Genomic DNA, 55,246 nt, shown 5'->3' on the forward strand with positions numbered 1-55,246 from the left:
CCGGCTGTCCCGTGTGGCCCTGGCCATGGGAGACACCTCGAACGCTCGGGAAGAGGTGCTCGCGGGCAATGCCATCGAGCGGGTGCGCAAGCTGAACGCCGCCATCGGCATTCCCTCGCGCCTGCGCGACGCGGGTGTGAAGGAGCAGGACCTGGTCCGCATCTCCGAGAAGGCCTTCGTGGATGCCTCGCACCGCGGCAACCCGCGCCCGTGCACCCAGGAAGACCTGCTCGCCATGCTCCGCGAGTCCTTCTAGCGGAAAAACCACGGCGGGTGCTGACGCGAACGCCAGCACCCGCCGCGGTGTGCTTCGGAGTTACTGCACCGTCATCGTGCCGAGCTGCGTGGTGCTGAAGCCCAGGCCCGTGCCCGAGCCCGCGCCGTCCAGGTCGCAGTACGTCCAGTTCAGCCCGCTGTCCAAGCTGAACCGGTACGCGTACGAGTAGGTGCTGGCGGTCGCCGGAGCGGTGAACGACGCCTGGTACTCGTCGTTATTGCCCACCTGCACGTTGTAGGCGGCATTGAAGTACCGCCACGTCGTGACGCTGGTCGGGTTGGACGCCGAGGGCCCGTAGCCCACCTGGGCCATCACTCCGGCGGGGGCGCCGCCCGCCTCGGTCAGCCCGGCCTCGTACAGCTGACCGTAGATGAGCGGCGTGGCGGTGCCGGCGTTCACCGTCATGGTGGCCGGGAACTGCAGGTTGCAGTAGTCCGCCTGCAGCGGGTTGGCCGACCCATTGAGCACGCCAGTGTACGTGAACGCGTTGGTGGCGGTCGTGGTGCCGCTTCCCGCGCGCAGGGTGTTGGTGACGCTGACGTCCACCCGGCCCACCGTGGCATTCGCCGGAGCGGTGCAGGTGAGCTGCGTGGGGCTGTTGGCGGTGCAGGTAGCGGTGGCCGTGCCGAACTTCACGGTCGCGCCCGAACCGAGCTCCGTGCCGGTGATCACCACGTTGGTGGTGGTCACTGTCGAGGAGGCCAGGGTGGTGTTGGGCGAGATGGCCGTGATGGTGGTGGGGAGCCCCACGCTGTTGACCACGCCCGGCGACGGGGTGAGGCAGGTGCGGAAGTCATTGCGGTTGTTGTCCGAGTCCGTGCTCAGCGCGTCGCGGCACAGCGAGTAGCTGACGTTGTCGGTCGGGGTGATGGCGGTCGCGGTCTCGTACATCTGCAGGGCGAGGTTGTTGATCTTGAAGGTCGTCAGGTTCACGTCGAGGGCGGCTCCCGCGGGGTCGGTGCCCACCGCGTCCCAGACGGTGCCGTCGGCGCCCACCAGGATGATGGAGTCACCGCCGCCGTTCTCCAGGTCCATGTCGCGCACGGTGAGGTCCCCCGCGCCCAGGCCCACCACCTTGGAGGCGGTGAAGGTGCCCGAGGTGGTGCCGTTGACACCGTCCGCGATGATGAGGACGCCGTCCGCGGGGATGCGCCAGCCGGTGGGCAGGGTGAGCTCGCCAGCGGGGTCGGTCCCATTGATGTCGCCGGTAGCGCCCGCGTTGCGAGCGCCAGCCGTCGTGCCCTTGCCCTCTACGTCCTCGAGCTTCAAGCCGCCCACGAGTGTACCGCCCGGACCGGTGATTTCGACGAACGCCAGGCCGTCGTCGGTGCCGGCGGGATCGATGAAGGCCTCGTTGATGACGGCCACCTTGCAGTTGCCATTGGGCGAGCCCGCCGTGTTCGAGACCTTCGCCTTCGCGGCCGGAGCGGCCGGGTAGAAGGTGGTGCACCAGTTGCTGCCCGAGTCATTGCCCGTGGCCGAGGCGCTCGACGGATCCACCTGGGTGGTGACGCCGAGGAAGCCCGGGAAGGCGTTGGCCGTCATCTGCGCATTGGCATCGGTGATGAAGCCGCGGAAGTCCACGTAGTCCTGCAGCGTGGCGCCGTTGCGCGAGTGGATGGAGAGCACGTCGCCCGTGTCATTCAGGGAGAACGAGGTGCCAACGTCGCCGTACACGAACGCGGCGCCGGCCGGGATGCTCCCACCACTGCTCGGGTTGGGCACGCCGTAGGCATAGCCGCCCGCGGGGATGGAGACGGCCGTACCGGCGGAGCCGTTCACGTCGGTCGTCGCGCGGATGTCGGCGAGCTGGCCGGCGAGGTTCTGGAACACGAACCCGCGGACGTCCACCGCCAGGGCGCTGGTGTTGTGGAACTCGATGAGCTCGGAGCCGAGCGCGCTGAACTCGGTGATGACGATGTTGCCCACCTCATCCCCCGAGGCGGCGGCGGTGCAGCCACCCGCACGGCAGACCTGGAGGGGCTGGCAGAGGGAGTCATTGCCCGTGTTGGTGCAGCCGGTGCCGGCGGCGCCGCCCGCGCCCACGCAGGTGTCCGTGGTGCAGCTCGCGCCATCCGAGCAGCGCGCGTTGTCCGCGCTCTCGCTGCAGCCCGTGGTGGTGCTGCACACGGCCACGGTGCACGAGAAGCCGTCCTTCTCACAGCGGGAGTTGACCGGGGTGTGGCTCACGCCGGTCTTCGGGTCGCAGGCGTCATCGGTGCAGGCGATGCTGTCGTCCACGGCGACCGGGTCGTGGTGGATACCCGTGCCGGGGTCGCAGGAGTCGGCGGTGCAGACGTTGCTGTCGTCCACGGACACGGCGGCGTGCTTGATGCTGCCGGTGGCGGGGTCGCAGGAGTCGGCGGTGCAGGCGTTGCTGTCATCCACGGACACGGCGTCGTGCTTGATGCCGGTGGCCGGGTCGCAGGAGTCGGCGGTGCAGGCGTTGCTGTCGTCGGTGCTGACCGCGGTATGGCTCACCCCAGTGGCGGGGTCGCAGGAGTCGGCGGTGCAGGCGTTGCTGTCGTCCACGGACACGGCGTCGTGCTTGATGCCGGTGGCCGGGTCGCAGGAGTCGGCGGTGCAGGCGTTGCTGTCATCGGTGCTGACGGCGGTATGGCTCACGCCGGTGGTGGGATCGCAGGCGTCGGCGGTGCAGGCGTTGCTGTCGTCCACGGACACGGCGTCGTGGTGAACGCCGGTGGTGGGGTCGCAGGAGTCGGCGGTGCAGGCGTTGCTGTCATCGGTGCTGACGGCGGTGTGGCTCACGCCGGTGGTGGGGTCGCAGGAGTCGGCGGTGCAGACGTTGCTGTCGTCCACGGATACGGCGGCGTGCTTGATGCTGCCGGTGGCGGGGTCGCAGGAGTCGGTGGTGCAGGCGCTGCCGTCGTCCACGGACACGGCATCGTGATGGACACGCGTGCCGGGGTCGCAGGAGTCGGTGGTGCAGGCGTTGCTGTCATCCACGGAGATCGTCACGTGCGCCACGCCGGAGGCGGGGTCGCACGAGTCCATGGTGCAGGCGTTGCTGTCATCCGCGGACACGGCGGTATGGCTCACGCCGGTGGTGGGGTCGCAGGAGTCCATGGTGCACACGTTGCCGTCGTCGGTGCTGACAGCGGTATGGCTCACGCCGGAGGCGGGGTCGCAGGCGTCGGCGGTGCAGGCGTTGCCGTCGTCCACGGCCACGGCCTCGTGGGTGATGGTGCCGGTGGCGGGCGCGCAGGCGTCGGTGGTGCAGGCGTTGCCGTCATCCACGTTCACCGGGGTGTGGACCGCCTTGCCGGTGGCCGCATCGCACGAGTCCGTGGTGCACGCGTCCCTGTCCTCCACGTTCACGGGCGTGTGCTGGACGCCCGCGGCCGGATCGCACGAGTCCACCGTGCAGCTGTTGTGGTCGTCCACCGCGACGGCCTCGTGCACGCAGGCGTTGGCGCGACACACGTCGGTGGTACAGGCGCTGTTGTCGTTACATTGGGCGTCGGTCTGGCACTCCTGGGTCGTGCCACCGTCACCACCACCATCGCCGCCGCCACCGCATCCCACGAGCGCCAACAGCGTCGCGAGCGCGCACAAAGCCTTCCAGCGAATTGGTTCCATGGTTCCTTTACCGGCCCGCTCGCGGAGTTCGTCTCCAGGCGAGCCCCCTCGGCGGGGTCGAGCGCGGTTCGGGCAGGAATCGTACATCAGGTAACAAAAGGAGCCCGATTGCGACCCTCCACGGGGGCTCGCCAGCTCCAGGGGGCTGAAACCCTGGGAGCTGAAAGCACCTGACGCGTGGGGGCCTCCCGCTCGTTTTTGCTCAAAGCTGTGCGCGCCGCGTCGTCGGGTCGGCGAGGTCTACGCGGGCGCGTCCCACGCGGCGTCAGGACTTCGCGCCGAGCTTCTCGAGCACCTTCATCAACGGAGAGCCCAGGCGGTGCTGGAAGGACTTCCAGCCCTACTCGGAGGCGACGCTGGCGGCAAGCCGCTCGAAGAGCAGCATGCCGTTGTCCGAGTTGGCCATCATCACCACGCCGCTGCCCGAGTTGGAAAAGGCGAGCCAGTCACTTCGGAGCGCACGCCCGTCAGGCGGTCCTCCCAGGGGGCCTGGACCGCCGGGCGAACATCAAGCCCCGGCAACACACTACCCCTCGAGACCTACTGGCCCGCCTGAAGGAAGGGAATGCTTCATGAGCAACGAAAAGGTTTACAAAGGTAGCTGCTTCTGCGGAGCGGTTCAGTTCACGGTCAGCGGTGAGCCTGCCGCGATGGGTTATTGCCATTGCGAGTCATGCCGAAGCTGGTCGGCGGGGCCCGTCAACGCCTTCACGTTATGGAAGCCCGAGGCGGTGCGGCTCACGCGGGGCGCGGACAACATCGGCACCTACAACAAGACGCCGCGCAGCCATCGCAAATGGTGCAAGACGTGTGGAGGCCACATCTTCACGGAGCACCCCAGCATGGGCCTCACCGACGTGTATGCGGCGGTCATTCCGGACTTCCCATACCAGCCCGGCGTCCATGTCCACTATCAAGAGACGAAGTTACGAATGAAGGACGGGTTGCCGAAGTTGAAGGACGTCCCGAAGGAGATGGGAGGCTCGGGCGTCAGCGTCGCGGAATGACAACCCGTGCAACGCCCGCCCGCGACTCAACGGCGGTTGAAGCCGAAGTCGGACCCCTTGAGCTTGGCGGCGCGCCCATCCGGGTGATGGAACACGATGCCCTCGATGTCCCGGTCCCGCAGGTAGAGCACGGTTCGTCGAGCGAACACGGGCCCGGATACCCTCACCCCGGCCCTCTCCCGAGGGAGAGGGGGGTGTGAGCCATTGGCAGGGCAGGAGAGGGACGGCGTTACTTCGCGGTGTCCGCGGCCGTCTTCGCGCCGCTGGCACCAGCGGCCGGAGGCGGAGTCGTCGGCGGCGGCGCCAGGTTCTGCCCGCCTTCCTCCACATCGGCCTCTTCGGTCTGGGTTTCGGCCTGGACGCCCTCGGCCGCCAGCTCCGTCGTGCCCACCACCGCGCCCGTCACCGGCTCGCCGCCCGCCTTCGGCGTGAACTCGAGCATCTCCACCGTCACCGAGCCCGGCAGCCGGAAGTCCATCGCCGACACGCGCGGCTTGTCTCGCAGGTCATACAGCTGCTGCGCCACCGAGCCCGCTTGAATGCGCTGGTCCGAGAAGAACACGTACGCGTTGATCCTTCCCTCCTCCACCGGCACCCGGAAGCTCGAGTTGTAGATGCGCTTGCCCGCGTCGCATTTGATGGAGCGGTTCTCCCGCGTCATCGTCAGCTGCCGGATGATGCCCTTCTCCGACACCGTGAAGAGCATGCAGTAGGGGTGCTGCCCCTCCTTCGGGATGATCTCCATCGTGGAGCCGCTCACGGACCTGAGCTCCGCTCGCGCCGGACTCGCCGGCTTCTGCTCCTGCTGGCAACCCACTGCTCCGAGCGCCACTACCGCGACGGCACTTGCCCACCGAGTCATGTTTCCCTCCTGGAGACGTCAACCACGGTCGTCGTCCAAGCGTAGCCCGGAAGCCGGGACTTCCGCCCCGGGGGGCCCCCCGCCGTCCGTGCTTGAACAGTCCGTGAAATCCTTTTCGCTGCTACGCACCGCGGCATGACTCAGCGCCGCTGGTAGACGACCACCTGCGGCGTCTCGTCCAGGTACAGCCCGGTGACGGGCGTGCGCGTCCCGTAGGACTGCCAGAGCTCGAACTCGTACTCGCGGAACTCCTGGTGGTACTGGTACGCCGCCACGTCCGAGTCGAACGGCCCTCCCGGCTGCAGGTCGCTCCGCAGCATCCCGTTGCGCTGGTAGTCGTGGAACGAGAAGCCATTCACCTCGTGCAGGAAGACGCGGGCGTTGCGCGGCGCGTGCTCGTTGATCCACGGCAGCACCGCCGTCACGTTGCTCGACCAGAACTGGCGCTGCATGCCCAGCGACGCCGCGCCCGGCACGCCTCCGGCCAGCTCCGAGTAGAAGCTCGTCCCGTAGGGGAACACGCGCACCAGCGCGAGGAGCGCCGGCAGCATCAGCAGCGCGAACACGGGCGCCGCCACCGCCGCGAGCGACAGCCTCGGCCAGCGCGCGCGCAGCCGCTCCACGAGCGCCTCGCAGCCCCGCGTCACCGCCACGCCCGCGAGGATTCCCAGGAAGGGCATGGCCGGCAGCCAGTGCTTCACCCCGCCGAAGTGCGGCACGTTGGGGTGGCTGATGATGAGGATGGCGGCCACCGCCTGCTCGCCCACCAGCACCTCGGCCAGCGAGGGGAGGCGCACCCAGGCGCGCGTGCGCTCGAAGAGGCTCAGCACCGAGCGGCCGGCGAGCGCCAGCCAGCCCGTCACCATGGGGACGAAGAGGCTGGTGGGCACGGTGAGCGCCGTCTTCACCAGGACGTAGTCGATGGGGAAGGGCGGCTCGCGCATGAGCGTGCCGAGATAGAACCAGGCGTAGTGGTTGTGGGTGGCGTGGAAGTTCAGGTACCAGGCCGTGCGCTCCACCGGCTCGTGCCAGAGATAGGGCCAGTGCAGGTAGAAGGCCACCGGGCCGCACACCGCCATCATCGCCATGGGCAGCAGCGCGAGTGCCGACGGCGAGTGCACCCGGTTCATCACGTGCAGCATCCCCAGCGAGCCCACCGCCAGCACCCCGAAGAGCAGCGTGTGCGGGCTGAGGAGGAAGAACTTCCGCTGGAAGCCCTCGGCCCCGAGGCTCACCACCAGCAGCGCGTACAGCACCGCCACCGCGGCGAACAATCCCAGCACGCGCCACAGCCAGACGCGTGCCTCGGGGTGGCCCTCGCTGGAGCTCCACGCGCGCCACAGCGCGAAGGGCGCGAGGAAGAAGGGGAGGAAGAGCGCGTTGTGCTTGGTGCACAGCGCCAGCCCGAAGAAGACGCCACACAGCACGCCCCAGTCGCGGTCCTCGAGCGCGCGCCAGAAGGCGTACACCACCAGCAGCCACATGGCCGCGATGGGCATGTCGAAGCACGCCAGCTCCGCGTTGAAGTACTGGCGCGGCACCAGCAGGAACGAGAGCGCGGCGAAGAGGCCCGCGGTGCGCCCATACACCGCGCTGCCCAGCAGGAAGGTGAGCGCCGGCACCAGCGCCGCCATGGCGAAGGCCGGCAACCGGAAGGCCGCCGCCGAGCGCATCCACCCCAGCGTCTCGTGGAAGAGCAGGTGCGAGAGCCCGAACAGCTCCTTCATCAACGCCGGGTGCTCGTGGTTGAAGTCCCAGGCGCGGACGATGGCGGCGTCCGACAGCGCTCGCGCCGGCTCGTGGAAGAGCTGCTGGAACCAGCGCGCGTAGCTCTCGGCGGCGTAGAAGTAGACGCTCTCGTCGCGCGTGAAGCCCACCGCGGCCTCGGTGGCCCACAGCACCCCGAAGGCCAGCACCCACAGCGCCAGCGCCAGCCAGCGCTCCTCCCGCGTCGCGGGCCGGCCCGCCGTCATGTGCCCTCCCTGGAGACCACCGCTCCGTCCCCGAGCGCGAAGACGTCCAGGCATACCTGCCGCGTCTCCGGGTTGTCCGCCTGCACCCAGACCTTCACGGTGCGCGGCGCTCCCGCGGGCAGCGCGCGCGAGCCCTTCTGCACGCCCTCCAGGCCCGGCGGCTGGGCGATCTCCACCAGCGGCTCGTGCGTGGCCGCGTCCTCCACGCCGAAGCGCACGGTGCTCAGCCCCGGCTCCTTGCGCACGGCGTACTCGAAGATGATGCCGCCCTCGAGCCGCAGCTCCGTGCCCCCGGGGATTCCGTCGAACTCGGCCACCAGCCGCTCCACGCCTCCGGGCGGGTGCATCCACAGGCAGTGGCGCGGCTGGTAATGGATTTCATGCCACTCGGGGGCCACGTACAGGTGCGGCGGCCCGGGGCAGCGGTGCTCGCGCCCGTTGAAGGGACAGTCGCGCCGCGTGCCGTCCGGGGACTCCAGGTAGACGCGCGCCTTCGCGTACGCCTCCGAGGCCACGAAGAGCCGGGGCCGGTAGCGGCCGTTCTCGTACAGCGTCAGCTCCAGGTTGCCCTCGCGGTGCGGGGCTCCCACGGCGGTGCGTCCCGGGAGGAAGGCGGCCTGGAAGCCGGACACGTCCGAGCGTGGCAGCTCCGGCTGGCCCAGCACCCAGACGCGAGGGTGCGCGCTCAGGTCATCCGCGTCCGAGCCGAGGTAGCCGTACACGGGCAGCTCGGGCGGCAGGTAGAGCCGGGCCTTCTCGGTCCACCAGGGGAAGAGGAGCACGGCGTCGCCAGGACGGGCCTCGGCGCGCAGCCAGTCCGCCGCCTTGCGGTAGTCCGTTTCGGAGGGGAAACGGCCGGGCAACCGCAGCTGGAAGACGAGGCAGGCGAGGGCGACGAGCAGCAATCCCCCCAGTTCCACCAGGGGGAGGGCACGGACAATGGACCTGGGACTTCGCAAGCTCAGGACTTCGCAAGGCGGAGCTTCTGCTCGCTCTTCTCGCGGCAGAAGGTGCAGAAGGTGGCCTCACCCTGCCCGAACGACGGCGTCCAGGGCGGGTACATGGCGCAGCGCGGATCCAGGCAGTGGTGCAGGCCCCACAGGTGGCCGAGCTGCTGCAGCGCGTTGCGGGCCACGGGCTTGAAGGCCGCCTCCAGGTCCTTGTACCCGTGCGTGCTGATGATGGCCCGGTTCTGGTTGTACAGGGCGTACCCGGTGGTGGGGGCCTTGCCGCCCGCCAGCTCGCGCTCCTTGAGCTTGCGCGAGGTGATGAAGAGGACCTTGTCGTCCTCGTAGGCCCTCACGCCCTTCATCTCCGCGATGAGCTTCTCGGCATCCAGCGGCTCGGACATGCCCGCGGGCACGTCCTTCTGGCCCGAGTGCTCACTGCCCACGCCGAACGCCGTATAGAGGGTCTGGCAGAGCTTCGCGATCTGCTTTTCGTCGAAGGAGTCCAGCGTCACGACGCGAATCACGGGGCGTCACCTCGGAAGACGGGTCTCACTCATCGGCCTCGAGGTCATCATCGAGGTCGGCATCGGAATCGGTATCGGCCTCCTCGGTCTCGGGAGACTTCGCCTTGGGCGGGCGGCCGCGCTTCTTGGGAGCGGCGGCCTCGGCGCCCTCGGGCTTGGGCTTGGGCGGGCGGCCGCGCTTCTTGGGAGCGGGAGCCTCGGCGCCCTCGGGCTTGGGCTTGGGCGGACGGCCCCGCTTCTTGGGCTCGGCGGGAGCGGCCTCGGCGCCCTCGGGCTTGGGCTTGGGCGGACGGCCCCGCTTCTTGGGCGCGGCGTCGGCACCGCCCTCGGCGGGGAGCGCGGTGGCCTTCTTGCCGCGGGGCTTCTCCTCGCCCTCCTCGCCCTCCTCCTCACCGGCCTCCTCGGAGGACTCCTCCTCCTGAGGCGCCTCCTCCTCGTCCGGAGGCAGGTCGAGCTCGCTGTCGAGCCCGATGAGGTCGGCGTCCAGGCCGAGCTCCTCGTCGCCCTCCTCGCGGGTCTTGAACTCGGCGGCGGTGCGCTTGGGGCGCTCGCGGCCGGGCGGGAAGAGCACCAGGTCGATGCCGTCCTCGGCGTTGCAGTCGGAGACCCCGAGCGCGGCGGCGATTTCGGAGACCAGCAGGTGGCGAGCGTTGTCGTACAGCTCGCGCTCCTTGGTGGGCAGCGGGCGCAGCTCGCTGAGCACCTGGAGTCCCTTGACGACCTCGGCCAGACCTATCAGGCCGCCTTGCGCCATGCGGTCCTGGTTGGTCCGGGCGCGCAGCTTCCAATCCAGGTCTGCCTTGTCGCTGTCGGAGCGCAGGAATTCGAAGACCTGGGTGACGTCCTCGGGGCCCGCCACCTTGCGGACGCCGATGGACACCACCTTGGTCTGGGGCACCATCACCACCGCCCCATCCTCTTCCCGGCGCATGGTGACGAAGGTGAGCTTCTGTCCAGCCACCTCCTTCACCTCGATGGCCGAGACGCGACAGACGCCCTGGTTGGGGTAGACCACCCGGTCGCCAACCGCGAGCTGAAGTGACGCGGAGCCTTCTGGCATGTCCCCCTCAATAAATGCGAGACGATTGCGAGACGAGAGCAGAGAGGGTCGTAGCATCAACCCTCAACGGATGCCACGACTTACCGGAGGTGGATGTCCGTTCTCCAGAGGTCCGGGCATGCGGGCAGGCGTGCCCTCGGGTACAGGCAGGGCAGGGGGGTTATCCGCTACAGGACGCAACGGGTCCGTCGCACCGGAAGGTCCTCGGGGCGAGGGGCACGGGTATCATGCATTCCCCACCCATCGCCCGGGGTCTTCACTGGTGAACGTCTCCGCCCGCATCGCCGCGCTCGTCGCCGTCCTCGCCTCCGCCAGCGCGCTCGCCGCGCCCACGGTGCTGCTCTCGCCGGCGCTCGGCCGCCCCGATGGCGTCACCCTTCAGGGGCGCGTCCTCGCCGAGACGCCCCATGGCAGCACCCCCCTCTCGCTCAACCTGCGCCGGCTGGCCGCCCGCAACTGGAAGGGGGCCCGGGTGGAGGTCTCCTTCCTGGGCGCGAAGGCGCACGTCACCAGCGGGGATGACGGCAACTTCCAGGTCACCCTCCCGCCGCACGAGGGCCGCACGTTCCCCGTGGGCGCCCACGAGGCGCGGGCCCAGGTGACGGGCGCGAGCGCCACCGCCCGGGTGGAGATCGTCGCGGATGCCGCGCCCTTCCTCGTCGTCTCCGACTTCGACGACACCGTGGCCATCTCCGAGGTGACGCAGCCCGACAAGCTGGTGACCAACGCGCTGCTGCGCGACGCGGACACGCAGCGGGCCGTCCCCGGCATGGCGGGCTTCTATGGGTGTCTGGGCTCGGACGCGGGCGCGGTGCCCGCCTTCGCGCTGGTGAGCGGCTCGCCCGTCCAGTTCGGTCCGCGGGTGAGCACCTTCCTCTCGCGCAACGGCTTCCCCGCGGGCTTTGGCCTCTACCTGAGAGACCTCGGGCCGGGCACGCTCTCCGGCTACAAGCAGCCCATCATCCGGGCCCTGCTGCAGCGCTTCCCACACCCGGTGGTGCTCGTGGGCGACTCGGGCGAGAAGGACCCCGAGGTGTACGCGCAGCTCCGCGACGAGTTCCCCGGCCGCGTGCGCGCCATCTACATCCGCGATGCGGGCCACTCCACCGACGCCGCCCGCTTCAAGGACATGGTCCTCTTCAAGGACGTGCGGACCGCCGCCGAACATGCCGCGCAAGCGGGACTCGCCCGGCGCACGTGCCTGGCCAAGGCGCTTCCCCCGCCGGCCCCGCAGGCGGAGACGGGCGCGCCATGAGTCCGAAGCGCAACCCGCTCCTGCTGGCGGCCGTGTTGCTGGCGGCGGGGTGTCGGAAGGAGGACACGCCGGCCGAGCCGCTCTCCTCGCTCTCGCCGCCGCCGCTGCCGAAGGTGGTCGCGAAGGCGGAGGGGGTGGCGCCGGTGCCGGCCGAGGTGTTCGGCGCGTCCGTGCCCGAGAAGGCGCTGCGGGTGGAGTTGGCGGGCGAGTCCGTGAGGCTCGGCGGGGAGCGGTATGTGCCTTCCCGGCCCGAGGAGCAGGCCCGGCTGCGCGAGCGCGTGAAGGGACAGGCGGTGCTGCTGGTGCCGGACGCGGACACCTTCCTCGCGCAGACCTCCGAGCTGTTCGCCGTGCTGCGTGAGTCCGCGAGCCAGGTGTGGCTGCTGCACCCGGACGCGCCGGTGGCCTACGCGTTGGTGCTGCGCGACGAGCAGGGCTTCCAGGCGTGGCTCGCCGAGGCCGTCCCCGGCAAGGTGCGCATCATCCAGCGCCAGGACGGCTTCGAGCTCACCACCAACATGGGCAAGCTCCCGGGGCCGGATGCCAACGGCCCCTCGATTCCGGTGCGCGGTGGGAGACAGGACCTCTCCACGCTGCGCACGGGACTCGGCAGGGTGAAGGGGCGCTTCACCACCGCCGGGGACGTCTGCCTCGTGCCGTCCTTCGGCATGGAGCTGGCCCAGGCCGCGCGGGCGCTCAGCGGGGTGTACGTGGCGCCCGGCGAGCCCCTCTTCGAGACGCTCTGCTTCGTCTACCCGACACCCCGTGCGCCCGCCGGGGCCGGGGCCGCGGCGGGACGGTAGGCGCGGTGCGTCAATCCGCGGCGACGCAGACGGCGGCGGGGTTGCCCTTGAAGTTGCCCACGCACTTGTAGCCCGTGCGGCAGTCCGCATCCGAGCCGCACTTGAGGAAGCAGGCGGACACGTCCTTGGCGGCTCCCTCGCTCACACAGGTGCTGCCCGAGGGACAGGTGTCATCCTTGCCGGGCACGCACGACTGCGAGCAGTAGCCGCCCGGGGTGTACCCCTGATTGATGCAGAAGCCCTGGTCTCCGCATTGGTCGTCCACGGTGCAGGCATCTCCCACCGTCGGGCCACAGCCTACGAGCCCCAGCCCCAGTACCACTGCTCCCAGCACGTTCCAGCGCAGCTTCATGGCGTCACGTCCTCCGCGAGTCTGACTCGGTTGAGAAGGGGCGGACCGGCCGCTACTACCGCCCTGATGCGCCGCGCCATACCTTGGCCGGCGCGGTGGCACAACTGCCTCCCGAGCAAGGGGGCGGACTCTTGGAGGATTTCGAATGGCCGCAGTGCTCGAGCAGACCCATCCGGGTGTGGTTCCGGTCGGTGGCGCCTTCCTCTTCAACGATGTGGGCTCGGTGCGCATCACCACCCCCGAGCTCTTCACCGAGGAGCAGCGCCTCTACCTGAAGACGGCGCTCCAGTTCTCCCAGGAGCAGGTGCTTCCCGTGGCCGAGAAGATCGAGGCCAAGGACAACGCGCTGCTGCGCGACCTGCTGCGCCGCGCCGGGGAGCTCGGCCTGCTGATGATCGACATCCCCGAGGCCTATGGCGGCCTGGGGCTCGACAAGACGACCTCGCTGCTCATCGCCGAGTCCATGAGCCTCAATGGCTCGTGGTCCGTGAGCTTTGGCGCGCACACGGGCATCGGCTCGCTCCCCATCGTCTGGTTCGGCAACGACGCGCAGAAGCGCAAGTACCTGCCGAAGCTGGCCACCGGCGAGCTCGTCGCGGCCTACGCGCTCACCGAGCAGGGCAGTGGCTCGGACGCGCTCGGGGCGAAGACGAAGGCCGTGCTGTCGCCGGACGGCAAGGAGTGGATCCTCAACGGCTCGAAGCTCTACATCACCAACGCGGCCTTCGCGGACGTGTTCGTGGTGTTCGCCAAGGTGGACGGCGACAAGTTCACCGGCTTCATCGTCGAGCGCGACACGCCCGGTTTCTCCGTGGGGCCCGAGGAGCACAAGATGGGCATCCGCGGCTCGTCCACGTGCCCGCTCTACTTCGAGGACGCGCGCATCCCCCGCGAGAACCTGCTCGGCGAGGTGGGCAAGGGGCACAAGATCGCCTTCAACATCCTCAACTACGGCCGGCTCAAGCTGGGCGCGGGCGTGCTGGGCTCCATGAAGCTTCAGTTGCGCAACGCGCTGCTCTTCGCGCAGGAGCGCAAGCAGTTCCAGACGCCCATCGCGAGCTTTCCGCTGACCCGCGAGAAGCTGGCGCGCATGACGACGCTCATCCACGCGGTGGAGAGCATGACGTACCGCACGGCGGGCCTGGTGGACGCGGCCCTGGCGGGGGCGGACAAGACGGCGGCGGACTACGAGGCGCGCCTCATCGCGGCCATCGAGGAGTACGCCATCGAGTCCTCCATCATGAAGGTGTTCGGCTCGGAGGCGCTCGGGTACGTGGCGGACGACGCGGTGCAGATCCACGGCGGCGCGGGCTACATCGAGGAGTACCCGGTGGAGCGGGCGTACCGCGACGCGCGCATCAACCGCATCTTCGAGGGCACCAACGAAATCAACCGCATGCTCATCGCGGGCATGCTGCTCAAGCGCACGATGAAGGGCACGCTGCCGCTCTTCGAGGTGGCGCAGGCGGTGGACGAGGACCTCGTGGGAGGCCGCCTGCCGAAGGCGCGGGTGGAGGACGCGCTGGCCGCGGAGGAGCAGGCGGCGGAGAACCTCAAGCGCCTGGCCATCTACACGCTGAAGGTGGCGGCGGAGACGTTCGGCCCGGCCATCGAGGAGCGCCAGGAGGTGCTGGCCACGGTGGCGGACATCGTGATGGACGCGTACGCGCTGGACTCGATGGTGACGCGCACGCGCCAGGCAGCGGCCGAGGGCAAGCTCGACGCGGCGCGGGTGGCGATGACGCGGCAGTACGCCACCGAGGCCAATGCCCGTTCCTACGACCGGGCCCGGCAGGCGCTGTGCGCCACCGCGAAGGGTGACGCCCTGAAGGAGCACCTGACGAAGGTGGCGCGGCTGGAGCTCTTCACGCCGTACGATCCCGTGGAGCTGCGCGAGACGATCGTCAAGGCGGTGGAGCACGCCACGGGCTACCCGCTCTCCGCGGTGTAGCCCTCAGGGCATCCGCATCACGGCATCCATGCCGAAGCAGATGCGGGCGCGCCAGGGAGGGGGCGGCATGGACTCGAGGGAGAGCAGCTTCTCCAGCCGCTCCACCGAGTCCGGCCGCAGCGTGCCGAAGTTGACGCCGAAGGAGGGCAGCACCTCGGGCCCACCGGCGGACGTCCACGCCACCTCGCCGTGCAGCATGAGCGTGCCGAGCGTCAGCTCCATCTCCAGCAGGAAGGGCATGCCCACCGTCACCGTGGTGGGCAGCGCGGGGGCTTCCACCTCCAGGCCCACGCCGCCGCGCGAGAGGTCCTTCACGAAGAAGGGCGGCGCGAAGGGCGTCTCCTCCTCCATGGCCGGCAGGTGCAGCGGCACGCGCGGGTAGCGGCGCAGCTTCTCGAACTCCTGCATGTCGAAGATGCGCTGCAGCACCGCGTCCAGTCCGCCCCGGTCCATGCCCGGGTCGTACTTCACGGTGATCATGTAGCGCTCGCCCGGCTGCGGCGTCACGCGCACCACCTGGCCCACCACCTCCACGGGCGTGGCCACTCCGGGGTTGTGCATCTCGAAGACGAAGCGCGTGCCCACCGGCAGGCTCTTGCGCACCTGCAGCGTCACGCCTCCCCGGCCCACGCTGCGCGTGTACTCGCTCAGCAGCGCCTCGGGTTTCTTGTAGGCCACCTTGAGGCGTACCTCTCCGGGGGCCTGTTTCGTCGCGGTCTGGCTCATGGCAGCGGTTTCTTCCCTGGAAGGGTGTGGCGCGCGGATTCTAGGTCAAAAACAAGGCCGGGCCTCCAGAGTGGAAGTCCGGCCTCGTGAAAGGCGGCGGCGAGCAGGCAACTAGGCCTTGGGCAGCTCGCCCGCGGCGATGGCGATCGTCTCGTTGTTGTAGACGTAGCTGCCATCCGAGGTGGTGATGGTGCCGTCGAGCACCAGCTTCACGTTGCCGGAGTGCGCCGAGGTGGCGGCGAAGTCCATCGTCATCTTCACGTTGGCGTCGAGGGAGTCGGAGATGTCCCCGTCGATGGTCAGCTTGCCCTTCATCCCGATGATGAACGAGCCGCTGTTGGTGGTCGGGTCGAAGGCGAACCCGATCGAGGTGGCCATGGTGCCGGTGTACTCGTTCTGGCCGTCCTCGTTACAGGCGTCGTAGGTGACGGTGTAGTTGATGAACCCGTCCGTCGAGGTCTGGGTGGCGTCGAACGCCAGGCTCACCTTGCCGCTGTCGGCACAGTTGGCGGTGAGCGTCAGGGTGGCGGCGCCGCTGGCCAGCGCCTGCTTCACCAGGGACTGCCCCGTCTTGCTGCCACGGCCCGTGGGCTGCGAGGCCTGGAACGCCGCCTGGGCCGCGCCCTCCTTGCCACCGCCCAGCTTCGCGCCCCCGCAGGCCACCAGGCCCAGGGTCATCGCGGAGAGAATCGTCAGTCGAGTGAAGCGAGTCATGCGTACACCTCTGTATCAGTGAGGGCCTCGCCCACCGGCCGGGACGCGAGGCGTGAACGCTCCCCCCTCGGGGCGCCCTGGCGCGGCAGTAATGCAGAGGCGTTTCGCCGGGGTCAATCGCGCGTCCGGCGTTCCACTTCTTCCCACCCCTCGATTGTCACGGCGCGACACGGGCTTGTACGAGCCTGTTGCATTTCTTGACCGGGTAGGGGGCCGCGCGTATTTTCCGCCGCCCGAAGTGGATCGGAGTGGGAAGGGGTGGCGTAATGTGGATCGACCGGGCTGACAGGGTGGTTCTCTCCGCGTGTTCCGAGGCGTCTATGAGCACCAGATCGACGCGAAGGGGCGCACCAGCCTCCCGGCGAAGCTGCGGGACACGCTCGTGGGCTCCTACGACGAGCGGCTCATCCTCACGACGGCGTTGGATCCCTGTCTCCACGCCTACCCGGTCCGCGAGTGGGAGCAGCTCGAGGCGGCGCTCGCCAAGCGCAACCCGATGGAGCCGGGGGTGAAGACGCTCATGCGGCTCTACGTGGCCAGCGCGCAGGAGTGCCCGCTGGACAAGCTCGGACGGGTGCTGATTCCGCCGTCGCTGCGCGCCCACGCGGGGTTGGACAAGGACGTGGTGTGGGCGGGGATGGTGAAGGTGATGGAGCTGTGGAGCCGCGAGGGCTGGGCGAAGGCCCAGGAGGAGGCCCGCAAGGAAGCCTCCAGCGCGGACGTCATGCGCGTGCTCGCCGAGCTGCGCTCGGTGTAGCGGGCTGTAGCGGGCTGTAGCCGAAATCTGGACGGGACGAAGGAATCCCTTAGAAGGTGGCGACATGAACCAGGTAGCCGAAGCACAGGGCATTCGCGCGGTATCCAGTGGGCGCGTGGAGACCCTCATGCTCGAGGGGGAGCTACTGGAGAAGGAGCTCGCCCAGGTCTGCGAGGAGCTCGCGCGCCGCATGCAGCGGGGGCTGCGCAACGTGGTGCTCGACTTCAGCGACGTGAGCCACCTGGACTACCGCGGCGTGAAGCCCCTGGTGGCCCGCGCCGAGGCCTTCCGCAAGGCCGGTGGGGACCTCAAGCTCTCGGGCCTGTCGCCCTACCTGGCCGCCATCCTCCGGGCCGCGGGCGCTCATGACGTCTTCGAGCTCTACCCGCATATGAACGACGCCCGGGCCGCCTTCGCGCTCGCGCGTGCCCCCTTCGTTTGACCCGGGCGCCCCTTGGCTGACTTCAGCCACCAGACCGTCCTCCTGCACGAGTCAGTGGACGTCCTTCGACCGGGAGCGGGGAAGGTGATCATCGACGGCACCCTGGGGGGTGGTGGCCACACGGAGGCGCTCCTCGCGAAGGGAGCGGCCGTCCTGGGGGTGGACCGCGACCCCGTGGCGCTCGAGGCCGCCCGCGCCCGGCTCGCCGCGTACCCCGCCTTCAGCGCCCGGCAGGGCAACTTCGGGGAGCTGCTCGAGGTGGCCGCGGACCTGCTGCCGGTGGACGGCGTGCTGGTGGACCTGGGCGTGTCCTCGCCCCAGCTCGACGTGGCCGAGCGCGGCTTCTCCTTCATGAAGGACGGCCCGCTGGACATGCGCATGGGCGACACGGGCCGCACCGCCGCCGAGCTCATCGCCGAGGAGGACGAGGCCGAGCTCCTCCGCATCCTCAAGGAGTACGGCGAGGAGCCCTTCGCCAGGCCCATCGCCCGCGAGCTCAAGCGCTCGCTGCCCGCGCGCACGCTGGAGGCCGCCGAGGCCGTCAAGCGCGCCGTGCCCCGCAAGGCCTGGCCCAACAAGATTCACGTGGCCACCCGCACCTTCCAGGCCCTGCGCATGGCGGTGAACCAGGAGCTCGAGTCGCTGGACTCGCTGCTCGCCGCGCTGCCCCGGCTGCTGAAGGTGGGGGGCCGCGCCGCCGTCATCGCGTTCCACTCGCTCGAGGACCGGAAGGTGAAGGAGACCTTCCGGGACATGGTGGGCAGCTGCAAGTGCCCGCCCGGGTTTCCGGTGTGCGTCTGTGGCGGCCAGGGGGATTTCTCCCTGGTGTCGCGCAAGGCCATCGCCCCCTCGGACGAAGAGATCGCCGCCAACCCCCGTGCCCGCAGCGCGCACCTGCGCGTGGTGGAGAAGATCCGATGAGCCGCTTCAATCCAACCCCCCGAGCCAGTGGCGTGTCGGTGGGCAGCGTGCTGACGCACCTGCTCCCCGCGGTGCTCCTCTTCGCCCTCTTCGCCGGCGTGGGCATCCTCCACGTGACGAGCCGCGTGCTGGTGGTGGACATGGGCTACCGCCTCTCCAAGGCCGAGACCGAGGAGCGCGCCCTCACCCGGGAGAACGACCGGCTGAAGCTGGAGCTGGCCACGCTGAAGAACCCGGCGCGGCTGGAGAAGCTGGCGAAGGAGAAGCTCGGCATGTCCATGGCCTCCGGCCCGCTCGTCATCGCCCTGCCGCAAGGCAAGGAGCGCAACGCCCGGGTGGAGGCTCGCGACTCGCGCGCCGTCCGTGTGGCGGAGCGCGGCGGTTCTCGCTGAAGGGGGCAGAGGCCGTGAGGGACTTCAAGTCGGCGCGGGCTCCGGAGCCCAACGGAAAGTGGCTGGCGCTTCGCGTGAAGCTGCTGGCGTGCTTCTTCGTCACCCTGCTGCTGGCCGCCTTCGGGCGGGCCGTGTTCCTCCAGGTCGTCGAGCGCGACAAGCTGCGCGGGCTCGCCCAGGACCAGTACGTCCGGCAGATTGAAATCCCCGCCCGCCGCGGCGACATCTTCGACCGGCGCGGCACGCCCTTCGCCCAGAGCGTGGAGGTGGACTCCATCTGGGTGGACCCCTCCCTGCTGCCGGACGTGAAGGCGGCCTCGCGCGCGCTCGCCAAGGCGCTGAAGCTGGACGTGGAGGACGTGCAGGCCCGGCTCACCCGCGCCAGGCGCTTCGCCTGGGTGAAGCGCCAGGTGACGCCCCGCGAGGTGGAGGCGGTGAAGGCGCTCGGGCTGCCGGGCTTCGGCTTCACCAAGGAGCCCAAGCGCTTCTACCCGCAGAAGGAGCTGGGCGCGCACGTGGTGGGCATGGTGGGCCTGGATGGGCACGGCCTGGAGGGCCTGGAGCTGGCCTTCGAGGACGAGCTGTCCGGGCAGAACTCGCGCATGTCCGGCTTCCGCGACGCCAAGGGCCGCAAGCTGCTCGTCACCGGGGTCCCGGACACCCTCGAGCGCCAGGGCGCCTCCGTCACCCTCACCATCGACCGGCACCTCCAGTACGTCTCCGAGAAGGCGCTCAGCCGCGCGGTGGAGGAGTCCAAGGCCGTGGCGGGCATGGCCATCGTGTTGGATCCAAAGACGGGTGAAATCCTCGCCATCGCCAACCACCCGCGCTTCAACCCCAACACGCCGGGGAACGAGGCGCGCTCCAGCATCCGCAACCGCGCCGCGCTCGACTCCTTCGAGCCCGGCTCGACGATGAAGTCCTTCGTCGTCGCCGCCGCCCTGGAGCACAAGGCCATCAAACCCGACGACACCTTCTTCTGCGAGAACGGCTCCTGGGTTGTCGGCAAGCACACCATCCACGACACCCACCCGTACGGGTGGCTCACCCCGCAGAAGGTGCTCCAGCTGTCCTCCAACATCTGCGCGGCGAAGATTGCCCAGCAGCTGGGGCGCGAGCGGCTGGTGAAGGCCTACCACGACTTCGGTTTCGGCGAGCGCACCGGCCTGGCCCTGCCCGGCGAGGCCCGCGGCTCCATTCCCTTCCCCAAGGCGGAAGTGTCGCTGGCCACACAGTCCTTCGGCCAGGGCATGACGGCCACCGCGGTGCAGATGGCCGCCGCCTGGGGGGCGCTCGCCAATGACGGGGTGCTGATGCGCCCCTACCTCGTCTCCAAGGTGGTGGACCCGGACGGGGTGGTGTTGTTGGAGAACAAGCCGATTGAGGTGCGCCAGGTCGTCTCCGCCCCCACCGCCCGCAAGGTCGTCTCCATGCTCGAGAGCGTGGTGGCCAAGGAGGGGACCGCCCCCAAGGCGGCCATGGAGGACTACAGGGTGGCGGGCAAGACGGGCACCGCCCAGAAGGCGGATCCGGTGGCTCGGGGATATTCCGACAAGCGACTTGCCTCCTTCGTGGGCATGTTGCCAGCCGAAAATCCCCGCGCCGTCATTCTCGTCATTGTGGACGAGCCCAAGACGGACGTGTACGGGGGATTGGTGGCCGCTCCCGCCTTCAAGGAAATCGCTACCGCCGCCATGGCCCACCTGGCCGTGCCGCCCTCTCGCGAGGTTCCGCTGCCGTCCGCCGCCCTCCCGGTGGCGGCCGCCCAGCCCCTCGCGAAGGCCGAGCCCGTTCGGCCCGTGGTGGAGGAAGCTGTCACCGAGAACGCGGAGCCTGGCTCCGTCCGCGTTCCGGATGTCGTCGGTCAGGCGGGGCGCGAGGCGGTGTCGAAGCTGCTCTCCTCGGCCCTGGAGCCACAGTTGTTGGGTAGTGGACGCGTCGTGTCGCAGAGTCCCGCCGCCGGTTCGCTGGTGGAGAAGGGTGCGCGGGTGACGCTCGAGCTGGCAACGCGGCAATGAGGCCGCACCGGAGCTCGGTCTCGCGCTTGCAGCAGCATGTGAAGGGGAAACAATGAAGCTGACGGATGTCCTCGCAGGGTGTGGTGCCGAGCAGACCTCGGGCGGCCGTACCCCGGTCGACGTGACGGGAGTGACGCAGGACTCGCGCAAGGTGAAGCCGGGGGACCTGTTCGTCGCCGTGCCGGGCACCAAGGAGGACGGCGCCCAGTTCGTGGGGGAGGCGGTCTCCCGCGGTGCCGTGGCCGTGGTGTCGGAGAAGGCGCTCGCCTCGCAGGTGCCCTTTTTCAAGGTGTCCAATGCCCGGAAGGCCCTGGCCATCATCGCGGCCAACTTCCACGGCCGCCCCGCCGACAAGCTCACCCTCCTGGGGGTGACGGGGACCAATGGAAAGACGACCACCACCTATCTGCTGGAGGCGATGGCCACCGCGGCCTACTCCTCCACCGGTGTCATCGGCACGCTGGGCTACAAGGTGGGGGGCCAGTTCCACCCCACGGCCCACACCACGCCGGACCCGCTGGAGTTGCACCGCATCCTCAAGGAGATGGTGGACGCGGGCGTGGAGACGGTGGTGATGGAGGTGTCCAGCCACGCGCTGCTGCAGGAGCGCGTGCACGGCATCACCTTCAAGGCCGCTGCCTTCACCAATCTCACGAGGGATCACCTCGACTACCACAAGGACATGGAGGAGTACTTCCAGGCCAAGCGCAAGCTCTTCGTGGAGAACCTCGCGCAGGGGGGCGTGGCCGTGGTCAACGGCGACGACACCTACGCCACGCGCATCTACAACGAGCTGCGCGGCCAGAAGCGCATGGCGTGGAAGTTCAGCCGCACGGGCAACGGGGAGATCTCCTCCTCCTCCGACGTGTCCTTCAGCCTGCAGGGGATCAAAGGCGTGCTGAAGACGCCCGCCGGTGACATCCCGGTGAAGAGCCGCCTGCTGGGGCCGCACAACCTGGAGAACATCCTCGCGGCGGCGGGCCTCGCCCTGGGCGCGGGCTTCGCTCGCCGCAAGGACGTGCAGCTCGGCATCGAGCGCATGGGTGGGGTGCCCGGCCGCATGGAGCGGGTGGAGAACCACGGGCCGCCGCAGGCGCCCGCGGTGTTCGTGGACTACGCGCACACGGACGACGCGCTCAAGCGCGCGCTCGAGGCGGCGCGGGCCATGGCCAAGGGCCGCGTCATCGCGGTGTTCGGCTGCGGCGGGGACCGGGACCAGGGCAAGCGTCCGCTCATGGGCACCGCGGCGGCCGAGGCGGCCGACCTCGTGGTGGTGACGAGCGACAACCCGCGCAACGAGGACCCCGAGGCCATCATCTCGCAGGTGACGCCGGGCCTGGAGAAGAGCGGGATGCGCCGCATCTCCGCGGGCAAGGCGAAGAGCGGGGAGAAGGGCTACCTCGTGGACGCGGACCGCAAGGCCGCCATCGAGGCGGCCATCTCGCTCGCGAAGGAGGACGACGTGGTCCTCATCGCCGGCAAGGGGCACGAGACGTACCAGATCATCGGGACCGAGAAGCGCGCCTTCGATGACCGCGAGGTCGCGGCCCGGGCGCTGGCCATCCGCACCTGAGACGGAGAAGCGCTGAGCCTCTATGGCCGCACGATTCACGGATGAGCAGGTGGTGCAGGCGACCGGGGCGACCCGGCGGGGCGGTAGGCCCGCGGCGGAATACCCGGCCGTCTGCACCGATACGCGGGCCCTGGTGCCCGGATGCCTCTTCGTGGCGCTGCAGGGCGAGCGCTTCGACGCACACGACTTCCTCGCCCAGGCCGCCAGCGGTGGCGCGGCCGGGGCGGTGGTGAAGAAGGGCCGGGCGCTCCCCCAGCTCCCCGAGGGCCTCGCCCTCTACGAGGTGGAGGACACCCTGGCGGCACTGGGGGCCCTGGGGCACGCGCACCGCGAGCGCTTCCGGATTCCAGTGGGCGCCGTGGGTGGCTCCAACGGGAAGACGACCACCAAGGAGATGGTGGGCGCCATCCTCGCCACGCGCGGCTCCGCGCTGAAGACGGAGGGCAACCTCAACAACGAGGTGGGCGTCCCCCTCACGCTCTTCCGCCTGGAGTCCTCGCACGTGGCGGCGGTCATCGAGACGGGGATGAACATGCCCGGCGAAATCACCCGGCTCACCCGGGTGGTACGTCCGGACGCGGGCATCATCACCGTGGTGCAGCCCGAGCACCTGGAAGGCCTGGGCAGCATCGAGGGTGTGGCCGAGGCCGAGGGCGAGCTGTTCCGCGAGCTGCCGCCCGAGGCCGTGGCGGTGGTGAACGTGGATGACGCGCTCATCCCCGCTCAGGCGGCGCGCAGCCGGGCGAAGAAGCTCACCTTCGGGCGGGCGGAGAGCGCGGACGTGCGGCTGGCGTCGGTGACTCCGCGGGGCCGCGAGGGCCTGCTCATCACCGTGCGGCACGCGGGCAGGGACTGGCCGGTGAAGCTGTCCTTCATCGGCGAGCACAACGCACTCAACGCCACGGGCGCCTTCGCGCTGGCGGTGGCGCTCGGGTATTCGCCCGAGGAGTGCGTGAAGGGACTGGAGGCGGCGAGGCCGTACGCGCGCCGGCTCAACGTGGTGGATGGCCTGCACGGCACCACCGTGATTGACGATTGCTACAACGCCAACCCCGCTTCCATGGGCGCCGCGCTGGACACGCTGCTCTCGCTGGTGCAGCCCGGGGGCCGGGCGATGGCGGTGCTCGGAGACATGCTGGAGCTGGGGCCGGGCGAGCTGGAGGAGCATGCGCAGCTGGGCAGGCTCGCCGCGAGCAAGGCGCAGCGGGTGGCGTTCTTCGGGCCGCGCTCGCGCAAGGGGTACGAGGCGGCGGGGCTGGGAGACAAGGCAGCGCACTTCACCGAGATCGAGCCCCTGCTGGCCTGGCTGATGCCGCAGCTGAAGGCGGGGGACGTGGTGCTGGTCAAGGCAAGCCGTGGCATGCGGCTCGAGCGGGTCGTGGCGGGCCTCACCGGTACCGCCGCGCCTGGAGGGAGCCACTAGGTGCTGCTCCTCATCTACGAGTGGATTCAGGGCACGGAAGCGGCGCGATTCTTCAACTTCCTGCGCTACCCCACGTTCCGCATCGTCGCGGCGGCGGTGGCCTCGCTGCTGCTGGGCATGTTCATCGGCCCGAGGCTGATCGCCCGGCTGCGCCTCAAGCAGCACGGGCAGAGCAACGTGCGCGAGGACACGCCGGACACGCACCAGAAGAAGAAGGGCACGCCCACCATGGGTGGCGCGCTCATCCTCATGTGCATCGCGTTCGGCACCTTCGTCTTCGCGGACCTGAAGAGCCGAGCGGTGTGGGCGGCGCTGCTGCTCACCCTGGGCTACGGCTTCATCGGCTTCCTGGATGACTGGCTGAAGCTGTCCAAGCGCAACTCGAAGGGCCTGGCCGGCCGGTACAAGATGGTGCTGCAGACCGTCTTCTACCTGGTGGCCGTCTTCGGGCTGATGTGCTCGTGGACGGGGGCGGACGGGAGCTTCAGCGGGCCGCACCTGCTCATCGACACGCGGCTGACGCTGCCCTTCGTGCCCACGCGCCACTTCAGCCCGGACTTCGGCTGGTTCTACGTGTTTTTCGCGTGGATCGTCGTGGTCGGCACCTCCAACGCCGTCAACCTCACCGACGGCCTGGATGGCCTCGCCATCATGCCGACCATCATCGCGGCCACCACCTTCGCCATCCTCTGCTACGTGGCGGGCTCGCTCACGCGCATCGCCGACGTGGAGACGATCGACGGCGTGGCGCGCGTGGTGGGCGTACCCATGTGGAAGTACCTGGGCGTGCCCGAGGTCCCCGGCGGCGCGGAGCTGGCCGTCTTCTGCGCGAGCATCGTGGGCGCGGGCATCTCCTTCCTCTGGTTCAACGCCTACCCGGCCTCGGTCTTCATGGGCGACATCGGCTCGCTCGCGCTGGGTGGCGCGCTCGGCGGGCTGGCGGTGCTGTCCAAGAACGAGGTGGTCTCCGCCATCATCCACGGCGTCTTCTTCGCTGAAATCCTCAGCGTGATGATCCAGGTGACGTCCTTCAAGCTCACCGGCAAGCGCGTCTTCAAGATGGCGCCCGTGCACCACCACTTCGAGCTCAAGGGCATGGCCGAGCCGAAAATCATCGTCCGCTTCTGGATCGTCGCCATCCTCTGTTCGGGTGTGGCGCTGCTGTCGCTCAAGCTGCGGTAGGACGTGGAGGGGTGGCGCGCATGACGCCCGATCTGAAGGACCGGAAGGTAGTGGTGTACGGGCTCGCGAAGAGCGGGCTGGCCGCCATCAAGCTGCTGGTGGCCCGGGGCGCGCGGGTGACGGCGTTGGATGCCCGCACCGAGGAAGCCCTCGGCGAGACGGCGCGCGAGCTGAAGGCCCAGGGCGTGACGCTCGTCACCGGGCCCACGCCGCCGGGGCTGCTGGAGTCGCAGCAGCTCGTGGTGGTGAGTCCGGGCGTGCCGCTGGCGCTGCCGGAGATTCAAAAGGCTCGGGCCGCGGGCGTGCCCGTGTGGGGTGAGATCGAGCTGGCGTGGCGCTACCTCTCGCACGTGCCGCTCCTCGGCATCACCGGCACCAACGGCAAGAGCACCACCACGGCGCTCACCGGCGAGCTCTTCTCGCGCGGCGGCGGGCGCACCTTCGTGGGTGGCAACCTCGGGCGACCGCTGGCCGAGGCGGCCCTCACGCCGGACGCGTGGGACGCGCTGGTGGTGGAGCTCTCCAGCTTCCAGCTCGAGGGCATCGACACGCTGAAGCCCCGGGGCTCCACCCTCCTCAACCTCACGCCGGACCACATCGACCGGTACGAGAGCCACGCGGCCTACGGCGCGGCCAAGGCCCGCATCTTCCGCAACCAGGCCCAGGGTGACTTCACCGTGGTGAACGCGGACGACGCGGACGTGATGCGGCTGGCCGAGGCCGCGAAGGTACCCGTCTACGGCTTCACCCTCACCGGGCGTCCGGTGGCCGCGGCCCCGAAGCTGGCGGGCCTGGCGGTGGCGCAGCCGGGCGGCTTCCGCTTCGAGGGGGCAGGGGAGAAGGGCGAGTCCTTCACCCTCACCAACCGCGCGCTGCGTGGAGGCCACAACGCGCAGAACGCCATGGCGGCGGCGCTGCTGGCGAGGCTCGCGGGCGTGTCGCACGAGGCGGTGCAGGCGGGGCTCGACAGCTACCCCGGGCTGCCCCACCGTCTGGAGAGCGTGCGCGTGCTGGACGGCGTCGAGTGGGTGAACGACTCGAAGGCCACCAACGTGGACTCGGTGCTGGTGGCCCTGCGCGCCTTCCCCAAGGACGTGCTCCTCATCGCCGGGGGCAAGGGCAAGGGCGCTCCCTACCAGCCCATGGTCGACGAGGGCCGCGGCAAGGTGAAGGGCGTGCTCACCATCGGCCAGGACGCCGACACCATCGCCCGCGCGTACGAGGGAAGCGCCACCGTGTACGCGTGCGGAACGCTCGCGGAAGCTGTACGCCGCGCCAGGGCCCTGGCAAGCTCTGGCGACACTGTACTTTTGTCGCCTGCATGCGCCTCCTACGATCAATTCCAGAACTTCGAGCACCGGGGCGACACGTTCAAACGCCTCGTGAGGGAGCTGTGAGCCCATGAAGGCCACCGCCGCTCCGTCCTCCGCCCCGGTGCGGTTCGACGCGCTGCTCTTGTGCGCCGTGCTGTCGCTCGTGTCGCTCGGCCTGGTGATGGTGTACTCGGCGAGCGCCGTCATGGCGCAGGACAAGCTGGGGGACAGCCTCTACTTCCTCAACCGGCAGCTCGTGGCGGCCGGCCTGGGCGTGGTGGCGATGGCGGTGGGGATGAAGGTGGGCTGGCGCCGGCTGGCGCGGCTCGCGTATCCGCTGCTGCTGGTGACGCTGGTGCTGCTGGTGGCGGTGCTCATTCCGGGCATCGGCACCACGGCGGGCGGCGCGCGGCGGTGGATCCGCTTCCCCGGCATCAGCCTCCAGCCAGCCGAGGTCGCGAAAATCGCCTGGGTCGTCTACCTGTCCTACTCGCTGGCGAAGAAGCGCGAGAAGGTGGCGACGTTCTCCGTGGGCTTCCTCCCGCACCTGCTGCTGTGCGGCCTGCTGGTGGGCCTGTGCATGCTGCAGCCGGACTTCGGCAGCTCGGTGCTGCTGGTGTTCCTGCTCTTCGCGCTGCTGTTCGCCGCGGGCACCAGGGTGAGCTACCTGGTGGGCTCGGTGCTGCTCGCGCTGCCGCTGGCGTACGCCGCCGTGGCCACCAGCCCCTACCGCATGAAGCGCGTGCTGGCCTTCCTGGATCCGTGGGCGCACCGCCATGACATCGGCTACCAGGTGGCCGAGTCCCTCATGTCCATCGGCTCGGGCGGCTTCTGGGGCCTGGGCCTGGGCGACGGACGGCAGAAGCTCTTCTTCCTGCCCGAGGCCCATACGGACTTCATCTTCGCCATCATCGGCGAGGAGCTGGGCCTCATGGGCGTGGTGCTGCTGGTGTCGCTCTACGCCATCATCATCTGGCGGGGCATCCGCGCGAGCCTCGCGTCGCCGGAGCCGTTCGGCACGTACCTGGGCCTGGGCCTCACCTCCATCATCGCGTTCCAGGCCACGGTGAACATGTGCGTGGCCATGGGGTTGTTGCCCACTAAAGGACTCACGCTGCCCTTCGTCTCCTACGGAGGCACCTCGCTGGTGGTGCTGATGGGGGCGGCCGGTGTATTGCTCTCGCTGAGTGCCGGTGCGGAGACCGCTGGCAATCGGGCCCTGCGCCCGGGCGGTGACATGAGGGAGGTGGCGGCGTGAAGGTGCTCATCGCGGGAGGCGGTACCGGCGGTCATCTCTACCCGGGCATCGCCCTGGCCGAGGAGGTCGTCACCCGGCACCACGCCAACCAGGTGGTCTTCGTGGGCACGGAGCGCGGGCTCGAGGCGCGCGTGGTTCCCCGCGAGGGCTACCCGCTGGAGAAGATTCGCGCTCAGGGCCTCAAGGGCAAGGGCCTGTGGGGTCTCATCAAGGGCCTGCTCGCGCTGCCCCTGGCCTTCATCGAGTCCATCCGCATCCTCCAGCGCCACAAGCCGGACGTGGTGGTGGGCGTGGGCGGCTATGCCAGCGGGCCGGTGGTGCTCGCGGCGGCGATGCTCGGCATCCCCACCGCGGTGCAGGAGCAGAACGCGCTGCCGGGCCTCACCAACAAGGTGCTCGGCAGGTTCGTGCGCGTCGTCTTCACCGCCTTCGAGGAGGCGAGCCCCTTCTTCCCCGCGCGCAAGGTGCAGCTCGTGGGCAACCCCATCCGCCGCAAGCTGATGGAGAACTTCCTGCGCTCGCGCGTGGCGCACGAGAAGTTCTCCCTGCTCGTCTTCGGCGGCAGCCTCGGCGCCCGCGGCATCAACCAGCGGATGATCGACGCGCTGGATTACCTGCAGGACCTCAAGGACCAGCTCCACATCATCCACCAGACGGGGAAGAACGACCTCGAGACGGTGCGCAAGGGCTACGCCGACAAGGGCTTCGACGGCCAGGCCCAGGTGGTGGAGTACATCGAGGACATGTCCGACGCGTATGCCAGGGCGGAGCTCGTCGTGTGCCGCGCGGGCGCCACCACGCTCTCCGAGCTGACGGTGGCCAAGAAGGCCAGCATCCTCATCCCGTTCCCCTTCGCCACGGACAATCACCAGGAGGTGAATGCCCAGTCGCTGGTGAAGGCCGGCGCGGCGCTCATGTTCCGCGAGTCGGAGCTGACGGGCGAGAAGCTGGCCGCCGAAATCCGCCGCCTCAAGGAGGACCCCGAGAAGCGCCGCCAGATGGAGAAGCGGGCCGGCCTGCTCGGGCGCCCCGAGGCCTCCAAGGAGCTGGCGGACGTGCTCGTGGACCTGATGGTGAAGACGTACGGCCCCTCCGGCCGCGCCGAGGCCCGCGGCGAGGACCCCAACCCGAAGAAGCCCTCGAAGAAGCCCGCCGCCGAGCCGAAGCCCGCGGGCACCGACGAGAAGCCGGCCGGCGGCAACGAGAAGCAGGTCTGAGGAGACGACACCCGTGACGACCCCCCGCGCCCCCAGGCCCGCGAGCCTCTTCAAGACGCGTCATGCCGCGCACGTCCACTTCGTGGGCATCGGCGGCATCGGCATGAGCGGCATCGCCGAGGTGCTCCTCAACCAGGGCTATAAGGTGTCCGGCTCGGACCTCAAGGCGAGCGAGATTACCCGCCGCCTCCAGGGCCTGGGCGCCACCATCTACGAGGGCCACCGCTCGGAGAACCTCGTGCAGGCGGACGTGGTCGTCATCTCCTCGGCGGTGCGCAAGGACAACCCCGAGGTCGTCACCGCGCGCCAGAAGAAGATTCCCGTCATCCCCCGCGCGGAGATGCTCGCCGAGCTGATGCGGCTCAAGTACGCCGTCGCCGTCGCGGGCAGCCACGGCAAGACGACCACCACCTCCATGGTGGCCACCGTGCTCTCCGCCGCGGGCCTGGATCCCACCGCCGTGGTGGGTGGCAAGGTGAACGTGCTCGACTCCAACGCGAAGCTGGGCAAGAGCGAGCTGATGGTGGTGGAGGCCGACGAGAGCGACGGCAGCTTCCTGCACCTGCACCCGTCCATCACCGTGGTCACCAACATCGACCCGGAGCACATGGACCACTACGGCACGCTGGACAACCTGAAGGACGCCTTCACGGCCTTCTGCAACCGCGTGCCCTTCTACGGCCTCAACGTCCTGTGCCTGGACAATCCCAACGTGCAGTCGCTGCTGCCGCGCCTGGAGAAGCGCTTCGTCACCTACGGCAGCTCACATCAGGCGGACTACCGGCTGGAGGGCATCCGCCTCGAGGGCTTCACCACCCGCTTCGAGGCCTTCCGCCGCGACGAGCCGCTCGGTGAGTTCCGCGTGCGCATGGTGGGCGCGCACAACGCCCTCAACGCCCTGGCCGTCATCGCCGTGGCCGAGGAGATGGACATTCCCCTCGACGTGGTGCGCAGCGCCCTGTCCGAGTTCGGCGGCGTGCAGCGGCGCTTCACCGTGCGCGGCGAGGTGGCCGGCGTCACCGTGGTGGACGACTACGGGCACCACCCCACCGAGGTGCAGGCCACGCTCGCGGGCGCCCGGCGCGCCTTCGGCAAGCGGCTCGTGGTGGCCTTCCAGCCCCACCGCTACACGCGCACCCACGACTTGCTGAAGGAGTTCGCCACCTCCTTCAACGACGCGGACGTCGTCTTCGTCACCAGCGTCTACGCCGCGGGCGAGGAGCCCATCCCCGGCGCCACCGGCGACGCGCTCGCCGAGGCCGTCCGCGTCCACGGCCACCGCGACGTCACCTTCGTGGAGAAGCGCGCCGACATCGCCAGGACGCTCCTGCCCCGGCTGCACGAGGGCGACATCGTCCTCACCCTCGGCGCCGGTGACATCACCCAGGTGGGCCCCGAGCTCGTCGAGCTGCTCAAGCAGCGCGGTCCGGTGAAGGGCAACTAGCGCATGGCGGCGCCCCTCTCATCCTCCCTGCCCGAGCGGCTGGGCCGGCTGGCTGGCCTCGACGTGACGGCGGGAGCGCCGCTCGCGCCCCTCACCAGTGTGCGCGTGGGGGGCCCGGCCGAGGCGCTCGTCCGCCCGCGCTCCCCGGACGCCCTGGTGGCCCTGCTGCGCCTGGTGCGCGAGGAGGGCGTGCCCCTCACCGTGCTCGGCGGCGGCGCCAATACGCTCGTGGGAGACGGCGGCATTCCGGGCGTCACCCTGAAGCTCCCCAGCGACTTGTTCCCCGAGGTGGCCGACGTGGGCGCGGAGGAGGGGAGGCTCACCCTCGGCTCGGGCGCGGCCATCGTCCGGCTCATCAACCAGATGCGTGCCCATGGGCTGGTGGGGGCCGAGTTCCTCGCCGGCATTCCCGGCACCCTGGGCGGCGCCGTCACCATGAACGCGGGCACCAAGAACGGCGAGTGCTTCCGCGTGGTGGAGGCCGTGGAGCTGGCCACCGCGGACGGGCTCGGGTGGCTCTCCAAGGCGGAGATTCCCCACCGCTACCGCCACTCGGAGCTGCCCCCGGGCGGCGTGGTGACGCGGGTGCGCTTCCTGCTGCGCAAGGGCGACCTCGAGGCCTCCAAGAAGGCCATGGACGAAGACCTGGCCTACCGCAAGCGCAGCCAGCCGTTGAGCCAGCCCAACTTCGGCAGCGTCTTCACCAATCCGCCGGGCGACTTCGCCGGGCGCCTCATCGAGACGGTGGGCCTCAAGGGCCACGTCATCGGCCGCGCGCAGGTGTCCACCCTGCACGCCAACTGGATCGTCAACCTGGGCGGTGCCTCCGCCCACGACGTCCTCTCCCTCCTCACCCTCATGCAGACGCGCGTGAGGGAGGAGCGGGGCGTCGAGCTCCAACCCGAAGTCAAGCGTGTAGGGGTCTTCCTGCCATGAGCGGCTTCTCCCAGGACGAGCTGAAGCGGAAGAAGGTCGGTGTGTTGCTCGGGGGCCTGTCCTCCGAACGCGAGGTGTCCCTGCGCACCGGCGCCGCCGTGGCCAAGGCCCTCCGGGGACAGGGCTACGACGTGGTCGAAATCGACGTGGGCAAGGACTTGCCCGCGCGCCTCGCCGCCGAGAAGGTCGACGTGGCCTTCATCGCCCTCCACGGCCGCTACGGCGAGGACGGCTGTGTCCAGGGTCTGCTCGAGTGCCTGTTCATCCCCTATACGGGCAGCGGCGTCATGGCCTCCTCCCTGGGCATGGACAAGGTCTTCGCCAAGCAGGTCTTCATCGCCCACGGCATCCCCACGCCCCCCTACCGCGCCTTCACCAGCGCCGAGCAGGCCCGGGCCGCCGCCGACGCGCTCCCCTTCGGCTTCCCCTGCGTCGTCAAGCCCTCCCGCGAGGGCAGCAGCGTGGGCGTCCACATCTGCAAGAGCCGGGACGAGTACCTCGCCGCCGTCGACGACGCCTCCAAGCTCGCCGGCTCCATCCTCGTCGAGCAGTACATCAAGGGCCGCGAGGTGCAGGGCGGCGTCCTGGACGACGAGGCCCTGGGCGTCATCGAGGTGGTGGCCGCCCGCGAGTTCTACGACTACCAGGCCAAGTACCAGTCCGGGGGAACCACCCAATACCTCTTCCCCGCACCCCTCCCGCCGGATCAGTATGAGCGCGTGAACCAGGTCTGCCTCGCCGCCCATCGTGCGCTCGGTTGTAGTGGAGGCTCCCGCTCGGACGTCATCCTGACTCCGTCTGGAGAGGTCTTCCTGCTGGAGATCAACACGCTGCCCGGGATGACCGAGTCCAGCCTCCTGCCGAAGATCGCCGCCGGCCGGGGCATCGACTTCCCCGGCCTGTGTGAGCGCCTCCTGCGAGGCGCCACCCTCAAGGCCTGATAGTTGCCCCAGCAAGAAGTGGACTCGCCGGTCCCTTCGGGGACCCGGGCGCTACAGCGACGTGTCTGTAGCGAAAAACTGGCGTGGAGATCCAAGCGAGCGCAGCATGCGCCGACGCACACCATGGCATTCGGTAAGTCCAAGAACCGTCGTCGTCAGGATGCCGCCCAGCAGAAGGAGGCGGTCGTGGGAGCCGTGCGCACGCACGGGCCCGGCCTGCTCAAGGCCATCCTACTGACGGGTCTGACAGTCGCCCTGGTGTGGGGCGGGATTGAAGTGCGCGCCTGGGCGCTCTCCTCGCCCACCTTCCTCCTCAAGGAGACCACCTTCAGCGGCCTGCAGCGGGCCACCCCGGGCGAGCTCCTCAAGCTCTCGGGCCTCACGGTGGGGCAGAACCTGTGGGCCCTGGACGTCGCGGCGCTCGAGCGCACCATGTCCACCCACCCCTGGGTGCGCTCGGTCGAGGTGCGCCGCCACTTCCCCGCCAGCGTGTCCGTGGAAGTGGTGGAGCACGTGCCGGCCGCCCTGGCGGTGCTCGGAGACCTGTACCTCCTGGACGAGGACGGCGAGCCCTTCAAGCGCCTGCAGCCCGGGGACGCGTTGGACCTGCCGCTCGTCACCGGGGTGGTGCGCGAGGACTACATCGCGGACGAGGGGAAGACGCGCGAGCGCTACCGCCAGGCCCTCGCCGTGGCCCAGGCCTACGCGGCCACGGGGCCCGGCAAGCGCGAGCGGCTGAGCGAGGTGCGCATGTCCCCCGAGGGCCTGGTGCTGGTGACGGCGGACGGGACGGAGGTGCGGCTGGGGGAGGGGGAGACGGACGCCAAGTTGCAGCGGCTCTCGCGCGTGCGCGAGGAGCTGCGGTCCCGCGGCCTGGCCGCGGAGGTCATCCACCTGGACAACCGGGCTCGGCCCGGCTGGGTGGCGGTGAAGCTTTCGAGCCCTGTCTCCGAGAGGAACGGGGCCTCGCAGTAGGAAAGCGCCCCTTTCACGAGAGTGGGGGGCCTGGGAGGGTTGTCATGGCGAAGCAGAAGTCCGGAGAGATCATCGTCGGCCTCGACATCGGCACGACGAAGATCTGCGCCATCGTCGGCGAGCTGACCGACAACGGGATCGACATCATCGGAATCGGCACGCACCCGTCGAAGGGCCTCCGCAAGGGCGTGGTGGTCAACATCGAGGCGACCGTGTCCTCCATCCGCCGCGCGGTGGAGGAGGCCGAGCTGATGGCCGGAGCGGAGATCTCCCACGTGTACACCGGCATCGCCGGTGGCCACATCAAGGGCTTCAACTCGCAGGGGATTGTCGCGGTGAAGGACAAGGAGGTGCGCGAGGCGGACATCGCCCGCGTCATCGACGCGGCCAAGGCGGTGGCCATTCCGCTGGACCGCGAGGTCATCCACGTCCTGCCGCAGGAGTTCATCATCGACGACCAGGGCGGCATCAAGGAGCCCCTGGGCATGGCGGGCGTGCGCCTGGAGGCGAAGGTGCACATCGTGACGGGCGCGGTGTCGAGCGCGCAGAACATCGTCAAGTGCGCCAACCGCACGGGCCTGAACGTGGCGGACATCGTCCTGCAGCCGCTGGCCTCGGCCGAGGCGGTGCTGGGCGAGGACGAGAAGGAGCTGGGCGTGTGCCTGGTGGACATCGGCGGGGGGACGACGGACATCGCCATCTTCTCGGGCGGGTCGATTGTCCACACGGCGGTGATTGCGCTGGGCGGCAACAACCTGACGAGCGACATCGCGATTGGCCTGCGCACCCCGGCGCACGAGGCCGAGCGGATCAAACAGAAGTTCGGCTGCGCGCTGGCGTCCATGGTGAACAAGGACGAGACCATCGAGGTGCCGAGCGTGGGCGGGCGGCAGCCGCGGGTGCTCGGGCGGCAGATTCTGTGTGAGATTCTGGAGCCGCGCGTGGAGGAGATCTTCCAGCTCGTGCACCGGGAGATCCAGAAGTGCGGCTACGAGGACCTGCTGGCCTCGGGCGTGGTGATTACCGGTGGCTCGACGCTGCTGGCGGGGATGCCGGAGCTGGCCGAGGAAGTGATTGGGCTGCCGGTGCGCCGGGGCATGCCGCGAGGGATTGGCGGGCTGGTGGACGTGGTGAAGAGCCCCATGTACGCGACGGGCGTGGGCCTGGTGGTCTACGGGGCGAAGCACCTGGACCGGCGGATGTTCCGCATCCGCGAGGAGAACGTCTACAAGAAGGTCAAGGGCCGCATGCGCGAGTGGCTCGAGGAGATCTTCTAGGAAGTTCCGTCAGTCTCGCCGTACCCCACCGGGGCCGCTCTCCTCCCAGCGGCCCCGGTTCTTTTGGAGCCTACTTGTCGCGTGCGACAGATGGATTGTGAAGAGGGGATACGTTCAGCCGCTGTTGTTGAGGGAACAAAATATGCCAGTGATTGGTGAGAGGCCTCGGCCCAGGGCTCTGCTTTTGGGATTCGACGATAAAGACATCGAGCCACTTAAGATGTTTTTCCCTACCACGAAAAAAATTTCCAACCTGAATGAGGTGCGGCAGTCAGAATGGGATGTTCTGATAACAAAGGGCGCCTTTGTTTCCCCCGAGCAGCATTTGTTCGTCTTGTCGTTCGGAAGGGCGAATATTGAAAACATACAAAGCTCAGGGATACCAGATGCCTATTCCGTTTCGGGGATGTACGGCAAGGTAGAAGACGGTTCCCTGGCGACAGAGTTCATTATTCCCGATGACCTGCCTCCCGATTTGGCTCGTCTCGTGATGAATGAGCTTGTTCCCAAGCTTAACGACGAAGACAAGCACATTCGCTTGGGAGTGGGTTCGCTTATGAGACGAGCGGCACCTGTTTTTAGTGGATACTGGAATTTTAACGATATCAACGAAGTTAAAGGAGTGGAATTTAAGCTTTTCGTGGGAACTCACGAGCCGAGTGCGCTCGCGGGTTGCTTTGTGCTCAAGGGGGGGCTGGCCGAGGCTTGGATGCTTCCCTTTGTACATATGGATGTGGCCGCTTGGGTAGAGGTGGCGCTTAAGCAATGGCACAAACTGGCCCCGGAGCGATTCCCTGTAGACCTTGGATGGGAGCGAAATCCTGAGTGGATGACTCGTTTGGAATCCGAGTTGGTGGGGAAGATTGATGTGATTCGTAAAGAGCGCCAAAAGGCATTGGCTTACTTTGATTCGATAGAGCGTGAATTGAAGACCCAACTGCATGCTGCCAACCTGTCCGCAGATACTAGTGAGCGGCGGTTGTTGACTACGCAGGGGGATGTTTTGGTGGAGGCAGTCGCAGATGCACTAAAGGAGCTTGGTTTTTCTGTAGAGGATATGGATAAGATCTTCCCAAAGAACGATCGTAGGGAAGATCTGCGAGTCGGCTTGCCAGAGGATAAAGACTGGGTTGCTATTTGTGAGATTAAAGGCTACTTCAAAGGCGCTGCAGTCAATGACCTTCTTAAGATCGAGCGATTCCGTGGCAGATTTTTCAAAGAGAAGGGGCGTGAACCGGAGCGTTGTTGGTACGTTGTGAATTCTTTTCTTAAGGATGATCCAGCGAGACGTGGAAGGGCGCTTGCTGCAAATTCTGCGGAAGTAGAGACATTTGCAGAGGGCGGGGGATTGGTTGTGGGGACAGTCGAATTGTTTCGATTGCAGATGAAGGTTCGTGCGGGAAAGATCGAAGCAAAGGAGGCTAGGCGATTGTTAGCAGATAGGACTGGGGTTTTCACGCTCGACCTCGGTGGCTAAACCGAACCTGTCACGTGAGAATTTTAGGGGCTTGGATGGTATCCGTGTGGGTGACTTCGCCGCTCACGAAGCAAGCAGTCGTCGCCTCAACCCAGGAATTGCCGCAACCAGCGTCTTGCCTCTTGCTCGATGAAGCGCATCGAGGTGTTGCTGGCGGGAAAGGTGTCAAAGAAATCGAACGTCGTGTCAGCCGAGGAATCGCCGGGCCCACATCATGGCTTCTTCCTGGGTGAATCCGTCGACGCGGAAACAGGGGCCAGTGAAGGGCTGTCGAGCCAGGGCTCCAGCGCGCGGCCGAACTCGTGGTAGGCGGGGAGCGTGTCGCCTCGGGAGAGATCGCCTGCTTCGGGCCAGGTCCCCAACGTCACGAGGGCCCGCGTCTCGTCGATGGCCTGCACGGTCGTTTCTGGTGAATGCAGGCGGGAACGCAGTGCGGACACGCCGCCCAGCTCCTGAAGGACGGGAGGGCCCAGGAAGTTGAGCCAGTGTACCCCGTCCACTTGCGTGCCCATCCAGTCCGGAATGGAGCCGTGGTTGAGGCTGATCCCCGGGTGGCGAAGCAGCTCGGTGCGGATTCGGGGGGTGAAGAACATGTCTCCCACCAGGGAATCGAAGCTCAGCCCCGCATGGCCACTGGCGAAGTGCAGGCCCGAAGCCAGGTCGAGCATCAGCTCTCTCACCGCAGTGGGTCCGTGTTCCTCGAGGTACTCGGTTGACAGCGTGCCCTCGAGGTAGCTCACGTCGTATTCGGACGGACTCCGGTCCCGGGACGGGATACGAGCTGAGTAGGTGAATTTGAACCCCGCGAGCCTGTCGTGCTCATTGCCCAGGTGTATCCACGTCTCGTTGCCACTCTTCTCCATCTCCCTGAGACGGTACGGGTCGGCACAATCCTCGGCGTAGCGGAAGGGACGGTCGGGTAGCAGCAATTGGGGGATGCGCGTCCTACGTTCGTCGGAAAGGGGGCCGTAACCGGAGGAGCCGATGGCGCAGGCGTTGATGGTGTCGGGTCCCTCGCCAACAGCGTTCATGTAGCAGTCGAAGGCGTGGGACACTCCGGCGGCAAGATCCGGGTGGTCATGCGGCATGTAGAAGGCGAAATGAATCACCTCCCTCGCCAGCAGTTGCTCACCCATCTCCTTCTCGGGCGGGTAGACACCGTAGGGGCGAATCCGGGGATGGTGCAGGGCCATCAGACGCCTACTCTGAATCGGGAGGATTCATTTTCATGAGTTCTTCCGGAAGTGGAGTCGGACGAAACCTCAATCCCTTCCCGTTTCGCTGCGGGATGACGCGGAAGCCCTCGCCAGCGATTTTGACGAGAGCTCCCTCCGAGGCTTTCCCACTGGCGATCCATTCGTCCGCTTCTTCTCTCGTCGCAAACGTAAGAGACGGGACTATGGCATCGATGGCGGGTGTGTAGAACTTCCGAAAGAATTCGCGATAGTCATCCAGCTTCTGGATTTCACGAACGTAAAAAAGCGCCACTGCGGCGACTCGGAGTGCTTCGTCTTCTGGCGATCCCTCTTGGTATCTCTCGTCTACGGTGCGCAGGATTTCGAGAACGGCGTCCACATCGAAGTCGGGATTGTATCTCATTTTTGAATCCGGATTAGAGGGCAAGCGGAGCCAGAATCAGGGCACCAGAACCGCCCGTTGTGAGGACGAAGGCAACACCAGCGACGATGACTACAGTTCCAAGCGCGACCTCGGTCTTGTGCTTCCTGATCCAGTCGATTGCTTCGTCCATGCGCGAGAAATTCAATTTCTTCCGCCTCTCTGCTTCCTCCTTTTCTTTTTCATCCTCGCATTCGTTGTACTCCTTGTTGCAGTCCTGTTCGCAGCGCTCGTGATACCAGGCGCTCTGCTTCCTGTTGTGGGGCCATGGATAGCGGTTGTCCCAGCACTTTTTCATGCACTGCTTGAATTCCTGGTCGCAGTCATAACCACCAGAGCCGCCAGTCCCGCCCGCGTCTTCGGAAATGACGTAGATCGTGCGCTCTGGCGCTTGCGTGTGGGCGCATCCGACGACAGCAATTGCCACGGTCATGAGAAGAGCTGTTGACTTCATTGCTTCACCTTCCACGGAGAACTGCTTCCCAGCCGGTAGCGAAGTGATTTCCTCCTGGGCTGCCCATGTTTTCCACGGCAGGGAAGGGGGTCAAAGGACTCGACCTTCGACCTTACCCATTTTTCCGAGGCCCCGAAGGCCCTGGTCGCGGGTGCGGAGTTCGCGGGTTCATGGCGAGCGCAGCACCCGATACCCGCAGCGCGACGCAGGGGCTGAAGGGTAATGGGCCGCCCTGGAGGCGGCATCTGCTAGGGTGGACTCCGGAGGTAATTCACTCTGGCCCGACTCCTACCGTTGGTACCGCTCGTTCTCCTGCTGACGGGGAGGGCGGCGGCAGCGCAGTCCCAGCCCCCCGCTCGCGAACAGCAGCAGCGGCAAGTCGTCGTCCCCAATAACCCCGACGAGCCGGTGCCGGAGGTGCGGGTGGCGGCCAGTACCCTCACCCTCTTCCGCTTCGGTGCCTCCATCGACCGCGCCTCGGTGGAGGTGGAGGGGCGGACGACGCGTTTCAAGCTGGTGGACGTGGGCGACCGTACCCTCGTCCTCGAGATGGCCGTGGAGCCGGGCCCCGGGGAGAAGCTGATCGTGCGGGTGCGCTACAAGGACGGCGCCTCGCCAGCGTATGCCACCTTCGCGCTCGTCTCCCACCCCTCGCTCGTGGACAAGGAGGTGGAGGTGGTGCGCCGCCCTCGCTCCGTCGAGGCGCTGGAGGCGGCCCTGGCGGATAGGGACGCGCAGCTCGCGGCGCTCCGGGCCGTGAATGGGCCCGCAGGGCTCGTCTTTTCCGGGCGGCTCACCCTGCGCGGAGTGTGGGCCCGGCGCATCGAGAAGATCGCAAGCGCTCGGGATGGGCTGAGGGTGACGGACGGGGGAGGGTACCGCGCTGAGTCCTGGGCGCTCGTCGTCGTCCACGTGCGCAACCTTCCGGGGCAGAAACCCTGGGAGCCAGGGGAGGCGCGACTCACTCTGGCCGATGGCACCCCGGTGAAGGTGGCCTCGGTGGACATGAACAGGGCGCGGCTGGAGCCCGGTGAGGAGGGCCTCGTGGCGGTGGAGACCGAGACACCCTTCTGGATGGTGGGGGCGCTCCTGAGCATGGAACTGCTGGACAAGAGCGGCAGCCGACGCCTTCCCGTTGCCCAGGTGAGGTTATAGATGGGCCAGCCCCTGAAGACGGAAGCCCTGCATCCGGATCACCTCCAACCCGGCCACATGGTGGGGCCCTGGCGCATCGTCCAGGTGCTGGGCCGTGGCGGCTCCTCCCTCGTCTTCAAGGTGGAGCGGGAGGGGGTTTTCTACGCCCTGAAGATGGCGCTGCGCCCCCTGTCCGACGTCCGGGAAGAGCTCTCGGAGGACGAATACGTGGAGGAGCTGAGCGCCTACCGGCGGCTCGCGCGCGAGGCGGCGGCTCTCTTCACCTATTCCTCCCATCCCAACCTGCTGCGCGTGTACGCGGTGGATTTCTGGCCCGATCCCACCCGGGGCTACCCCTTCCTCGTCATGGACTTCGTGGACGGAGATGACTGGCACCGCTGGCGCTGGTGCAAGCCGCTTCACGCGGCCGGGCTGGTGGACACCTTCGGCGACGTGGTGCGCACCGTGGGCGTGCTGCATGCGCGCGGCGTGTACCACCGGGATTTGAAGGCGGACAACATCCTCATCCGCCGGACGGACGGCAGACCCTTCCTCATCGACTTCGGCACCGTACGCCTGCCGGGGACCCTCACGAAGACGATGGGGCTGCCCGAGGGCGTCCTGCACCTGATGCCTCCCGAGCTCCTGGCCTACGTGCGCACCGAGGCGTGGAAGCGCCATGTGCCTTTCGAAGGGGCCGTGCCCGCGGACCTGTATGCCCTGGGGGTGCTGCTCTACCAGGGGCTGACCGACCATCACCCCTTCGACCCCCAGCTGCCAGACAAGGCGTTGCTGGCCGCCATCGCCAGTGTGCCCCCAAAGGCGCCCCACCTCCTCAACCCTCGGGCACCGCGCTCGCTCAGCGACATCGCCATGAAGCTGCTGGAGAAGCAGCCCGAGGACCGCTATCCCAGCACCGATGCGCTGCTGCGGGCGCTGGAGGATGCCAACGGGCAGGAGCGGAAGACCCCCGCCTGGAAGGTGCCGCTCTTCGATGTCAGGGAGAGCCCGGCCGAGCCAACTGCCCAGGAGGAAGAGGCCCAAGCGGAGGCGCGGCGGAAGGTTCCCGCTTCATCTGGCGGCTCGCGCCGCACGAGGTGGCTTCGGGTCCTGCTCGCGAGCCTGACCGTGCTCGGCCTTGCCTTGTGGCTGGCTCGCTCCACACTCGCGCCCCCACCCGAGGCGCTGCTGCCCGGGTCTGCTCGTTCCGAGAAAGGAAGCCCGCCCGTGTCCTCCTCTTCGCGCTCCACCCCCTCGAGTCTCCTCGCCGCCTGGCTGTGCACCGTCGCCGGCCTGGGCTGCCCCGGCGCCCAGGTCAAGCCCCCGGAGCCCGAGGACTGCCCCAGGGAGGCAACCCAAGCCATGTTCCGGGAGTTGAAGCTTCGCACGAGCAGTCCTCTCGTGGCTGTCGTGGACATCAACCAGCCCGGAGACCTGGGCGATGCGGGCGTCTATCAGGATGGCCCCGTCATTGGCCGCATCTCGGTGGGAGATGGAAACCTGCCGGAGGGGACGCTGCTCCACGGCCGTCTTTGGACGGGTCCTGGCATCTACGACACCTCGGGGGTGGATGCGGAGCCCGCCGTCCTGGGCCGCTATACCCAGGCCGTGCTGCCCGATGGCAGGAAGTACCCCGTGTGCATCGTGCTGGGCGACGTAGATGGGCGTGTGCCCAAGGAGGAGGGCTCCAAGCCCGGTGCCACCGTGCTGGCGCGCGGGCTGCCGGTGAGTGTCGTCGAGCGCTGGCCGTGAGCCACAGGGCCGCTCAGAGCCGCCGTCGTTGGGAGCGCCGATTCCTCGCCTGACCCAGGGAGAAGATTCGTGGATTATTTCCTCATGGGCACAGAGGGCTGGAGTCTCTCCGAGCCGGAGTTCCTCCAGGCCCTGTCCTCCCGGTGGCCCTCTGCGAGCATCAGGTCCGTCGACATTCCAGGGGGGAAGCGCTCCATCGATTTCCGCATCCGGATGTCGGAATCCTTGCTCGACGGGCATTTCAACCTGGAGGAGTCGACCGTTGTCTTCTACGGCGCCCCCCAGGACTGCGCCGAGTTCGCCCTCGGGTATCAGGCCCTCTTCCCCAAAGGACAGCCATTCCTGCTCTTCGACGAGGGCTACAACCGCAGCATCGAACTGTGGCCGGAGACGACGACCGAGAACATCATGCGGTCACTTCATGACGCGCCCTGCATCTGACAGCACGCTGTTCCAGGTGGATGGAGTGAAAGATGAGCGAGCACTATCCGCGCATTCGCCTCTACTCGACCGTGGGTGGTGAAAGACGTTCCCTGTACATCCGGGAGAGCATGAGCATCACCTTCTACATGAGGCACTCCCACCAGGAGGTCGTGCACGAGGTCATGCGCTCCCTGGATGCGTACCGCCGCGCCATCGAGCCCCAGGTGCTCGGTTGGTATGCAGACCCGTACAGTGGTGACTGGGAGGAACTCGATGACAAGGGTTGGGCGTACCTCCAGGGCGAGATGCTCGAGTTGCCCGCTACTCAGCTCTGGCTGAGGGAATCCTCCGGTGAGACCACGGGGTATGATGTCCTCTACCGTGGCCGACTGCTCGATGCGCGCGATGAGGGTGAGACGAGCGTGCTGTCCTTCATCCTGCCCACGGAGTACCTGGAAGCTCACGGACCGGGACACGTGCGGGAATTGGCGCTGAAGCTGGCGGCGGAGTTGCCTTTCACCTCCGGACATGGGGGCTTGTGCTTCAACTTCCCGGAGAGCGTCCTCGGCACCACCGAGGCCATCCGAGACTTCTCCTTTCGCTATCCGGGTCTGGACATCCCCGGAGTGCATTTCGACTCGCTCTCCATCGGCACCCGGGTGAAAGGGGTCCACTGGTTGAACTTCCTGGGTCAGCCCGTGTTGGGCGAATTGGGAGGCGCCGAGGGACTGCGCGCGCGTCTGCACTCGCCCGGCACTACCGTGCAGGAACTCGATGGCGAGCGGGCCGTGGTGACGCTGGGGCAATGGCCGGAGGCGGGTGACACCGAGCAGGGCCACACGCTGCCCGAGTACCGCGAACTGGCACACGTGCTGGAGCCCTGGCTGTACCTGGACCGTGGTGGGTGGAGTGGCTTCTCTGACGAAGACGTGCGTCGGTGGGAGCGCCGCTTCCTCGACTGACCCCAGGAGGAGACTTGCTCCGTGGGTACTACCGGGAGCCCGCGTCCGTGGTGCCCGGGTATGGGCACACGTCCGGAATGTTGTGCTCCATCTCGCAGAACTTCGCGAGGGCTCGGCAATACCGCTGGTTTCCCTTCTGGCAGGCCTCGAGCAAGCCCCTCCCGAGCTCCCTCGTCTCCTCCTTCCTCTTCTCCGGCGGGAGCGCCTCCCACTCCCGCTTCGCGCGCTCCCTCCCGAGCCGGGCCTGCTCCCGGAGCCGTGCCGCGGCCCGCGTGTCCCCGAAGGCCTCGGCGAGGTCCGCGGCGGACTCGCAGTGCGTCGCCGAGCCCTGCCCGCCATCCACTCCCTGGCATTGGCGCTCCAGGCACTGGCGCACGTCCTCGTGGAAACCAATGTCGTTGCGCGGGCTCCAGGGCAGGCCGCTCCACTTCTGGACGGCCTCGGGACACGCGGCGCGGTAGTCATTCATCAACGGGGCCAGCTGTCGTGCGAAGCTCGGGATCATTCGCTCGCAGAACGGCTTCGACTGGCTTCTGGCCGAGGGGGTCATCTCCGTGAGCTTCTCGGGGTGCTCGCAAATCAGGTCGAGACACTCCATGGTCGCCAGCTCCACGGTGAGCGCGCTCGGTTTTTCGGCGTCGCTCCGCTGGAGTGCGGCGAGGCGCGGGCACCACCTGGCGATGGTGGACTTCCACTGTTCCACCAGCTCTTCATTGAGCGGGGCGGCCCCGGCCGATGACGGCGGAGGCGCCTGGTCCTGTTTTCGGGTGTTGAGGAGAAGCCCGATGAGGCCTCCCACCGCCAACGCGATGACGACTCCCAGGAGGGACGGGCGCCACCCGGAGGCGCGCTTCGGGGGCGGCGGAGCAGGGGTCTTCCGTCCGGGTCGCGACTTGGGCATCCCCGCATCATAGGGCAGCAAGCGCAGGGTGCTGCGTCCGAGGTGATACCCCGCATGATGGCCTCGAAGGGCTGGGCTCGATACGCCGCTCAGAGCGGATTCGAGCCGGGCGGCACGCGCTGGACGCCGTAGGTGTAGACGTACTCCTCGACCTGCAGGAACTCCTCGAGGGGTCGAGCGCCGCTATCCTCTCCCCAGTCCACCCTGTCCAGGCGCGTCAGCCGGGTGGAGTACGGCACCAGCGTGTCCGGGTCCGTCACCAGCTCGAAGCCCCAGCGCGCCATGGGTCCCTCGCCCGACTCGGGCTGGCCGAGCGGCTGTACCTGCACGGTCAATCGCACACAGCGCCGCTCCCGCGCGTCCTGCGAGCACGGCACGTCCACTTCGAGCGTGTAGCGCTCTTCCGCGGGCACTTCCTTCTTCTCCATCATGCCCGTGCCCACCACCATCTTCGACTCGCGCCGCACCGGCTCGCCGGGCACCAGGGTGACGCCTCGCCAGTGCTCCACCAGCCGTTCCCAATCGTCCCGGTCCGACTCCTCCTGCTTGGCCTGGAGGTTCTTGATGATCTCCGCCTTCTTCTCGGGATCCACGGGCAGCGCCTCCAGCAGCTGCTGACCCGGCAGCTGCTCGGGGAGCTCGACGCCCAGGAAGGCGCCCTCCTTGTCGAAGCGCACCGTGGGCACCGGGTCCACCATGGCGGCGTACTGGGGCGGAAACACCTCGACGTCCCGAGGCACGAGCCGGCGGACGCCCTTGTCCTTCGCGGGCTCCTCGAGCAGCCAATAGCGGCGGTGGACCTCGGTGTTGCCCAGGGGGCTGTTCATCGTGAAGGAGTACGAGACGCGAGCGGAGAAGGGCTCGGGCCAGGCGAAGCGCAGCGTGACGGCGTTTGGGGAACGCCGCGCCGAGGAGGACGTGGAGCAGGCGCAGAGCGAGGGAAGCAGGACGGCGAGCACCAGCGAGCGAACAGAGCGTGTCATGGGAGTGAGCGCTTCAGCACTGGTCCGCTCGAAACTCCAGCGGCTTCATGGTCGGGCCCGCGAGCCCATCAGGGTCTACTCGCGCGGTGTGTGGCACCGGCCCTGGCGACTTTCGTTGACGCGAGGACCGTGGCATCGGTCATCGTTCCGGACATGCCGAAGCGGCCACCCTCCACCGTGCTTTCCCAGCGCTCGCTCAATCGGGCCCTGCTCGAAAGGCAGCTGCTCCTCCGGCGCTCGAAGCTGCCCGTCGAGAGGACCCTCGAGCAACTCGTCGGCATGCAGGCACAGGCCACGAATCCGCCGTATTTCGGCCTGTGGACGCGGCTCGAGGGCTTCCAGCCCGGGGCACTGTCCCGGCTCATCTCCCGGCGCCGTGCCGTGCGCATCGCGCTGATGCGCTCGACCATCCACCTGGTCACCGCTCGGGACTGCCTGCCCCTGCGGAGCGTTCTGCAGCCGGTCCTCGAACGCTCCCTGTTCACCGGCAGCTCCTACGGCCGAGCCATCGCCGGAATGGACATCCCCGCCCTCGCGGCCGCGGGCCGGGCCCTGGTCGAGGAGAAGCCCCGCACCCTCCTCGAGCTCGGTGAGCTGCTTCAGGAGCGCTGGCCCAAGCGCGACGCGCGGTCTCTCGCCTATGCCATCCGCAACCTGGTGCCGCTGGTCCAGGTGCCTCCGCGAGGACTCTGGGGCGTCGGCGGACAGGCCGCGAGCACCACGGCGGAGTCCTGGCTCGGCCCTGAATCCGGCTCCGAGTCGTCGCTCGACGCGTTGATTCCGCGCTACCTCGCCGCCTTCGGGCCGGCCAGCGTCAAGGATGTCCAGACGTGGTCGGGCCTGACGCGGCTGCGCGAGGCCATCGAGAATCTCCGGCCCCGGCTGCGCACCTTCCGGGACGAGCACGGCGTGGAGTTGTTCGATGTCCCCGATGCTCCGCTCCCCGAGCCGGACGTCCCCGCGCCGCCGCGCTTCCTGCCCGACTTCGACAACGTGCTGCTCTCCCACGCCGATCGCACCCGCATCATCTCGGAGGAGCACCGCAAGGCGATCGCCGCCGCCAATGGCCTGTTCCTCTCGACGTTCCTCATCGACGGCTTCGTACGGGGCACGTGGAAGCTCGAGCAGGACAAGGAGCGGGCGACGCTGGTCATCCGCCCGTTCACCCCGCTGAAGAAGCCCGAGCGGGCTGCACTGGCCGAGGAGGGGGAGCGGCTGCTCGCGTTCGCCGCGCCCGACGCGCGGACCCCGGACCTCCGCTTCGTCTCTCCGAAGTGAGCGACGCTAACGCAGGTATCCGGAGAGGAGCGCGAACCCGGGCTGCTCGACGGGCACGCGCTTCAGGAGCGAGGCGAGGAAGGACCGCGAATGGTTCGACAGGAGGACGACCCCGGTATCCGCCTCGGCCGAGAAGCCGATGAAGCCGGAGTAGCCGCCCGTCACCGAGGAGCGCCACACCACGCTCTTGCCCCCCACGCTGGAGATGTTCCACCCGAGCCCCACGCGCATGCCTCGGGCCTCCACGCGCGGGGCATGCGCGAGCCGCAGGGCCCGGCCGAGTCCGGCATCCTGATGTCCGAGGTTCGCGTCGAGGAAGCGCAGCAGGTCGGGCACCGTCGAGTGGAACGCCCCCGCGCCGGGCAGGGCCGGAAAGGTCCAGCGCGGCACCGGCTCGCCCCGAGCGGAGTGACCCGCGAGCAGGCGCGGCTCCTGCTCCTCGGAGGGGCGGAAGGGGGTGTCACTCATCCGCAGCGGCGTGCAGAGGAGATCCCTCACGGCGTGCCCATAATTGAGCCTCACGCGGCGGGAGAGGACATGGCCGAGCACGCCCATTCCGATGACGGACTGGGCGTACTTCCGCGGTGATGGTTGCTGGGAGTGGTAGCTGCGCAGGAAGGCGCCGAACAGCTCCGCGCTGAAGTGGCCGTAGGGGTCGGCCGGGTTCTGCTGGGGCGTGCGCAGGTGGGTGGGGTCGTACGGCATGCCGGAGGTGTGCGTCGCCAGTTGCTCGAGCGTGATGCGGCCGGCGAGCTCATCCGGGAGGAGCGGCAGGGGAAGAATCTCCTTCAACGGTGTGTCGAGCCGCGCCTCGCCCCGGTCCACCAGCAGCGCGAGGAGGGAGCCGGTGAAGACCTGGGTGAGGAAGCCCAGCGCGTACAGGGCGTCGGTGGCGGGAGGACTTCCCGCGTGCCGGAGGGCCTGCACGTGGTGCACGCCGCGGTGCGTGATGCCCACGCACAGGGCCGCCGAGGGATATGCGCGGAGGTAGCGCCGGGTTGCGTGGAGGACAGCGTCGGCGGGCGAGCCGGGGGAGTCGGAGAGGGACATGGAGGACAGTCACCGGAGGGAGACGAGGGCCTGTCTACCAGGAGGCACTTCCCCGCCGGGTTGAGCGGTGAGGGTGGCAGTCTCCCCGAGACCACGCCAGCTTCTGCTGCAACGCCCAATCGGAATCGGGTCTCCAGCAGGAGGGTGAACCATGAAACGGATGCTGATGGCCACGGTGCTGGCCGCCACCCTGGGAATGGCCTGTGGGGTGAACTCGCGGCAGGCAGCGGGCGTGTTCATGAGCGAGCCTCGGGTGGAGACCGGTGTCTTCACCCGGGTAGGGCAGGAGGGGAAGGCCTGGGTGTTCTACCCGATGGCCCCCTGGGAGAAGACGGTGCGCGTCTGGGTGACGTCCGACACGAGCGTGGTCGAGAACGGCATTCAGGCGGACCTCCGCGCCATCAAGCCCGGGAGCAAGGTCCGGCTGGTCTACGAGCTCCGGCGCGATGGAACCGGCGTGGCCGAGCGCATCGACGTCATCAGCCAGGTGAAGGGCGAGGCCCTGCCCGACACGGATACCTGAGCGCCGGGACTTCGCGCCGGGTCAGTGGCCAGGGTGCGGCTCGGCACCGGGCGCTGGCGGCGGATGCTGCTCTGGAGCGTGTTCGGGCGCTGGCTGCGCGGGGGCGGGTGGAGCCTCGGCGGGTGGGGGCCTGGCCTCGGGCGGCGGTTCCGCGTGCGCAGGGGGCGGTGGCGTCGCTTCATGCGGCTGGGCCGGAGGCGAGGGCGGAGGAGCCTCGTGATGCTCGGGCTCGGAACGCGGAGGCGGTGCGGGAGGCGGTGTCTCGTGTGGAGTCGGCGTCGATGGAGGCGGAGGAGCCTCGTGATGCTCGGGCTCGGAACGCGGAGGCGGTGCAGGAGGCGGTGTCTCGTGCACAGGCGGCGGAGGCGGAGGAGCCTCGTGGTGCTCGGGCTCGGGGCGCGGTGACGGAGGCGGTGCCTCGTGCACAGGCGGCGCGGGTGGCTGCTCCTCGTGATGGCCGGGCTTCGAGGGCGGAGGTGGCTGCTCCTCGTGATGGTCGGGCTCGGGGCGCGGTGACGGAGGCGGTGCCTCGTGCACAGGCGGCGCGGGTGGCTGCTCCTCGTGATGGCCGGGCTTCGAGGGCGGAGGTGGCTGCTCCTCGTGGTGCTCGGGCTTCGAGGGCGGAGGTGGTTTCTCGTGTGAAGGGCGTGGGGGTGGTGGAGCCTCACGCGGTTGCGGTGGATGCGGAGGCTTCTCGGCGGGCCCGGGCTGCGAGGGCGGAGGTGAAGGCGGAGCAGGTGGAGGCTCCTGCCGAGCAGGCGGCGGTCTCGGCGGCTCTCCGATTGGGGGAGGGAACAGGGTGGTGCGAGGCAAGGGCCGCCCGAGGTCGCGCGCCACGCCGAAGGGGTCGGGGCCCCGGTTCCAGTGCTCGCCGTGACCTCCCCCCTTGTCCGGCACCGGCTCTGTCCGCGGGTAGATCCTCCGGGCGTGCCCGGGCGGCAGCCGGTAGCGGAAGACCTCGGGCTGGCAGAAGTCCACCACGGGCACGAACGACCACACCGGCTCCACCACGAACACTGGAGGCGGGAGCGGAGCCCAGCCGACGTACCCACCGCCCCAGCGCCAGTCCACCCAGGCGGGAGCCCAATCGCTCCCTGGCACCCAGACCCATCCGAATTCAGGAGAGAGGAACCAGCGTCCGTAGTGGAAGGTGGCCCAACCCCAGCTCCAGTTCGTCTGGAAGGTCCAGCCCTCGTCGCTGGAGACCCACTGGCCGCCGGTGGCGTAGGGGACGAAGTCCGGGCCCACCACCGAGGGGAAGGGCCGCCAGGCGCGTCCCACCTGGGGAATGTGCACCCATTGGCCATACGGGGCGAGCGTCTCGTAGAACGGGTCCTCCTGGCCCACGGTCAATCCGCTCGATTCGGATTGCAGCCACGCCTCCTCGCCTTCCGGGGGGATGCATCCGGTGGCGCCCACCGAGACCAGGGTGCAGAGGCCACTCATGGCGAGCAGCCAGGGGAGGGATTTGCTGCGCGAGCCCATGGACGCGCTCCTTGTGCGGGGTCCCTGGGTCACAAGGTGTGTACGTGCGCGGCTTTGGCCCGCTCGGTCACCAGGTCAGGTCGATATCGAAGTCCTGCCCGCCGCGCATCGTCACCGCGACGGTGGGTTGTCTGGCGCCCGTCCTGTGCAGGCCCAGCTCGATGAGGCCGGCGATGAGGTCCGGCTTGGCGTCCGGATCATTGCGGAAGCTGACGCGGTAGCGGTGCCAGCCGAGCGGCACCACCTTCACCTCGTAGCGGTAGGTGTCGAGCGCCATCAGGTTGGGGATGCGCGCGATGAGGCGCTCGGGGCCGAGCATGGGCAGGCCCATGTCCACCACCTTGCCCATCCACGTCAGCAGGAAGCCCGCTCCGAGCTGGCGGCCCAGCTCCCGGTAGGCGGACTCGCGCTCCCAACCGGGGTAGCGGTGGCGCCACGCCACCTCGAGCGCCGCGTTCCACACCTCGATGGGGTAGATGGCCCGGGGCTGGAGCGGGTCGAAGCCGCACTCCCGCAGCGCGTCCGCGAAGGCCCCACTCGCCTGGAGCGAGCGGATGAACAAGCCTTCGAAGAAACTACCCTGTGTGGCGCGACCGGATGGGGGGGCCTGCATGATGCGCGTGCCGAAGGCACGAGTCCGTATACAGGAGCCCCTCCTCTCCGGCCATGGGCGCCGCCCCGGGGGAGCAGTCAGGCGGGCGGCTGTCTCCGTCGCCTGGGGCGCGGGCGTTTGTTAGGGTCGCGCCGCTCCCGATGACCGCTGGATCTGATCTGTTCGCCGCTTCCGTCGATGTGAACCGCTTCGCGCCGCTGGCCGAGCGGATGCGCCCGCGCTCGCCCGAGGACTTCATCGGGCAGTCGCACCTGCTGGGCCCGGGCGCGCCGCTGCGCCAGCTCATCGAGCGCAAGGCGATTGTGTCCTCGCTGTTCTGGGGGCCTCCGGGCGTGGGGAAGACCACGCTGGCGCGCATGCTGGCGTCGAGCGTCGACGCGGAGTTCGTCATCCTCTCGGCGGTGTCCGATGGCATCCCCCGCATCCGCGAGGTGGTGGCCGAGGCCGAGCGCCTGCGCAACCAGTACAGCCGGCGCACCGTTGTCTTCGTGGACGAGATCCACCGCTGGGCGAAGAACGTCCAGGAGCAGGCGCTGCCGCATGTGGAGAGTGGCCTGTTCGTCCTGCTGGGCGCGACAACGGAGAACATCAGCTTCGAGGTGAGGCCCGCGCTCGTCAGCCGGTGCCGCGTCTTCCAGTTGCGCGAGCTCACCGTCGCGGACCTTCGCACCGCGCTCACGCGGGCGCTCTCCGACGAGAAGCGGGGGCTCGGGGCGAGGCGGCTCACCGCGAGTGACGAGGCGCTCACCGTGCTGGCCGAGGGGAGTGGGGGAGACGTGCGCAAGGCGTTGGGCGCACTGGAGCTCGCGGCCCAGCTCACCGCCGACGGCGGGGAAATCACCCGGGAGCTCGCCGTGCAGGCGACGGGCACGAGCCTGGCGCGGCACGACAAGGATGGGGACTCGCACTTCGACTTGCTGAGCGCGCTGCAGAAGTCGTGCAGGGGCTCGAACGCGCAGGGGGCCATCTTCTGGGCGGCGAAGCTGCTGAAGATGGGGGACGACGTGGCGCTGTGGCGCCGGCTCAAGGTGATCGCCGTGGAGGACGTGGGGCTGGCGATGCCCGAGGCCATCAGCATCGTGCGCGCGTGCGAGGAGGGCTTCTACTCGGTGGGGATGCCGGAGGGGCGCATCTTCGTCGCCCAGGCGACCCTGCTGCTGGCCACGGCGAAGAAGAGCAACCGGGGCTACCAGGCGATGGATGCCGCGCTGGCGGCCCTGGATGCGCACCCCAACGCGGCCCCGCCGCTCCACCTGCGCAACGCCCCCACCGAGCTCATGAAGGAGCTCGGGTACAAGAAGGGCTACGAGACGCCGTGGAATCACAAGGACCACTACGTGCCCGGGCAGACGTACCTGCCCGAGCCGTTGGAGCGCTCCGTCTTCTACCGGCCGAGCAAGGAAGGCCACGAGGCGGAGATCCACGAGCGGATGAGCCACTGGTGGCGCGAGGACAAGGCGTCCCGGGGAGAGTGACTCCCCACGCATCATTGCAATGCGGGTGGAGCGGACCGTGTGGAACCGCATGGGGGGCCGCTGCGCGTCCGGGGGGTATCTGGTCTACTTGGCCCGTGGGGCGCCGCCTCCTGGACGCCCCGAGTTCCCTGGAGGACCCCGATGGATGACCCATCTCGAGACATCATCCTCGCGGCGGACTCGGAGAATCTGAATCACGACATCCAGCGCCTCGCGGGGCTGGGGGCTTCCGCCATCGACCTCGCGTTGATCATCTCGTTCTGGGGCCAGTGGAACGTGGTGGTCGTCCTCGTGGCGGTGGGGGCGGGGCTCGCCCTGTTCAACGTCTTGTTCCTGGAGTGGCTCGCCAGGAAGACCAGCCGTGCCGTGGTGGAGGCGGTGCGGATGGGGATCAACGCGCTGGGCATCTCCGTGGCGGGGCTCGCCACGCACTGGGCGCCGCTGGTCTGGGTCTTCGTGCCCTACAACATGATCTGGTACTTCGGGCTCGACCGGTGGGTCCGCCCGCGCATGTTCCTCTTCCTGGTGGCCATCGACGGGGTGGCCCTGTCCACCGGGGCCTCTCCCTCCCTGGCCGTGTCCTTCTCCCTGGTGGGCATCCTGGGCTACCTGGTGTCCGAGAAGCGGGTCACGTTGCTGCGCGGGACGTTGACGCATGCCGTGCGGCAGCGCGAGGAGCTGCAGAGGGCCCACCAGGAGCTGCAGCTGCTGCACCAGCGGGCCATTGAACAGGAGCGGCTCTCCAGCCTGGGGCTGATGGCGGCGAGCGTGGCGCACGAAATCAACAACCCGATGAGCTTCGTGACGAGCAACCTCGACGCGATGCTCGAGGAGCTGCGCGAGGGGCAGGACGTGGCCGAGCGGGTGAAGGAGTACGTGGAAGACCTGCTCCCGGCCACGCTGGATGGAGTCAAGCGGGTGAACTCCATCGTCTCGGATCTGCGCCGCTTCTCGCGCGGGGGCTTCGAGGGCCACGTCGAGTACGACTTCACCGCGGAGGTGCGGACGGCGCTGCGCATCGCGCGAATCCAGCTCGGCCATGTGCGGGTGGAGCAGGAGGTGGACGAGGTGGGCGTGGTGGTGGGCCGTCCGCGTCAGCTCGTGCAGGTGCTGGTGAACCTGCTGGTGAACGCGGGGCAGGCCACGCCCCAGGGCGGCCTGGTGCGCCTCACCGCGCGCCGCGAGGGTGACCGGGTGCGCGTGTAGGTGCGCGACACCGGCACGGGCATGTCCGAGGAGACGAAGCGCCACCTCTTCGAGCCCTTCTTCACCACCAAGCCGCCCGGGGTGGGGACGGGGCTGGGGCTCTCGGTGGTGCAGGGCATCATCAGGGCCCACGGGGGCCGCATCGACGTGGAGAGCGAGCTGGGCCGGGGCACGTGCTTCCTCATCGACCTGCCGCGCGTGCCTCCGCTGGGCGCGGAGGACAACTCGAGCGGGGCGCTCCGGGCGGTCGCTCCCCACAAGAGGTAGCGGCGGGCCCGTCCCGGGCTCCGGGAGGCTCGCGAATCCAACGAGCGCGGTGCCTCCGGTGGTGCGGTGGGGTCGCGTGAAGAGACGTCATCGCGCGAGTCAAGAGGCGTGATGCACCCACCGCGCCGCACCGGAGCGAGGTGGAGCTTCCGCGTAAGTGCCTGTGACGACTTGGCACAGCGACGTCGCGCTACATGTTCGTAGCTGAGAACTTGCCAAAGAGCGCGAGTTGCTGAAGATGTCGGTTGCAGGTGCGCGCGCGGGCACGCGTGGCCTGCGCCGGGAGAAGGAACCACATGGACCAGTTCGACCAGAACAAGCAGGCCGCAAAGATTCGTGTCGTCGGCGTTGGGGGTGCCGGCTGTAACGCGGTCAACACGATGATCATGGCGAAGCTTGAGCGGGTCGACTTCATTGCCGCCAACACCGATGTGCAGGCGCTCGCGGCGAACAAGGCGCCCGTGCGGTTGCAGCTCGGTCAGACCCTCACCAAGGGCCTGGGGGCGGGCGCCAACCCGGAGATGGGCCGCGAGGCCGCGCTCGAGTCGCGCGATCAGATCGCCTCCATGCTCGAGGGCGCGGACATGGTGTTCGTCACCGCCGGCATGGGGGGTGGTACCGGTACCGGCGCGGCGCCCATCATCGCGGACATCGCCAAGAGCCTGGGCTGCCTCACGGTGGGCGTGGTCACCAAGCCCTTCCTCTTCGAGGGCAACAAGCGCCGCAAGCAGGCGGAGCAGGGCCTGGTGGAACTCAAGGCCGCGGTGGACACCCTCATCACCATCCCCAACCAGCGCCTGCTCACGCTCAGCAACGCGCCCATGCCGCTGCTGGAGACGTTCAAGCGCGCCGACGAGGTGCTGCTCAACGCCGTGCAGGGCATCTCGGATCTCATCCAGTACCACGGCTACATCAACGTGGACTTCGCCGACGTGAAGACCATCATGAGCGACAAGGGCCTGGCGCTCATGGGCACCGGCCAGTCCTCCGGCGACAAGCGCGCGCTCAGCGCCATGCAGCAGGCCATCTCCAGCCCGCTGCTCGAGGACATCTCCATCGACGGCGCCACCGGCCTGCTCATCAACATCACCGGCGGCCGCGACATGACCCTCCAGGAGGTCAACGAGGCGCTCACGCTGGTGCACGACGCGGCCGACCCGGACGCGGAGATCATCTTCGGCTCGCTCATCGACGACAACATCCAGGACGAGGTGAAGATCACCATCATCGCCACGGGCTTCGTCACGCGCGACGCGAAGGTGCGTCAGCCCGCTCAGGTGGTGCAGGTGCCCGTGGTGACGCGGCCTCCGTCCGTGTCGCTGAACGTGGCGCGTGAGGAAGTGGCCAGCCTGGTGCCCGCCAAGGCCGGTGCTCGCACGATGCCCTCGGTGGAGAGCCGCTCGCTGAGCAACCGCACCGCGGTGGTGAAGGACGCGGCGCTGCCCCTGGACGAGGATCAGTTCGACATCCCCACCTTCCTGCGCCGGCAGGGCCAGACGGAGATGCCCTAGGGCGAGGCTAGCGGCCGGGGAGGCGGGCCACGCTCGCCGCCCGGTGGTGGCGTCCCGACAGGGCGTCACTGCGCGACAGCAGCGTGTCGAGCTCGCGGTACACCTCGTCGATGCGCTCGGGCAGCCGCGGCGCGGGGACGACTCCGTCGCCGGAGAGCTGCTCCAGCAGGGAGCTCGCGCGCTGCAGCACCTGGTGGGCGCGCAGCAGGGCCCGTCCCGCGCGGGTGCCCTGCGGGGAGAAGAGGGTTCCTCCCTGGTAGAGGGCCTCGACGGCCGCGCGGTTGGTGCGAAGGCGCTCGGTGACTCGCGCCCGGTACATCTCCAGTCGCCGCTCCTGCCGGGCGCCTTGGAGATCCACCACTGTTCCTGTCGTGGAGGGCTTCACGGCCAGGGACGCTACGCCATTTACCTACATGCCCGCAACTTCCCGGCCCGGGGGGCGTTGTGTGCCCGGCGCGGGGTGCGTTGTCTCCTTGTCAGGGCGCATGTGGGGGTTTAGGTTGCCCGGCCTCACGCGGAGGGGTTGCGGGCCATGTTCAAGAAGCTGCTCATCGCGAACCGGGGTGAGATTTCCCGCCGGATCAACACCGTGGCGAAGGGGATGGGGCTTTCCACCGTAGCCGTGTATTCGGACGCGGACGCGGAGCTGCCCTTCGTGCGTGAGGCCGACGAGGCCGTGCGCATCGGGCCCGCGGCGGCCAAGGACAGCTACCTCAACATCTCCGCCATCCTCGAGGCGGCGAAGTCCACCGGGGCGGATGCGGTGCATCCGGGCTACGGCTTCGTGTCGGAGAACGCGGAGTTCGCCACGGCGTGCAAGGCCGCCGGCATCACCTTCGTGGGTCCGCCGCCCGAGGCCATGCTGCGGATGAAGGACAAGAGCCAGGCGCGCAAGCTGGTGGCCGCCGCTGGCGTGCCCATCGTCCCCGGCACCGAGGACGTGCTTCCGGACGTGGGCGCCGCGCTGGCCGCCGCCGAGAGCATTGGCTACCCGGTGCTCTGCAAGGCCGCGGGCGGTGGGGGTGGCATCGGCATGGCCGCGGCCAAGGACGCCGCCGAGCTGGAGAAGGTCTTCCGCCAGTGCACGGACCGCGCGAAGGCCGCCTTCGGCCGCGAGGGCGTGTACATCGAGCGCTACTTCCCGGCCCCGCGTCACATCGAGGTGCAGATTCTGGGGGACCATCACGGCCACCTCATCCACTGCCTGGAGCGCGAGTGCTCCATCCAGCGCCGGCACCAGAAGGTGGTGGAGGAGGCTCCCTCGCCGCTGTTCGCGGACGGGCGCAACGCGGAGCTGTCGCAGAAGCTCTTCACGGCGGCCCTCGCCGCGGCCCGCGCCTTCGGCTACGCCAACGCCGGCACGGTGGAGTTCCTGTACTCGGACGGCAACATCTACTTCATCGAGATGAACGCCCGGCTCCAGGTGGAGCACCCGGTGACGGAGCTGACCACGGGGTTGGATCTCATCGGCTGGCAGCTGCGGATTGCGTCCGGCGAGAAGCTCACGGTGAAGCAGGAGGACGTGAAGCGGCGCGGGGCGGCGCTCGAGTTCCGCATCTACGCCGAGGATCCGGTGAAGTTCTTCCCCTCGCCGGGCCCGCTCAAGGTGTACCAGCCGCCCACGGGCGAGGGCGTGCGCCTGGACTCGGGCTACGCCGAGGGCAACACCGTCACGCCCAACTATGACCCGATGATCGCCAAGCTCATCGTCTCGGGCGCCACGCGCGCCGAGGCCATCGAGCGCTCCATCCAGGCGCTGCGGGGCTTCCGCGTCGAGGGCATCAAGACGAACATCCCCCTGCACCTGCGCATCCTCCAGGATCCGGTCTTCCGCGCGGGAGACCTGAACACGCGCTTCCTGGAGCAGCACGCGAAGCCGTAGCCGGGGCCGTACCCTTTCCTCGCAACACGTAGACTCAGCCCAGGAGGGCACAGCGTATGGCGGACGTGGCGGCGCACATCACCGGGACGGTGTGGAAGATCGAGGTCAAGGTCGGGCAGAAGGTCTCCTC

Annotated in this window: 53 protein-coding genes (1 of these 53 cut by a window edge); 34 read left to right on the plus strand and 19 right to left on the minus strand. The window is 68.6% G+C overall.

The genetic code is table 11. The features are described 5' to 3' along the window. Positions 1–256: iron-containing alcohol dehydrogenase (locus ACJ8AN_RS17220; protein ID WP_407756465.1), on the plus strand; the 256-nt coding region annotated here is incomplete at its 5' end. Positions 257–316: 60 nt separating this feature from the next. Here ACJ8AN_RS17220 and ACJ8AN_RS17225 read toward each other — a convergent pair. Continuing rightward, positions 317–3,877: an IPT/TIG domain-containing protein gene (locus tag ACJ8AN_RS17225; RefSeq protein ID WP_407756466.1), complete on the minus strand. Its 3,561-nt coding sequence runs from the start codon at positions 3,875–3,877 to the stop codon at positions 317–319. 572 nt (positions 3,878–4,449) lie between these two features. On the opposite strand from ACJ8AN_RS17225, the gene ACJ8AN_RS17230 reads away from it, so the two are divergent. Continuing rightward, complete coding sequence (locus tag ACJ8AN_RS17230; protein WP_407756467.1) at positions 4,450–4,884, plus strand: GFA family protein; 435 nt, start codon at positions 4,450–4,452, stop codon at positions 4,882–4,884. 26 nt (positions 4,885–4,910) lie between these two features. Here ACJ8AN_RS17230 and ACJ8AN_RS17235 read toward each other — a convergent pair whose 3' ends face one another. The 6 genes from ACJ8AN_RS17235 to ACJ8AN_RS17260 form a co-directional block, all read right to left on the minus strand. Further along, positions 4,911–5,033, minus strand: coding sequence for a hypothetical protein (locus ACJ8AN_RS17235; protein ID WP_407756468.1), 123 nt, complete (start codon positions 5,031–5,033; stop codon positions 4,911–4,913). 80 nt (positions 5,034–5,113) lie between these two features. Further along, positions 5,114–5,746, minus strand: coding sequence for a hypothetical protein (locus ACJ8AN_RS17240; protein WP_407756469.1), 633 nt, complete (start codon positions 5,744–5,746; stop codon positions 5,114–5,116). Between the two features lie 140 nt (positions 5,747–5,886). After that, a complete protein-coding gene (locus ACJ8AN_RS17245; protein ID WP_407756470.1) occupies positions 5,887–7,719 on the minus strand; it encodes an ArnT family glycosyltransferase in 1,833 nt (610 codons plus the stop codon). After that, a complete protein-coding gene (locus tag ACJ8AN_RS17250; RefSeq protein ID WP_407756471.1) occupies positions 7,716–8,678 on the minus strand; it encodes a hypothetical protein in 963 nt (320 codons plus the stop codon). The genes ACJ8AN_RS17245 and ACJ8AN_RS17250 overlap by 4 nt, the downstream gene beginning before the upstream one ends. A gap of 2 nt (positions 8,679–8,680) precedes the next feature. Further along, positions 8,681–9,193, minus strand: coding sequence for a hypothetical protein (locus tag ACJ8AN_RS17255; protein ID WP_407756472.1), 513 nt, complete (start codon positions 9,191–9,193; stop codon positions 8,681–8,683). A gap of 25 nt (positions 9,194–9,218) precedes the next feature. Then, on the minus strand, positions 9,219–10,253 hold the full coding sequence (locus ACJ8AN_RS17260; RefSeq protein WP_407756473.1) for a CarD family transcriptional regulator: 1,035 nt from the start codon (positions 10,251–10,253) through the stop codon (positions 9,219–9,221). A 262-nt stretch (positions 10,254–10,515) separates the two neighbouring features. On the opposite strand from ACJ8AN_RS17260, the gene ACJ8AN_RS17265 reads away from it, so the two are divergent. Together ACJ8AN_RS17265 and ACJ8AN_RS17270 are read left to right on the plus strand one after the other, a co-directional pair. Beyond that, positions 10,516–11,508 carry a phosphatase domain-containing protein gene (locus ACJ8AN_RS17265; protein WP_407756474.1) on the plus strand — a complete coding sequence of 331 codons (993 nt, stop codon included), beginning with the start codon at positions 10,516–10,518 and terminating at the stop codon, positions 11,506–11,508. Then, complete coding sequence (locus ACJ8AN_RS17270; RefSeq protein ID WP_407756475.1) at positions 11,505–12,311, plus strand: hypothetical protein; 807 nt, start codon at positions 11,505–11,507, stop codon at positions 12,309–12,311. Before ACJ8AN_RS17265 ends, ACJ8AN_RS17270 begins: the two co-directional genes overlap by 4 nt. A gap of 10 nt (positions 12,312–12,321) precedes the next feature. Here the strand turns inward: ACJ8AN_RS17270 and ACJ8AN_RS17275 are convergent, their stop codons facing one another. Further along, complete coding sequence (locus ACJ8AN_RS17275; RefSeq protein WP_407756476.1) at positions 12,322–12,663, minus strand: hypothetical protein; 342 nt, start codon at positions 12,661–12,663, stop codon at positions 12,322–12,324. Positions 12,664–12,808: 145 nt separating this feature from the next. Here ACJ8AN_RS17275 and ACJ8AN_RS17280 point away from each other — a divergent pair, with 145 nt between their 5' ends. Further along, positions 12,809–14,614 (plus strand): acyl-CoA dehydrogenase family protein, encoded by a 1,806-nt coding sequence (locus ACJ8AN_RS17280; RefSeq protein WP_407756477.1) that lies wholly within the window; start codon positions 12,809–12,811, stop codon positions 14,612–14,614. Between the two features lie 3 nt (positions 14,615–14,617). On the opposite strand, the gene ACJ8AN_RS17285 is transcribed toward ACJ8AN_RS17280, so the two are convergent. Together ACJ8AN_RS17285 and ACJ8AN_RS17290 are read right to left on the minus strand one after the other, a co-directional pair. Next, a complete protein-coding gene (locus ACJ8AN_RS17285) occupies positions 14,618–15,340 on the minus strand; it encodes a PilZ domain-containing protein (RefSeq protein ID WP_407756478.1) in 723 nt (240 codons plus the stop codon). A 111-nt stretch (positions 15,341–15,451) separates the two neighbouring features. Next, a complete protein-coding gene (locus ACJ8AN_RS17290) occupies positions 15,452–16,054 on the minus strand; it encodes a hypothetical protein (RefSeq protein ID WP_407756479.1) in 603 nt (200 codons plus the stop codon). Between the two features lie 304 nt (positions 16,055–16,358). On the opposite strand from ACJ8AN_RS17290, the gene mraZ reads away from it, so the two are divergent. The 17 genes from mraZ to ACJ8AN_RS17375 all read left to right on the plus strand — a co-directional run bounded on the left by mraZ (position 16,359) and on the right by ACJ8AN_RS17375 (position 35,600). Further along, a complete protein-coding gene (gene mraZ / locus ACJ8AN_RS17295; RefSeq protein WP_407756480.1) occupies positions 16,359–16,811 on the plus strand; it encodes a division/cell wall cluster transcriptional repressor MraZ in 453 nt (150 codons plus the stop codon). A 64-nt stretch (positions 16,812–16,875) separates the two neighbouring features. Then, complete coding sequence (locus ACJ8AN_RS17300; RefSeq protein WP_407756481.1) at positions 16,876–17,253, plus strand: STAS domain-containing protein; 378 nt, start codon at positions 16,876–16,878, stop codon at positions 17,251–17,253. Between the two features lie 12 nt (positions 17,254–17,265). After that, a complete protein-coding gene (gene rsmH / locus ACJ8AN_RS17305) occupies positions 17,266–18,174 on the plus strand; it encodes a 16S rRNA (cytosine(1402)-N(4))-methyltransferase RsmH (RefSeq protein ID WP_407756482.1) in 909 nt (302 codons plus the stop codon). After that, positions 18,171–18,566 (plus strand): cell division protein FtsL, encoded by a 396-nt coding sequence (gene ftsL, locus ACJ8AN_RS17310; RefSeq protein ID WP_407756483.1) that lies wholly within the window; start codon positions 18,171–18,173, stop codon positions 18,564–18,566. The genes rsmH and ftsL overlap by 4 nt, the downstream gene beginning before the upstream one ends. A gap of 14 nt (positions 18,567–18,580) precedes the next feature. Then, positions 18,581–20,584, plus strand: coding sequence for a penicillin-binding protein (locus tag ACJ8AN_RS17315; RefSeq protein ID WP_407756484.1), 2,004 nt, complete (start codon positions 18,581–18,583; stop codon positions 20,582–20,584). 52 nt (positions 20,585–20,636) lie between these two features. Continuing rightward, positions 20,637–22,157, plus strand: a complete 1,521-nt coding sequence (locus ACJ8AN_RS17320) for a UDP-N-acetylmuramoyl-L-alanyl-D-glutamate--2,6-diaminopimelate ligase (RefSeq protein WP_407756485.1) — start codon at positions 20,637–20,639, stop codon at positions 22,155–22,157. 22 nt (positions 22,158–22,179) lie between these two features. After that, positions 22,180–23,580 (plus strand): UDP-N-acetylmuramoyl-tripeptide--D-alanyl-D-alanine ligase, encoded by a 1,401-nt coding sequence (gene murF / locus ACJ8AN_RS17325; protein ID WP_407756486.1) that lies wholly within the window; start codon positions 22,180–22,182, stop codon positions 23,578–23,580. After that, positions 23,581–24,762 carry a phospho-N-acetylmuramoyl-pentapeptide-transferase gene (mraY, locus tag ACJ8AN_RS17330; protein WP_407756487.1) on the plus strand — a complete coding sequence of 394 codons (1,182 nt, stop codon included), beginning with the start codon at positions 23,581–23,583 and terminating at the stop codon, positions 24,760–24,762. A 20-nt stretch (positions 24,763–24,782) separates the two neighbouring features. Then, positions 24,783–26,159, plus strand: a complete 1,377-nt coding sequence (gene murD / locus ACJ8AN_RS17335) for a UDP-N-acetylmuramoyl-L-alanine--D-glutamate ligase (RefSeq protein ID WP_407756488.1) — start codon at positions 24,783–24,785, stop codon at positions 26,157–26,159. A gap of 4 nt (positions 26,160–26,163) precedes the next feature. Further along, positions 26,164–27,333, plus strand: coding sequence for a putative lipid II flippase FtsW (ftsW, locus tag ACJ8AN_RS17340; protein ID WP_407756489.1), 1,170 nt, complete (start codon positions 26,164–26,166; stop codon positions 27,331–27,333). Beyond that, positions 27,330–28,550, plus strand: coding sequence for an undecaprenyldiphospho-muramoylpentapeptide beta-N-acetylglucosaminyltransferase (murG, locus tag ACJ8AN_RS17345; protein WP_407756490.1), 1,221 nt, complete (start codon positions 27,330–27,332; stop codon positions 28,548–28,550). Before ftsW ends, murG begins: the two co-directional genes overlap by 4 nt. 13 nt (positions 28,551–28,563) lie before the next feature. Beyond that, positions 28,564–29,994, plus strand: coding sequence for a UDP-N-acetylmuramate--L-alanine ligase (gene murC / locus ACJ8AN_RS17350; protein WP_407756491.1), 1,431 nt, complete (start codon positions 28,564–28,566; stop codon positions 29,992–29,994). 3 nt (positions 29,995–29,997) lie between these two features. Then, a complete protein-coding gene (gene murB, locus ACJ8AN_RS17355; protein WP_407756492.1) occupies positions 29,998–30,930 on the plus strand; it encodes a UDP-N-acetylmuramate dehydrogenase in 933 nt (310 codons plus the stop codon). Then, complete coding sequence (locus ACJ8AN_RS17360) at positions 30,927–31,871, plus strand: D-alanine--D-alanine ligase (RefSeq protein ID WP_407756493.1); 945 nt, start codon at positions 30,927–30,929, stop codon at positions 31,869–31,871. The genes murB and ACJ8AN_RS17360 overlap by 4 nt, the downstream gene beginning before the upstream one ends. A 123-nt stretch (positions 31,872–31,994) precedes the next feature. Continuing rightward, positions 31,995–32,846, plus strand: coding sequence for a cell division protein FtsQ/DivIB (locus tag ACJ8AN_RS17365; RefSeq protein WP_407756494.1), 852 nt, complete (start codon positions 31,995–31,997; stop codon positions 32,844–32,846). 44 nt (positions 32,847–32,890) lie between these two features. Beyond that, positions 32,891–34,123, plus strand: coding sequence for a cell division protein FtsA (gene ftsA / locus ACJ8AN_RS17370; protein WP_204226192.1), 1,233 nt, complete (start codon positions 32,891–32,893; stop codon positions 34,121–34,123). Positions 34,124–34,265: 142 nt separating this feature from the next. Continuing rightward, positions 34,266–35,600 carry a hypothetical protein gene (locus tag ACJ8AN_RS17375; protein ID WP_407756495.1) on the plus strand — a complete coding sequence of 445 codons (1,335 nt, stop codon included), beginning with the start codon at positions 34,266–34,268 and terminating at the stop codon, positions 35,598–35,600. 212 nt (positions 35,601–35,812) lie between these two features. Here ACJ8AN_RS17375 and ACJ8AN_RS17380 read toward each other — a convergent pair whose 3' ends face one another. From ACJ8AN_RS17380 to ACJ8AN_RS17390, 3 genes are read right to left on the minus strand one after another with little or no spacing between them, the layout of a single operon-like run. Further along, positions 35,813–36,793: a type VI immunity family protein gene (locus ACJ8AN_RS17380; protein WP_407756496.1), complete on the minus strand. Its 981-nt coding sequence runs from the start codon at positions 36,791–36,793 to the stop codon at positions 35,813–35,815. 7 nt (positions 36,794–36,800) lie between these two features. Further along, the gene (locus ACJ8AN_RS17385; protein ID WP_407756497.1) at positions 36,801–37,199 is read right to left on the minus strand and encodes a hypothetical protein; all 399 of its coding nucleotides are present in this window, start codon (positions 37,197–37,199) and stop codon (positions 36,801–36,803) included. Between the two features lie 13 nt (positions 37,200–37,212). Beyond that, positions 37,213–37,686: a hypothetical protein gene (locus ACJ8AN_RS17390; protein ID WP_407756498.1), complete on the minus strand. Its 474-nt coding sequence runs from the start codon at positions 37,684–37,686 to the stop codon at positions 37,213–37,215. Positions 37,687–37,965: 279 nt separating this feature from the next. Here ACJ8AN_RS17390 and ACJ8AN_RS17395 point away from each other — a divergent pair, with 279 nt between their 5' ends. The 4 genes from ACJ8AN_RS17395 to ACJ8AN_RS17410 all read left to right on the plus strand — a co-directional run bounded on the left by ACJ8AN_RS17395 (position 37,966) and on the right by ACJ8AN_RS17410 (position 41,942). Next, positions 37,966–38,826 carry a DUF2381 family protein gene (locus ACJ8AN_RS17395; protein ID WP_407756499.1) on the plus strand — a complete coding sequence of 287 codons (861 nt, stop codon included), beginning with the start codon at positions 37,966–37,968 and terminating at the stop codon, positions 38,824–38,826. Further along, positions 38,827–40,557 carry a serine/threonine protein kinase gene (locus ACJ8AN_RS17400; protein WP_407756500.1) on the plus strand — a complete coding sequence of 577 codons (1,731 nt, stop codon included), beginning with the start codon at positions 38,827–38,829 and terminating at the stop codon, positions 40,555–40,557. It begins immediately after the preceding gene. A 213-nt stretch (positions 40,558–40,770) separates the two neighbouring features. Next, positions 40,771–40,998, plus strand: coding sequence for a hypothetical protein (locus ACJ8AN_RS17405; protein ID WP_407756501.1), 228 nt, complete (start codon positions 40,771–40,773; stop codon positions 40,996–40,998). Positions 40,999–41,030: 32 nt separating this feature from the next. After that, positions 41,031–41,942: a DUF3396 domain-containing protein gene (locus tag ACJ8AN_RS17410; protein ID WP_407756502.1), complete on the plus strand. Its 912-nt coding sequence runs from the start codon at positions 41,031–41,033 to the stop codon at positions 41,940–41,942. A gap of 28 nt (positions 41,943–41,970) precedes the next feature. On the opposite strand, the gene ACJ8AN_RS17415 is transcribed toward ACJ8AN_RS17410, so the two are convergent. Next, on the minus strand, positions 41,971–42,843 hold the full coding sequence (locus ACJ8AN_RS17415; RefSeq protein WP_407756503.1) for a hypothetical protein: 873 nt from the start codon (positions 42,841–42,843) through the stop codon (positions 41,971–41,973). Between the two features lie 89 nt (positions 42,844–42,932). Continuing rightward, complete coding sequence (locus ACJ8AN_RS17420; protein WP_407756504.1) at positions 42,933–43,826, minus strand: hypothetical protein; 894 nt, start codon at positions 43,824–43,826, stop codon at positions 42,933–42,935. Between the two features lie 153 nt (positions 43,827–43,979). Here ACJ8AN_RS17420 and ACJ8AN_RS17425 point away from each other — a divergent pair, with 153 nt between their 5' ends. Then, the gene (locus tag ACJ8AN_RS17425; RefSeq protein ID WP_407756505.1) at positions 43,980–45,104 is read left to right on the plus strand and encodes a winged helix DNA-binding domain-containing protein; all 1,125 of its coding nucleotides are present in this window, start codon (positions 43,980–43,982) and stop codon (positions 45,102–45,104) included. 6 nt (positions 45,105–45,110) lie between these two features. Here ACJ8AN_RS17425 and ACJ8AN_RS17430 read toward each other — a convergent pair whose 3' ends face one another. Then, positions 45,111–46,154 (minus strand): serine hydrolase domain-containing protein, encoded by a 1,044-nt coding sequence (locus tag ACJ8AN_RS17430; RefSeq protein ID WP_407756506.1) that lies wholly within the window; start codon positions 46,152–46,154, stop codon positions 45,111–45,113. A gap of 151 nt (positions 46,155–46,305) precedes the next feature. Between ACJ8AN_RS17430 and ACJ8AN_RS17435 the strand changes: the two genes are divergently transcribed. After that, positions 46,306–46,677 (plus strand): hypothetical protein, encoded by a 372-nt coding sequence (locus ACJ8AN_RS17435; protein ID WP_407756507.1) that lies wholly within the window; start codon positions 46,306–46,308, stop codon positions 46,675–46,677. A gap of 21 nt (positions 46,678–46,698) precedes the next feature. Here ACJ8AN_RS17435 and ACJ8AN_RS17440 read toward each other — a convergent pair whose 3' ends face one another. Further along, the gene (locus ACJ8AN_RS17440) at positions 46,699–48,162 is read right to left on the minus strand and encodes a DUF6600 domain-containing protein (protein ID WP_407756508.1); all 1,464 of its coding nucleotides are present in this window, start codon (positions 48,160–48,162) and stop codon (positions 46,699–46,701) included. A gap of 67 nt (positions 48,163–48,229) precedes the next feature. After that, a complete protein-coding gene (locus tag ACJ8AN_RS17445; protein ID WP_407756509.1) occupies positions 48,230–48,775 on the minus strand; it encodes a DUF2378 family protein in 546 nt (181 codons plus the stop codon). Between the two features lie 140 nt (positions 48,776–48,915). Here ACJ8AN_RS17445 and ACJ8AN_RS17450 point away from each other — a divergent pair, with 140 nt between their 5' ends. From ACJ8AN_RS17450 to ftsZ, 4 genes are all read left to right on the plus strand, one after another. Next, positions 48,916–50,250: a replication-associated recombination protein A gene (locus ACJ8AN_RS17450; RefSeq protein WP_407756510.1), complete on the plus strand. Its 1,335-nt coding sequence runs from the start codon at positions 48,916–48,918 to the stop codon at positions 50,248–50,250. A gap of 141 nt (positions 50,251–50,391) precedes the next feature. Continuing rightward, positions 50,392–51,456, plus strand: coding sequence for a sensor histidine kinase (locus tag ACJ8AN_RS17455; RefSeq protein ID WP_407756511.1), 1,065 nt, complete (start codon positions 50,392–50,394; stop codon positions 51,454–51,456). Next, positions 51,457–51,723, plus strand: a complete 267-nt coding sequence (locus ACJ8AN_RS17460; protein ID WP_407756512.1) for a sensor histidine kinase — start codon at positions 51,457–51,459, stop codon at positions 51,721–51,723. 296 nt (positions 51,724–52,019) lie between these two features. Continuing rightward, positions 52,020–53,234 carry a cell division protein FtsZ gene (ftsZ, locus tag ACJ8AN_RS17465; protein WP_407756513.1) on the plus strand — a complete coding sequence of 405 codons (1,215 nt, stop codon included), beginning with the start codon at positions 52,020–52,022 and terminating at the stop codon, positions 53,232–53,234. Between the two features lie 7 nt (positions 53,235–53,241). Here the strand turns inward: ftsZ and ACJ8AN_RS17470 are convergent, their stop codons facing one another. Then, a complete protein-coding gene (locus tag ACJ8AN_RS17470) occupies positions 53,242–53,592 on the minus strand; it encodes a hypothetical protein (protein WP_407756514.1) in 351 nt (116 codons plus the stop codon). 174 nt (positions 53,593–53,766) lie between these two features. Between ACJ8AN_RS17470 and ACJ8AN_RS17475 the strand changes: the two genes are divergently transcribed. Together ACJ8AN_RS17475 and ACJ8AN_RS17480 are read left to right on the plus strand one after the other, a co-directional pair. After that, entirely contained in the window at positions 53,767–55,116 is a 1,350-nt protein-coding gene (locus ACJ8AN_RS17475) for an acetyl/propionyl/methylcrotonyl-CoA carboxylase subunit alpha (protein ID WP_407756515.1), read from the plus strand. Positions 55,117–55,172: 56 nt separating this feature from the next. Further along, positions 55,173–55,246: the 5' end (the start) of a biotin/lipoyl-binding carrier protein gene (locus tag ACJ8AN_RS17480; protein ID WP_407756516.1), read on the plus strand. It continues 142 nt past the right edge of the window; only the first 74 of its 216 coding nucleotides appear in the window; it begins with the start codon at positions 55,173–55,175; its stop codon lies off the right edge, out of view.

Origin of the sequence: Archangium sp. (assembly GCF_045802675.1) — a bacterium.
Classification (GTDB): Bacteria; Myxococcota; Myxococcia; order Myxococcales; family Myxococcaceae; genus Archangium.

What these genes read in the sequence shown, in the direction of transcription:
- ACJ8AN_RS17225 (WP_407756466.1), bottom strand. Translation starts at nt 3,877, where the DNA reads ATGGAACCAATTCGCTGGAAGGCTTTGTGCGCGCTCGCGACGCTGTTG.
- ACJ8AN_RS17230 (WP_407756467.1), top strand. Translation starts at nt 4,450, where the DNA reads ATGAGCAACGAAAAGGTTTACAAAGGTAGCTGCTTCTGCGGAGCGGTT.
- ACJ8AN_RS17240 (WP_407756469.1), bottom strand. Translation starts at nt 5,746, where the DNA reads ATGACTCGGTGGGCAAGTGCCGTCGCGGTAGTGGCGCTCGGAGCAGTG.
- ACJ8AN_RS17245 (WP_407756470.1), bottom strand. Translation starts at nt 7,719, where the DNA reads ATGACGGCGGGCCGGCCCGCGACGCGGGAGGAGCGCTGGCTGGCGCTG.
- ACJ8AN_RS17260 (WP_407756473.1), bottom strand. Translation starts at nt 10,253, where the DNA reads ATGCCAGAAGGCTCCGCGTCACTTCAGCTCGCGGTTGGCGACCGGGTG.
- ACJ8AN_RS17270 (WP_407756475.1), top strand. Translation starts at nt 11,505, where the DNA reads ATGAGTCCGAAGCGCAACCCGCTCCTGCTGGCGGCCGTGTTGCTGGCG.
- ACJ8AN_RS17275 (WP_407756476.1), bottom strand. Translation starts at nt 12,663, where the DNA reads ATGAAGCTGCGCTGGAACGTGCTGGGAGCAGTGGTACTGGGGCTGGGG.
- ACJ8AN_RS17280 (WP_407756477.1), top strand. Translation starts at nt 12,809, where the DNA reads ATGGCCGCAGTGCTCGAGCAGACCCATCCGGGTGTGGTTCCGGTCGGT.
- ACJ8AN_RS17285 (WP_407756478.1), bottom strand. Translation starts at nt 15,340, where the DNA reads ATGAGCCAGACCGCGACGAAACAGGCCCCCGGAGAGGTACGCCTCAAG.
- ACJ8AN_RS17290 (WP_407756479.1), bottom strand. Translation starts at nt 16,054, where the DNA reads ATGACTCGCTTCACTCGACTGACGATTCTCTCCGCGATGACCCTGGGC.
- ACJ8AN_RS17300 (WP_407756481.1), top strand. Translation starts at nt 16,876, where the DNA reads ATGAACCAGGTAGCCGAAGCACAGGGCATTCGCGCGGTATCCAGTGGG.
- ftsL (WP_407756483.1), top strand. Translation starts at nt 18,171, where the DNA reads ATGAGCCGCTTCAATCCAACCCCCCGAGCCAGTGGCGTGTCGGTGGGC.
- ACJ8AN_RS17320 (WP_407756485.1), top strand. Translation starts at nt 20,637, where the DNA reads ATGAAGCTGACGGATGTCCTCGCAGGGTGTGGTGCCGAGCAGACCTCG.
- murF (WP_407756486.1), top strand. Translation starts at nt 22,180, where the DNA reads ATGGCCGCACGATTCACGGATGAGCAGGTGGTGCAGGCGACCGGGGCG.
- murD (WP_407756488.1), top strand. Translation starts at nt 24,783, where the DNA reads ATGACGCCCGATCTGAAGGACCGGAAGGTAGTGGTGTACGGGCTCGCG.
- ftsW (WP_407756489.1), top strand. Translation starts at nt 26,164, where the DNA reads ATGAAGGCCACCGCCGCTCCGTCCTCCGCCCCGGTGCGGTTCGACGCG.
- murB (WP_407756492.1), top strand. Translation starts at nt 29,998, where the DNA reads ATGGCGGCGCCCCTCTCATCCTCCCTGCCCGAGCGGCTGGGCCGGCTG.
- ACJ8AN_RS17360 (WP_407756493.1), top strand. Translation starts at nt 30,927, where the DNA reads ATGAGCGGCTTCTCCCAGGACGAGCTGAAGCGGAAGAAGGTCGGTGTG.
- ACJ8AN_RS17365 (WP_407756494.1), top strand. Translation starts at nt 31,995, where the DNA reads ATGGCATTCGGTAAGTCCAAGAACCGTCGTCGTCAGGATGCCGCCCAG.
- ftsA (WP_204226192.1), top strand. Translation starts at nt 32,891, where the DNA reads ATGGCGAAGCAGAAGTCCGGAGAGATCATCGTCGGCCTCGACATCGGC.
- ACJ8AN_RS17375 (WP_407756495.1), top strand. Translation starts at nt 34,266, where the DNA reads ATGCCAGTGATTGGTGAGAGGCCTCGGCCCAGGGCTCTGCTTTTGGGA.
- ACJ8AN_RS17380 (WP_407756496.1), bottom strand. Translation starts at nt 36,793, where the DNA reads ATGGCCCTGCACCATCCCCGGATTCGCCCCTACGGTGTCTACCCGCCC.
- ACJ8AN_RS17385 (WP_407756497.1), bottom strand. Translation starts at nt 37,199, where the DNA reads ATGAGATACAATCCCGACTTCGATGTGGACGCCGTTCTCGAAATCCTG.
- ACJ8AN_RS17400 (WP_407756500.1), top strand. Translation starts at nt 38,827, where the DNA reads ATGGGCCAGCCCCTGAAGACGGAAGCCCTGCATCCGGATCACCTCCAA.
- ACJ8AN_RS17405 (WP_407756501.1), top strand. Translation starts at nt 40,771, where the DNA reads ATGTCGGAATCCTTGCTCGACGGGCATTTCAACCTGGAGGAGTCGACC.
- ACJ8AN_RS17410 (WP_407756502.1), top strand. Translation starts at nt 41,031, where the DNA reads ATGAGCGAGCACTATCCGCGCATTCGCCTCTACTCGACCGTGGGTGGT.
- ACJ8AN_RS17415 (WP_407756503.1), bottom strand. Translation starts at nt 42,843, where the DNA reads ATGCCCAAGTCGCGACCCGGACGGAAGACCCCTGCTCCGCCGCCCCCG.
- ACJ8AN_RS17420 (WP_407756504.1), bottom strand. Translation starts at nt 43,826, where the DNA reads ATGACACGCTCTGTTCGCTCGCTGGTGCTCGCCGTCCTGCTTCCCTCG.
- ACJ8AN_RS17425 (WP_407756505.1), top strand. Translation starts at nt 43,980, where the DNA reads ATGCCGAAGCGGCCACCCTCCACCGTGCTTTCCCAGCGCTCGCTCAAT.
- ACJ8AN_RS17430 (WP_407756506.1), bottom strand. Translation starts at nt 46,154, where the DNA reads ATGTCCCTCTCCGACTCCCCCGGCTCGCCCGCCGACGCTGTCCTCCAC.
- ACJ8AN_RS17435 (WP_407756507.1), top strand. Translation starts at nt 46,306, where the DNA reads ATGAAACGGATGCTGATGGCCACGGTGCTGGCCGCCACCCTGGGAATG.
- ACJ8AN_RS17440 (WP_407756508.1), bottom strand. Translation starts at nt 48,162, where the DNA reads ATGGGCTCGCGCAGCAAATCCCTCCCCTGGCTGCTCGCCATGAGTGGC.
- ACJ8AN_RS17445 (WP_407756509.1), bottom strand. Translation starts at nt 48,775, where the DNA reads ATGCAGGCCCCCCCATCCGGTCGCGCCACACAGGGTAGTTTCTTCGAA.
- ACJ8AN_RS17450 (WP_407756510.1), top strand. Translation starts at nt 48,916, where the DNA reads ATGACCGCTGGATCTGATCTGTTCGCCGCTTCCGTCGATGTGAACCGC.
- ACJ8AN_RS17455 (WP_407756511.1), top strand. Translation starts at nt 50,392, where the DNA reads ATGGATGACCCATCTCGAGACATCATCCTCGCGGCGGACTCGGAGAAT.
- ftsZ (WP_407756513.1), top strand. Translation starts at nt 52,020, where the DNA reads ATGGACCAGTTCGACCAGAACAAGCAGGCCGCAAAGATTCGTGTCGTC.
- ACJ8AN_RS17475 (WP_407756515.1), top strand. Translation starts at nt 53,767, where the DNA reads ATGTTCAAGAAGCTGCTCATCGCGAACCGGGGTGAGATTTCCCGCCGG.